The following is a 56,250-nucleotide window of genomic DNA, read 5'->3' as shown; positions in this document are numbered from 1 at the left end:
CATGGCGAATCCGCCCTGCACGCCCACCAGACCGCCTTGGTGCGACAGGAGTTGACGGACCGTCACGGCATCTTTGCCGCGCTGGGCGAAGTCAGGCCAGTAGCTTGCCACCGCAGCATCAAGATCTACCAGTCCATCCTGGACCAGCAAACTGAAGGCGAGCGCGGCCACACCCTTGGAGCAGGAAAACACGCCCGTAAGTGAAGTGGCGGTGGAATCCGGCCCACCCACCAAATCAACGACCTTGTTGCCGTGGGCGTAGATGGCCAGCTGCGCGCTGTACCGGGGATCGGCGTCGAGCATGGAGTCAAACAGCTCCCGGACGGGAGCAAATTGGGGGAGGGCAAAACCTTGCGAGGTGCCGTTGGCAGTTGGCTGTGAAAAGGTCATAAACCCACTTTAGATAATGCCGGCCCCCAGCCAAGAACTGCGGACAATATAAAACCCCCGCAGCCAAGGACTGCGGGGGTTTTATGGGCAAGCAGATTTAGTCGCTGGTCTTCACAATGTAGACATCACAGGGGGCATTGTGCGAAACGGCATTGGCCACTGATCCCAACACACGGGCCAGGCCCTGCATGCGGATGTTGCCCACCACAATGAGGTCCGCCTGCAACTTGGCGGCTTCCTCAAGGAGGACCTCGGCGGGCTTGCCCAAGGCGGAGGAGTACTCCGTCTTGACGCCACTGATCTTCAGCTCTTCCGCCACACGCTGGGCCACACGCTCGGCCTCATCGGCCGTGGACAGGAACCACTCGTCGTTGCCGATGGCGACTTTCTCGGTCTTGTCCTCACCGAAGGCCGTAACAACGCGCAGCGTGCGTCCCGTGGCGCGAGCCAGGTCCGCGGCAACGCGGGCAGCCTTCATGGATGTTGAGTTTCCATCCACACCAACAATAATGATTCCAGCCATTACGCTTTTGTCCTTTGCTCGATTTGACCACCGGCGCCATGCGCGCCAGCTTGCATTCTTACCCCCTACTTTAGCCACAAGGGCACCCTTTATGGCTGCAACGTGCGCGAACTTACCACCGTAATTAAGCATGGGCCGTTCAAATGGCATCACCAGCACCTTCCAAAGCCGTTCGCAGCCTCCCTGGGAGATTGCGCTTGCGCGTTTTGCACCACCTCCGGAGCCAACCCCGTGCTGCCGCCAGCCAATGCGGACACGGCCGCATCTTCCCGGAGCGCCGTGGCAAGTGCGGGTGCGGGTGCGCCGCAGCCCACCGGACGGAAAGCCTTTTGCGGCAAACAGTCAGAGTCAATCAGTAACATGGCCCCATGCCTGCCGTTCCCCCTCCCCGCCGACGCGTGCAATTGTTCCTGGTTCCGCTTATTGCCGCTTTTTGCATGGCCTTCATCATTGGGGCCATAGTCATGGATCGGGATGGGGCAGCCTGCCCGGCGGCAAGCTGGGACAACCATTTGAATTTGAAGCTGCTGGCCGATGGCGCGGACGCCAAGGAAGCTGCCGCGGTGACTGCCTGCATGGGCGCCAAGTGCGTTGCGCATGCACAGGATTCCACCAAGACCACCTCGGGAACAACGCGCGCCTTGATTCATGAGGCCAACGGAAGCTGGCAGTTGTCGCTCGGCGCGCAAGCCGTGAGCACCATCGACTTCACCGTTTATGACAAAAATGGCGCCGTCCTTGCCACCCGCACCACCCAAGTGAACTGGACCCGCATTTCCGGAAGTGAACGCTGCGGTGGTGCCATGGCCGACGTCGGCGTTGTCCTGGAGATGCCCTAGGCATGGTTATTGGGCCCGGGCAACGGTTAACGGTTGAAAAAGTGAATCAGCACGCCCACACTCCAGGTGCCGGCAGCAAGCGCGGCAAAAGCAAATTCGGCCAACATGCCCAAACCTGTTGCCTTCAATGCTGCCGCCGAGGAGGAAATTGCCGGTTTGAACTCACGCTGCCGGGCATATTCCGAGAGGAACAAGCCCACCACGAATCCCACCAGCAGGCCCACCACGGGGATCACAAAAAATCCCACGACCCCAAGCACCAGACCGGACACCACGGACCGGCCGGGAATTGATCTCTGCTTCATGACCCGCCCGGTCAGCACCGCGCTGGATGCCATCCCGGCAGCAGCAAAAACCGCAGCTATGCCAAAGACTGTCCAGCCCAGGGGCGAGCCCAGCACAATGGCCCAGGTCAGCAGGGAAATGATGATCAAAATGCTGCCGGGAAGCACGGGGACGACGATTCCCACCACCCCCACCAAAATGGCCAAGCCGCAAACAACTGTCCAAATGATTTGTGCATCCATGCTGCAATGGTGCCATGCTGCCGGGCCCGGGGCATCGCGTCCGCCGGCTCGGTCTTTGCAAAGTGCCCCACCGCGGCCGCACTGCCACCAGATGCCGCCGGGACAATGTTCCCGGCGGCCTTCCGACTGATGTGAACCTTTCGGCAAGGGTCCGGACGATCGCAGGGCGGGGTTTCCAGCCGGGCATTGAGGTGCCAGCTGATCCCGTGAGTGGACGAACCAGGGCCGCCCCGGCATCCACGCAGCGTATAGAAAGTCGTGGGAGATCATGGCTCCAGCTGGATGCCATAATGCATCCATGCAGTGCCCCACGGCCTAGACTTTGCCTGTGAGCATCCTGCAAAAAAGCACTTCGGCGGACACCGGCGGCAATGGCGCCGGCACGTACGGGCCGAGATTCAATGGCCGTCTTGCCGGGGTGCGGCAGGTCATCCTGACACCCCTGGCCCTTGCCCTGGCCCTGGGTGCCGTGGCTCTTGGGGTCTACTCGCTTTTTTCCCGCCTCCAGTGGCAGAGCTTCGCCGTGCGCTCCTGGGATCTGGGCATCTTTACCCAATTGGCCAAGGCCTACGCCAACTTTGACGCTCCCATCGTGAGCCTTAAAGGCGAGGGGTACAACCTGCTTGGCGATCATTTTCATCCGTTGCTGGTGCTGCTGGGGCCTGTTTACCGCCTCTTTCCCAGCGCCTACACCTTGCTGGTCGTACAAAACATCCTGCTCGCCCTTTCCGTGGTGGTGGTCAGCCATTACGCCATAAAGCGGTTGGGCCGTATTTCAGGGGCCTGCTGGGGAACCGCCTACGCCCTCAGTTGGGGCCTGCAATCAGCCATTGACGCGCAATTTCACGAGATTGCCTTTGCCGTTCCACTCTTGGCGCTGGCTCTGGTGGCGTTGTCCGAGGAGCGGTGGCGGTCAGCATGGATATGGGCCTCACTCCTGGTTTTCGTCAAGGAGGATTTGGGGCTGACGGTCTTCGTCATTGGCTTGGTGATGGCGTGGCGCGCACGGACCATGATGGGCTTGTGGTTGTCAGTATGGGGGGTTGCATGGTTTTTCCTGGCCACGAAAGTCATATTGCCTGCGATGAATCCGGGCGCACAATGGGCCTATGAAAGTCAGCTGGACTTTGCCGGACTGCTCAGCAATCCGGCGTCGCTCTTTCAAGCCGACAAGCTGACCACGGTATTTTTGCTCGTGGCCGTCACCGCCGGATTGTGTGCGTTCTCCCCGCTGGCACTGGTGGTGCTGCCCACCTTGGCGTGGCGCTTCCTTTCCGAACTTCCCGTCTACTGGGGCCAGGAATGGCAATACAGCGCCGTGCTCATGCCAGTGGTTTTTAGCGCCGCCATTGACGCCCTGTCACGGCGCAAGGTACTGAACTCCGTGCGTCTGCGACTGCTCATGGCCACGGCCGCACTGGCCATTGCAGTGACGCTAACGAGTCAATATGCTTTTTGGAAGCTTGTGGAGCCGCGGAGATCATTCCCCTCAACCACCTCAGCCGCCGCCCAGGCAGCATTGGCCGCCGTGCCCGATGGCGTCACGGTGGAGACCGACATTTCCCTCATGAGTTATTTGGTGGACCGCACCGAGGTCTATTGGTTGGGCAACCAAAACCCCGTCCCGCAGTACTTCCTGATTGACGTCTCAGGTGACCCCGGCGCCACGCCGGTCACCGCCGAACTGCAGGCTGAACAACGCTTCCCGGGCAGCTCCTTCACCACAGTGCACGCGGACGGCCGCTACCAGGTGGCCCGGCGCGATTAGGATGCGCGTGCCTTGAGGCCGCTTGGGCAGCGTGGGGCACAAGGCCAGCGGACACTGCCCGCGCACCCACGGATGGCGGCACCTTCAAGGCTTCAGTGACCCCAGCCAATGTTGACAGCTATTTCACACCCTTGATTTTGACCACGAACACCGCGCCCAGCAGGCCAATGACGGCAGCCACCACATACAGGGTCACGTAGCCGCCCAGGAATGCGACCAGGGGCCAGGCAATCACTGGCGCGATGACCTGTGGCAGGGAACTAGCCACGTTGATTACGCCCAGATCCTTTCCTCGGCTTGCCGCCGAGGGAAGGACCTGGGTAAGCAGGGCAAAGTCAACTGCCAGGTACACGCCATAGCCCACGCCCAGGACGGCAGCGCCCACCAGGGCTCCCGTCCACGTGGGGAAAAATGCAAGAATCAGGGACGCCAAAGCAATCGTGGCCGAGGAGGCAATGACAAAGGGAATCCGTTTGCCCACATGGTCAGACCATTTGCCGCCAATGACCGCTGTAATCAACGTCAACACCGCATACAGCCCCGTCAGCATCAAGACCCCCATTTCGGGGTTTTGCAATCCCACCGCATCCTTGAGGAAAAACAGCAGGTACAGGGTCACCAGATGGTTACCCACGTTGACTAGGAAGCGCGTGATCCAGGCCCAGCCAAAATCGGGGTAGCTGCGCGGAGACACCCAAAAACCTTTTGCAAAGGATCCCCAGCCAAAGCGTGGCCGAGCCTGCTTGTTCAGCACCTGGTCATTGGACAAAAACAAGTACGGCACCACGGCGGCCAGCAACACCCCGGCGCACACAACGAAGCCCAGTGAATAGTTTCCGGCCACCACCGCAGCAATGGCCGCGCCCAGAAGAATGCCGGCGGTGGTGCCCATGGCAGCCAGGCCCCCAATGCTGCCGCGCTGCTTCACGGGCACTTGATCGGGGATGGCTGCAGAGGTCGCTGCCAGCGCACCATTGCAGCCCATCTGCACCACACACCACAGGGCCGTCATCGCAGCCACACCGGGAGCGCCGGCCAAACCCAGCAGGCCCAACACAGCCAGCAGGGCGCCTATGAAAACCCACGGCACGCGCCGGCCAAAACGGGATGTGGTCCTGTCACTGAAAGCACCAAACAAGGGGTTGGCCACCAGTGACATGGCTGCTCCGGCACCCGTGACAAGCGCCAGAATGCCCTCTTTGTCAGCCTCACTAAAGTGCGCGGCCTGCTGGCCCAAAAGCACCTGCAGGGGTGCAAAGAACGCAGCATTGATGCCAACGTTGACCAGCACCACCGACGTCACCCAACGTTTGCGTACTGCGGCAGTGGGTTCGGCCAATGCCGCACCCATTTTCACGCTGCTTGTGCCATGGCTGGCTTCCTGTCGCTTCACTGCCGCCACCACCTTCCATGGACCTTGCCGTTGCCTGCCTTGGGATTCAGCTTTGAGATCTAGCTTCGAATGCCGCTGCCACGCAGGGTTTCAATGATGCGCAAGCCGGCCACCGAATCACGGGGATCCACCGGGACCGGCCCGCCGTCAAGCATAGCGGCAGCCAACAGCTCATAGAATCGCGGGAACCACCCACGCTCGGTGGGAACGGCCGTCAGCTCCCCGTCAATGCCCAGCGTGCCCCAGCGTTCCGGCCTGTCCACGCCGTAGGCCGGATCCGTGGGGAGGATGCCTGCTTGGATTTGGGCTTCCTGCACGTCGGCGGTCTGCTTCACGTACCCTGCAGCAGAGCCCAAGACCCGCAAACGTGGTCCTTTTTGTGCAGCGGTGAGGTTGATCCACAGATGCGAAAGAACGCCATTGCTGTGCTGCAGGGCCACAAAGACGTCATCATCGGCGCGCTCCTGCGGCCGGTGGGCAGCAAGCTCGCCATACACGCCGTCCACGGGCCCAAACAAGGAAAGCGCCTGGTCAATGGCATGGGTGCCCAAATCAAAAAGCACACCCCCGCCCTCCGCCGCAGTGGCCTGGGCCTTCCATTGCTTGCTAATGTGCGGCCGCCAGCGTTCGAAGCGTGATTCAAAGCGCCGCACGGTGCCCAAGGCGCCGGTGGCCAACAATTTTTGCACTGTAAGGAACTCTCCGTCCCAGCGCCGGTTTTGGTAGGTGGTGAGCAGCAGGCCCCTGGCGGCCGCGAAGGCAATAAGCGCCTCACCTTCGGCGCTGCTGCGCGCAAAAGGCTTGTCAACCACGACGGCGCAGTCCGCCGCCAAGGCCCGCCGTGCCAAGGGCGCATGGCTGGCTGGCGGCGTTCCCACCACCACCAGGTCAATGCCGCCGTGACTGCCGGGCGTTTCCCACTCCGTGCGGCTGAGCACGCGCGCCGTGGGATGGTCGGCATGGGCTTTTGCTTGCCGGACAGGATCGGAGGTCACAATCACGTCAAGACTGAAATCCTTCAAGGCAGCCAGGGCGGGGCCATGAAAGGCGCTGCCAGCCAGGCCGTAGCCCAGCAGCGCAGTATGGATTTTGTGCGGCATGAACCTCACACTACAGCCCAGTACCATGTGTCTTATGACATTAAATGCCCCGAAAATCAGCTCTCCTTTGGACGCTGTGGAGCGTGATTCCTTGGCCCGGTCACTGGCTTCAAGCCACGACGTGACGGTATTTGTCGATGGCACCGCGCACCGGCTTGGCGCGGAGGCCAAGGAGTCGGTGGTGGATCTGCTGCAGCGGCTGGCCCAAGGGGACGCAGTGAGTGTGGCAAGCATTGCTGAACTGCTCACCACCTCCCAGGCAGCGGAACTGGCAGGAATTTCCCACACCTTCCTGCGCAATTTGACCGACCGGGGCCACATTGCCGTGCAGTACCGCGGTTCCCACCGGCGTATCCGTCGCCAGGACGTCATGACCTGGCTGGCCACTCAAAAGGATGCACAGGGTTCCTAAAGCAGCTCCACACGGTCCGGGCAACTCTCCTGCGCCCCATGAACCGCCCTGCTAGTGTCAGCGCATGGACGATTCATTGGGAAAATTTGTCACTGACTTCAGCGCGCTGGTTGAGCTCGCCCAAAAACAGGCCGCCCAAGTGCCGGACGGCAGACGGCTGCTTGAGGAACTGACATTGTTCCTGGGCGTCTCCCCGGCCGAGTTGTCCGTGGTGGTTGAGGAAGTTCCCTCCCACCGGCTCGTGGACGCCGACATCTTGTTGGCGGAAATGGCCGCCAACGATCCGCACAGTCAGCTGGTGGGCATTGGCGGCGGTGACCACCGCGCCCACATGTCATTTAGTGACATGGTCCAGCAATCGCTCAGTTACGCAAATTTTCCCTTGTCGCAGCCGGACTACAGCAACGTTGCGGTGGGTCCCGCGGAACAGCGCCAAGTGGTTTCGTTTGGTTTGTGGCTGTTCCACCACGCGGGCATTCCGGTCGCCGTGTTGCAGCGCGCGGCCAATCCCCAGTTTGGCCGGCAGCAGGCCGGACTGGAAGTCCTCGTCGCACAGCCCGCCACCGCCGCCGCCGTCCTGGCCGAGCTGCGCCAGGGCATGGCATCGCGCAGTGTCTTCAAGGGACAAATCATCTCCCTGTCCGCAAGCGACTACGGCCCCAGTGTTGGCGGAGTGACATTCCATGCCCGGCCGGAGCTGCACAGTGGGGACGTGGTGCTCCCCCAGGGGGTTCTGGACCGTGTGGAGGGGCATGCTTTGGGCATCGGCCGGGCCGCCGCCGCCCTGGGAGCCCACGGCCAGCACCTCAAGCGCGGACTGCTGCTCTATGGTCCGCCGGGAACGGGTAAGACGCATACCGTCAGATACTTGCTCAGCCACAGTGCCGGCACAACGGCAGTGTTGCTGTCCGGGGGATCCCTGGCACGCATTGCCGAGGCTGCCAAGATGGCCCGGGCCCTTGCCCCGTCGATCGTGGTGCTGGAGGACTGCGACCTCATTGCCGAGGACAGGAGTTTTGGCCATGGCCCCCAGCCGCTGCTTTTTGAGGTCATGGACGCCATGGACGGCCTGGACAATGACAGCGATGTTGCTTTCGTGTTGACCACCAACCGCGTGGACATGCTGGAGCGGGCCTTGGCCCAGCGGCCTGGACGCGTGGACTTGGCCGTGGAGATTCCACTCCCATCCGAGTCCGAGCGTGCGGCCCTGCTGCACCTTTATTCCCCAGGGATTGGGTTCTCACCGGAAGTGGTGGCAGCCACCGCTGCCCGAACGGCCGGCACGACTGCCTCATTTGCCAAGGAACTGATCCGGCGCGCAGTGTTGGCCGCTTCGCTGGCCGGGTTGGCGCCGGGTGACGGGCACCTCGCCGGGGCCGTTGATCTTCTGCTGGCCGACAGCGAATCGCTGACACGGAGCCTTCTGGGGAGCTCCGGGCCCCAAGGCAAGGCGCACAAGCAACAAGGCTCAGAAAACTTTTGATGCTTATCCGGCAACAATGGTTATATCCTGAGCACGTGAATACCTCAGCCTCCGGCGCCGTGGGTGCCGCAGAAATTCTGCCCGAAGAAGCCATCGACGCCTTGTCCCGGGCGGAAGCCACCCACGCTGCGGGCAATGCGCCAGGATCGCATCGGCACGACGCCCTGCTTTCGCTTCGCGCTGCAAACATTAAACAGTCGGCCGTGCGGGATGTTTTTGAAATTTCCATGCAGCCGGGTTTGGTCTCCCTCGCCGGCGGAAACCCTTACCTGCAGTCTTTGCCCCTGGAGCGGTTGGCCCAGACGGCGGCCAGCATCATGGCGGACCACGGACTGGAGGCCCTGCAGTACGGCGGCGGGCAGGGGACGCTGGAGCTGCGCGAGCAAATTTGCGAGGTCATGGCAGCTGAGGGCATCCTTGACGCAGATCCAGAGAACGTGGTTGTTACGGCCGGATCGCAGTCTGCCCAGGATGTGGCGGCGAAGGTTTTTTGCAATCCCGGGGACGTCATTTTGGTTGAGGACCCCACCTATGTGGGCGCATTAAACACCTTCGAAGTATACGAGGTGGATGTCCAGCCCTTGGCCGGAGACGACCACGGCATCATTCCTTCGCAGCTGCGCGAGCGGATTGCCGCACTCCAGGCCGAAGGCAAGACGATCAAGCTGCTGTACACCATCCCCAACTTCAACAACCCCTCAGGCGTGACCTTGGCGCCGGGACGCCGACAGGAAATCGTGGATATATGCCGTGAGGCGAATATATTGGTGATGGAGGACAATCCTTACGGGCTGCTGAAGTTCGACGGCGTCCTCCCCCAGCCCTTGCGTGCCGACAACCCCGACGACGTCCTGTATTTGGGTTCGTTTTCCAAGATTTTCGCACCCGGTCTGCGCATTGGCTGGGCTTTGGTGCCGGCACATCTGAAGCAGCGCTTTTACCTGGCCAGCGAGGCAGTCACGCTCTGCCCGCCCACTTTCAATCAGCTGCTGATCAGCAGCTACCTGGCCAACTATGACTGGCAGGGCCAAATCCGCACGTACCGCGCCCTGTATGAGGAGCGTTGCAAGGCTCTGCTCGCGGCGTTGGAGGAGTTCATGCCTGCAGGCGTTTCCTGGACCCGTCCCGAGGGTGGATTTTTCATTTGGCTGACACTGCCGGCGGGAATTGACAGCTATCCGCTCCTGCACCAGGGCATTGACGCCGGGGTGGTCTTTGTCCCGGGCGCCGCCTTCACGGGCGCCACGGGCCCCAGCAACAAGCTGCGTCTGGCCTTTAGTGCCGTGCCGCCGGAGGTGCTGCGCGAAGGCGTGAAGCGTCTGGCGCCGGTGCTCGCCGGGGCAATGGCAGCGCATTCAGGCGCCCGGACCTAATCCAGCAGAAGCGCCGGCTCTTCCAGGATTGCCGCCACATCGGCCATAAACCGGGCAGAAAGATCACCATCGACCACGCGGTGGTCAAAGGACCCGCCCAAGGTGGTGATCCAGCGCGGAATGACTTCCCCGTCGAGCACCCATGGCTTTTGCTTGATGGTTCCAAACGCCACAATGGCCACTTCACCCGGGTTGATGATGGGCGTTCCCGTGTCGATGCCAAGGGCACCAATGTTGGTGATGGTCAACGAGCCGCCCTGCATGGCTGCAGGCTGCGTCTTTCCCGCACGGGCCGTGGTGGCCAGTTCATTGAGCGCAACGGCGAGTTCCTTCAGGGACAGCTTTTGGGCGTCCTTGATGTTGGGAACCATGAGACCGCGCGGGGTGGCCGCTGCAATGCCGAGGTTCATGAAGTGCTTAATGATGATTTCGTCCCCGGTCCAGGTGGCATTGACCGAAGGGTTCCGTGCCGCCGCCCAGATGACGGCCTTGGCCAGGATCAGCAGGGGCGAGACCCTGATGCCCTCAAAGTCACGCGAGGCCTTGAGGCGTTTCACAAATTCCATGGTGCGTGAGGCGTCCACGTCCACAAAAATGCTCACGTGCGGTGCTGAAAAGGCGCTCTCCACCATGGCCTTCGCCGTGGCCTTGCGTACGCCCTTGACCTTGATGCGCTCAATGCGGGGGTCATCGGCCAGACCGGTCCCCGTGGCAGGAGCCCAAAAGCTGCCTGCTTGATCCTGTTCGGCCGTGCGCTGCTCCTGGTAGCTGAGCAGGTCCTTCTGGGTGACCTCGCCGCGGGCGCCTGTTGCGGATACCTCATTGAGGTCAATGCCCAGGTTTTTCGCGGCCTTGCGCACAGGTGGTTTGGCCAGCGTGCGGGTGGACTTCGGCGTTCCTGGCACCGGGGCGGCTGCGGGAACCGGCGCCGCTGCCGGCACTGCTGCCGGGGCGTGGTCCACGGAACGGGAGCCCACCCGCGGACGACGTTTGACGGCGTCGGCCTTGGGTCCGGATCCCACCAGGGGCTTCATGGCCTCCGGCTCCACGGCAGCCGGCTCCCCCGCGGGCGGCTCGGCCACCGGAGCCTGCGCTTCCCCGGCCACCTCCGAGCCGATGGCAATGATGGGGGTGCCCACCTCCACCGTCTCGCCCTCTGCCACCATCAATTGGGCCACCATGCCGGCAAATGGTGAGGGCAGCTCCACAATGGACTTGGCCGTCTCAATTTCCACGATGACGTCGTTGACGGCCACAATGTCGCCCAGCTTGACCTTCCAGGAGACGATCTCGGCCTCCAGGAGGCCCTCGCCGACGTCGGGAAGCTTGAAATGCTTGAGGGTGGACATGGGTGCCTTCCTAGTATGCGAAGGCGCGGTCCAGCGCCTCCAGCATGCGGTCAATATCCGGGAGGTAGTGCTCTTCCACCCGGGCCACGGGGTAGGGCATGTGGAATCCGCCCACGCGGATGGCCGGAGCCTCCAGCGAGTAAAAGCACCGTTCGCTGATGCGGGAGGCTATTTCGCCACCCATGCCGCCGAAGGTGGGGGCCTCATGGGCCACCACCAGGCGTCCGGTCTTGGTCACCGAGGCTTCCACGGTGTCGAAGTCAATGGGGGAAATGGAGCGTAAATCTATGACTTCCACACTGTGGCCGTCCTCCGCAGCCGCGTTGGCCGCGGCAAGGGCCACCGGCACCAAGGGACCGTAGGCCACGATGGTGGCGTCATTGCCTTCCTGCACCACGTGCGCCTTGAAGGGATCCCCGGGGTCATTGTCCATATCCACCTCACCCTTGAGCCAGTAGCGCCGTTTGGGTTCGAAGAAGATGACCGGGTCCTTGCAGGCCACTGCCTGCTGGATCATCCAGTAGGCGTCATTGGCGTTGGAGGGGGTGATGATGCGCAGGCCCGCGGTGTGCGCGAAGAGCGCCTCCGGCGATTCCGAGTGATGCTCAATGGAGCCAATGCCGCCGCCGTAGGGGATGCGGATCACCACGGGTGCAGTGAGCTGGCCGTCGGAGCGGGTGTGGATTTTGGCCAGCTGCGTGGTGATTTGGTTGAAGGCCGGGAACACAAAGCCGTCAAACTGGATCTCACAAATGGGCCTGTGGCCACGCAGGGCCATGCCAATGGCTGTGCCCACAATGCCGGATTCCGCCAGCGGGGTGTCCATGACGCGGTGGGCACCGAACTCTTCCTTCAAGCCCTCCGTGACCCGGTACACGCCACCGAGCGAGCCAATGTCCTCGCCCATGACGAAGCTCTTGGAGTCCTGGGCCAAGGTGGCACGCAGACCTTCATTGATGGCCTTGGCAATGGTCATTGTGCTCAAGCGGCACCGCCTTGCTTGCTCTGGGCATCCGTAAAGGACGCCTGATAGTTTTCAAACCACGCCAGTTCTTCAGCCACCAAGGGGTGCGCCTCGGCGTAGACGGTGGCAAATTTCTGACGGATGTCAGCTCCGCCCAGGGCCAGCGTCTCCTTGCGCACGTGGGCGGCCAGCTCGTCGCCGTCGAGCTTCAACTGCTCAAAAAACGCCTCGTCGACAAGGTTTTCAGCACGTAGGTACTTTTCCAGGCGCTGCAGCGGATCCCTGGTTTTCCACAGCTCCTCTTCAGCAAGCATGCGGTACTTGGTGGGATCGTCAGCCGTGGTGTGGGCACCCACCCGGTACGTGGAAGCTTCAATCAGCACGGGACCATGGCCGTTGCGGGCATGGTCGAGCGCCCACTGGGTTGCTGCGTGGACGGCCAAAACATCGTTGCCGTCGACCCGGATGCCGGGGATCCCGTAACCGCCGGCACGGTTTACCAGGGGAATTTTGGACTGGACTTCGAAGGGCACGGAAATGGCCCAGTTGTTGTTTTGGCAGAAAAACACCACGGGGGCGTTGTAGGAGGCTGCAAAGACCATGGATTCATGCACATCACCTTCACTGCTGGACCCGTCACCGAAATAGGCCACCACTGCCGCCGGTTCCGTGCCGGGATCGGCCACCAGATCACGCGCAATGCCCATGGCATACCCCACCGCATGCGGGACCTGCGCCGCCAAGACCAGGGTGTACAGGTGGAAGTTGCATTCCCGCGGATCCCAGCCACCGTTGGAGACCCCGCGGAAAAGCTTCAGCAGGGAGGCCAAATCCAATCCACGCGTAAGGGCCACGCCATGCTCGCGGTAGGTGGGGAAAGCGTAGTCAGCGGCATTCATGGCCCGCCCGGACCCGATTTGGGCAGCTTCCTGACCCACCACCGGCACCCAGAGTGCCAGCTCACCCTGCCGCTGCAGGGCGGTGGCCTCCACATCGAATCGCCGCACAAGTGCCATGTCGCGGTAAAAACCTCGAAGCACTTCGGGTTCCAAGCTGTCCACGAACGGGCTGAAGCGCTCGTCATGGTGGCGGATCCCCTGTTCATCGAGCAGCTGGAGGGCTTCATCCGCGCCCACGGGCTTGCCGCGCAAAACGCCGTCGGCGCGCAGTGAACTGGTGGCAGCTGTGTGGGCGGCGCCCATGCTGACTCCTCGTCTGCCAAAACCAAGGATTAGGCACCTTGTTTCGACTCGTCGGTACTGATGTATGCCTGCAGAGGTATTTATTTCCGCCGCCGCATGGTCAATGGTTTTCGATTTACAACTGTATCGGTATCGGCACACATAATGGGCCTCTGTTAATCTCTAGGAACGCCGTGGCTCATTTGTATAGGCCATACAGATCTCAAGGAATCGACTGTTGGCTTCCACTTCGCCAATGCTCACGCGCACCCCTTCCCCATCGAAGGCCCGTACTGACAGGCCCTGGGAACCCGCCAGCGCGGCGAAATCCTGCGCGTCCGCTCCCAGTGGCAGCCAGACAAAGTTGCCTTGGGCATCAGGAATGTCCCAAGCAGCCTCCCGCAAACCGGCCACCACGCGGTCCCGCTCGTCAACGAGGCTTTGTACCCTCTCCACAACTTCGTCGTTGCACCGCACCGAGGCGACCGCCGCAAGTTCGGCAATGTTGGATACGGCGAAGGGGGTCGCGGCGGCACGCAGGTGCGCGGTGATTTCCGGGCGGGAAATCGAATAGCCCACCCGCAACCCCGCCAATCCATGCGCCTTGGAGAATGTGCGCAACACAATCACGTTGGGGTACTCGCGGTAAAGCTCCACGCCGTCCACCGGATCGTCCATCCGGACAAATTCCTGGTACGCCTCATCCACCACCACCACCACGTGGCCGGGCAGGCCGGCGATGAAATCGCGTGTTTCCTGCGAGCGCAGGGCCGGACCCGTGGGGTTGTTGGGGGTGCACAGTAAAACGATCCGGGTGTTGTTGGTGACTGCCGCCGCCATGGCGGCAAGGTCATGGCGGCCGTCACGGCCCACAGGCACCTGCACGCTTTTTGCCCCTGCGAGACCGACACAGATGGGATAGGCCTCAAATGAGCGCCAGGCGTAGACGACCTCATCCTGGCCGCCGTCGTCATTTTGGCCGGCAAACGCCGCCAAAATTTGGTTCAAGGCCCCCAGGCTGCCGGCACCGGTGACAATGTCCTCCGCCGGGACATCAAGGAAACTGCCAAGGGCTTCGCGCAGCAGGGTGCTGGTGGGGTCGGGGTAGCGGTGCACCCCGGACGCCGCCCGAATGACTTCCTCCACCCCAGGCACCGGTCCCAGGGGGTTTTCATTGGAGGAGAGCTTAAAGCTCTCCAGTCCGGCAACAGCCACCGGCGGTTTCCCGGCCGCATACTTCGGCAGCCGTCCCAGAGCGGGGCGCGGGTGCACGCCAATTTGGTTTGCGTTGTTGGACTCGGTCATGGTTCCAGCCTAATCCAGCAGGACCGGATGTGGAGGCCAGGCCGTGGGATGTGGAACCATGATGGCATGAGAAGAATTGTGCTTCACATATCCGTCAATGCCCTCGCCTTGTGGGTTGCCAGTTGGATCCTGCCGGGCTTCCGCATTGACGGCGCCACGATCCTGGAAAGTGACGTGGCAGGGATTGCGGGCAGCGCAGGGATTGCCAACACAGTACTGGGGTACGTCTTCATTGGTTTGGTCTTTGGTGTGGTCAACGCCCTGGTCAAACCCGTGGTGAGGTTCCTTTCACTGCCGGTGACGGTGCTGACCTTGGGTTTGTTCACCATCGTCATTAACGCCGCAATGTTGTGGCTGACGGCCTGGGTCAGCACCTTCACACCCGTGCAGTTCACCATTGCTGACTTTTTTTGGACAGCCATTCTCGCGGCTTTGATCATCAGCGTCGTGTCCATGGTGGTTGGTGGCGTGGGCGGTTCAAAGCCGCGCCGCTGACTCCGCAGGCGGGGCCGCAAGGGCCTGTCAACGCCCGCCGGAGACATAGTCCTTCCCGCGGACGGGGGCGGAGCTGCCCGGCCGGGTCCGTTGCAGGTGCTTGGCATTGTCCTTGCCTTGAAACACCCATTTGCCACCTGCAACGGCAGCACCCGCGGCTCCCACCCCCAGCAGCTTTTCCAGTGTCTGCTTGGCGGCCCGGACCGCCGGGTCATCACTGTGATCCAGCAAGGCCGCATCATGCAGGTAATTTTCCATCGAGTGCGCCTGTTTCACCACTTCCACCGCACCACCTGTCACGGCCGGCCGGTGCGAGGTGGCCGTGACCCAGTTTTTGTGTGCTGGCGGCGTGTGAAAATCCGCTGCCGTGACCAGGTCATGCTCATTTTCCAAACCCACCACGGCAATGCCTGCCGGGACCTGGGCGTTGCCTGCGGGCGCTCCGGCGATAACAATCATCCGCACATTCACCGTGGCCAGGAAAGCCGGGCTGGCAGCTGCCGCGGCGGCATGAATTCCACCCCCGCTGTGCCCGGTCAGCAACACATCCTCCCCGGGCAGTGCCCCGGCCGCCTGCAGGGCCGCCATGATCAATTCCTGCACAATGACCTCCTGCTGGCGGAACCGCGCCTGGTGGGCGGCAGTGAGGGCTTCCAAGTTCCCTTCCATGTCAAAGGGGTTGCTGCTGTCCAGGGTTGACCAGTCCTCAGTTCCCGGCAAATGCACCACCCACACCTTGCTGCCATCGGGGCGCGGGATCTGCACCACTCCAATGGAGCCTGGCGGGTAACTGTAGGCGTCATTGCTGCCAGCCAAAACGGATTGGAATGTGGCCTCCATGTTCCATGGCTGTCCCGCCGGTGCAACCGCAAGCGGTCCGGCGGCAGGACTTTGAAGCGGGCGCACCAAACCGGCGCCACCCCATTCCTGCACGGGCACCGCCCGCACGGACAAGGTTCCCGGCCGGGTGAGGTTGGCATGGTCCAAAAGTGTGCGCAGCAAAAACGGTGGCTTCCCGCCAATCCCTGCCGTGCCCTGACCTCTGAGCCCCTGCAGCACATAAATAAGCGCAGGCCCCGGGCCCAGGGCGCCTGACACATACGCGCCGCCACTGCGCAAGACCTCCTCGGTGGCATTGCGAATTCCTTCGTCCCTGACCTGGTCAAGCCACTGAATGAATTCTGCTGCGGACTTCAGTGGCGCCAGCGGACCAGCCAGCCACGTCAGCCAACCGTCCCGCAGCGCCAGCAGGCGCGACAGGGCGGCATTGGCCTGGGCGGAGCGGGCCTCCGCGGCTGCATAGTTCACTGCCGCCTGGCTGGCATTGTGCGCCAACTTTGCCACGGCCGCCTGCACCGCTGCGCACCTCCACTCGGCAAGCACCAGGGCATCAAGCACAGCACTGGGGACGCTGGTGGCACTGGCACAGGCTTCAGCAAGCCAGATGCGTTCATTTCTGAGGCGGTCCAGCAGCGGGTCCATGATTTGAGCGGTTCTGGCCAGTCCGGCGGCAGCGTCCACAATTTCAGCCATGGTCCAGGCAATGGAACCCACCCCGCCGTCAATGGTGAAGGAGGCGGGGACGTCTTTGCTGTCGACGCCGTTTCCGCTCATGGGGGTCCACCTCCCGGCCAAATGTCAGGATCCTGCGCGGCAAGCATGGCACCGTAACGGCTCACCAAGGTGGCGGCATCCTCCACACCGCGCACGGCAAGCAGCAGGTCCTGCCGGCCTTGGGCCAGATCTTCCCGGAAGGCTGTGGCAGCACGGGAATTCCAATCCACTGTGCAGGCTCCCTCCAATTGGCCCAGGAGGGCCCGGAGCTCGGCGGCAACTGCCACCAGGCGCTGCGCCACCACCTTGACGGCCTCTGGTGAGGGACCCGGCGTTGTACCTGTGCCAAAGGTGAAACCGCCTGCATCCCCCCGCGGAAAATCCATGGTGCCTCCCTGATGTTTCCAGCTTCCAGTGTAAAAAGTGTCGCCACGGCAAGGCCAGGGGCGGCGCATATTGGTGCTGCGACCAACGCGTGGTCCCGGCTGTGGAGGAATGTGGGGTTCATGGAAGAATTGGACCCATGTCTGATTCCTCGAAATCCACAGCCCGCATTCCCTCCGGCCGGCTTTCCTTGGCCGCCTCCTCCGAGCACATTGCACTGGGGCCCCTTGACGGCCGGTACTTTGGGGCGGTGGCACCGTTGGTGGACTACCTCTCCGAAGCCGCTTTGAACCGGGACCGGGTGGGTGTGGAAGTTGAATGGTTCATCCACCTGAGCAACTCCAGCGTCCTGCCGGGCACCGGGCCGCTGACGGCCGAACAACAGGCCGGGCTGCGTGCCATTGTCACCGAGTTCGATGCGGCGGCAGTGCAGGAGCTGGCAGGCATTGAGAAGGTCACCGTCCATGACGTCAAGGCCGTGGAATACTTCATTGGCAACCGCCTGGCGGCACTGGACCTGGAGCGTCTGAAGCCGTTGGTCCACTTTGGCTGCACCAGCGAAGACATTAACAACCTCTCCTACGCCGTGGGCATCAAGGGCGCCGTGGAGGACGTGTGGCTGCCCGCCGCCCGCACCCTCGTGGCTAAAATTACGGAAATGGCAGAAGCCAACCGTGCTGTGCCGATGCTTTCGCGCACCCACGGCCAGCCTGCCACCCCCACCACGCTGGGCAAGGAACTTGCTGTGACGGCCTTCCGGCTGACCCGCCAGCTGGACCGCATTGCCCGCACGGAATTTTTAGGCAAGATCAACGGAGCCACGGGCACCTATGCCGCGCATTACGCATCCGTTCCCGAAGCTGATTGGCAGGACGTGGCCAAGGGCTTCGTCGAGTCCCTGGGCCTTGGCTGGAATCCGCTGACCACCCAGATTGAATCCCACGACTGGCAGGCTGAGCTGTACGCGGACATGGCCCGCTTCAACCGCATCCTGCACAACCTGTGCACTGACGTGTGGAGCTACATTTCCATTGGCTATTTCGCTCAGGTTCCGGTGCCGGGTGCCACGGGATCCTCCACCATGCCGCACAAGGTCAATCCGATCCGCTTTGAAAACGCCGAGGCGAACCTGGAACTTTCCAACGCCCTGCTGGATACCTTGGCCGCCACCTTGGTGACCAGCCGCTGGCAGCGCGATCTGACCGACTCCTCCAGCCAACGCAACATTGGCGTGGCCTTTGGCCACTCCCTGCTGGCCATCAACAACGTCCTGGGCGGTCTGGGCCGGCTGGACACGGCAGAAGACGTCCTGGCCGAAGACCTCGGGAACAATTGGGAAGTGCTGGCCGAGGCCATTCAAATGGTCATGCGGGCCGAGGCCATTGCCGGGGTTGCCGGCATGGAGGACCCCTACGAGCGCCTCAAGGACCTGACCCGCGGCCACCGCGTCGATGGGGCCCGCATGCAGGAGTTCGTTTCCGGACTGGGCCTGTCGGCCGGCGCGCAGGCACGCCTGCTGGAGCTGACCCCGGGAAAGTACATCGGCATCGCCGAATCCCTGGTGGACCACCTGCAGCGGTAACTGCACTTCCCGACGCCGTCCGACGCCGGTGCCCGGGCAGCGCGGCAGCTGCCGCCCGGGCGCCCCTGGGCGGGGAGACGGCACGCATGTTTCCGTCTCCCCGCGGTTTAGCGCAGCGCGACCCAATGCAAAACCCTGCCTCCAGCGCAGCGGGTGCGGGAGCGCGCAGGAACTGCTGTGTTTTTTCCAACAAACAATTACCGGACGGTCTTTTCGCGGCTACATTGGCAAGTATGAACAGTCACGGCATCAACTTTCACACCCGCAAGTGGGTCCGCCCCGAAGACCTGAACGCCAATGACACGCTCTTTGGTGGCAGTCTGCTGCGGTGGATCGATGAAGAGGCCGCCATTTACGCCATTGTCCAGCTGGGCAACCGTCGCGTCGTGACCAAGTACATGTCTGAAATAAATTTCGCCGCCTCGGCAGTGTTGGGCGACTTGATTGAAATGGGTTTGACCGCCACCCATTTTGGGCGGACCTCGCTGACGATGCGTGCAGAGGTGCGGAACATTTTCACCCGCGAATCAATTTTGACCATCGATAAAATTGTCTTCGTCAATCTGGGTCCTGACGGCCGGCCGGCCGAGCACGGCTATGACACCATCACCTACGACCGCGACCGCATCCCTGCCCTCCAGACGCCGTTGTACGCCTCCTCGGTTGAAGAGTGAGTGAATTCACCCGGCGCGGCGCGGGAGAACTGGTCCAACCCATCATTTTGCTGGTGGACCGGGAGGAACCGGCCAGTGCCCAGCATGGGATTGCCGCCGCCGCACTGGCGTCGGTTCAGGCCTATTTGCAGGATCCGGGGAATCCCGACTGGCAACGTTGGGCCGAGGGGGCGTTTGCAAAAACCGTGCGCCGGGCCGACGCAAAAATGTTCGCCAAGGTCCTCGCAGCCTTTCCCGACCATGCCCTGGCCAGGGTGGGTGAGGGATGCGCTGCGGGATTTCCCCCCATGGAGGCTGACGGGCTGCCCAAATTGCTGGCGAAGCTGCAGGTGTCCGGCACACAGCTCCCTGCCGGAAACCCCCTCCCGGCCCAGCCACTGAGCATTGTCCTGAACGGCTCCCTGGACATGTCAACCGGCAAAGCCGCCGCCCAGGCCGCCCACGCACTTTTTGCCTGGCTGCTGCAAAGCAAGGCAGCAGTGGTGCAGGCATGGATTGCCGACGGTTTCCCGCTCGGCGTTGCGGCACTGCCGGCCAAGGACTTCCGGAAAGGGGCCCGCAAATCCGCCGGACCCGTCATTGCCGATGCGGGCCGCACGGAAATTGAGCCCGGTTCAACCACTGCCTATGTCATGAGGACAAAAGAGCGGCCGTCAGGCACCTTTTGAAACAAGGCAGCGGCGCCGAACCCTGGGTTCCAGCGCCGCTGCCTGCCTAAACATCATTTGGCATTACGGATTACTCGGTGGCTGCGAGCTGGCCGCAGGCCCCGTCAATTTCCTTGCCACGGGTGTCGCGCAGGGTGGTCGGCACGCCGTGTTCGATCAACGTGTCAATAAATTCGGCCATCACTGCCGGCTCCGAGGACGTCCAGATGGAGCCCGGGGTGGGGTTCAACGGGATGGGGTTCACATGGACCCAGCCGCGGCCGCGCTGGTTCAGTTTCTTGGCCAGCAGTTCCGCACGCCACGGGTGGTCGTTCATGTCCTTGATCAAGGCGTATTCAATGGAGACGCGGCGGCCCGTGACCTTGTAGTAGTTATAGGCGGCGTCGAGGACCTCGTCCACCTTCCACTTGTCGTTGACCGGGATGAGCTCGTCGCGAAGCTCGTCATCCGGGGCGTGGAGGGACAGTGCGAACGTGATGCCAAGACCCTCCTGCGCCAGCTTGTTGATGGCCGGCGCCAGACCCACGGTGGAAACTGTAATGCCGCGGGCGCTCATGCCCAGCCCCTCAGGAGCTTCAGCCACCATGCGGTGCACGGCATTCATGACGCGCTTGTAGTTCGCCAAGGGCTCACCCATGCCCATGAAGACGATGTTGGTGACGCGTTCGGCGTCGTGCCCGCCGTCACGGCGCAGATTCCCCAGCCCACCCTCGGCAATGACGCGGTTGGCTTGGACGATCTGGTCCAGGATCTCAGCCGTGGACATGTTGCGGGTCAACCCGGCCTGGCCGGTGGCACAGAAGGGGCAGTTCATCCCGCAACCGCACTGGCTCGATACGCACAGGGTCACCCGGCCCGGGTAGCGCATGAGGACTGATTCCACGAGGGAACCGTCAAAGAGGCGCCACAGGAACTTGATGGTGTCGCCATTGTCAGTGGTGAGCCGCTTGACCTCGGTCAGCAGCTTCGGGAACATGGTGTCCACAATTTCGGCGCGGCGGTCCTTGGGAAGGTCGCTCATCTGCTCGGGGTCGGTGGTGTAATGCTGGAAATAATGCACTGAGAGCTGCTTGGCGCGGAACGCCGGCAGGCCCATTTCCTTGAATTTCGCCTCCCGCTCGGGCAGCGTCAGATCGGCCAAGTGCACTGGCGGCTGTGAAACGCGCGGGGACTTGAACTGCAGCAGGGGACGACCCTCAGGGTTCTTGGCCTGGTCCCACCCCTCTGTGGCCGGCATGACCTGGGACCCACGACGCGCAGGACGCGTGCGCAAAGCCGCCGCTGGGGAGTCGACAGGGCTGGAGGTGTTTTGGGGAGGAGTCATCCTTTCCATTGTTCCCTACTTGAACCTGGAAGTCCCGTCCTGGCTGTGAAGATCACATTAATGATCAACAGGGGCGCTGGCGCGCTGGGGAAAGTCCACGTGTGCGGTGGCGCAGGGAAGCGCCCTCGCACACGTATGCTGCAGGGATGATCTCCTTGGTTGTTGCCGCAATTCTGGGTGGCGTTTATGTCTATCTGCGCCGCAGGGACCCCCGGATGCTCCGCAATGGAATTGTGCTCGTGGCTGCTGGCTGGTTCACCTTGCTGGGAGTCAGCGGAATTCTGGCCCAGTGGTTTCCTTGGACCGGCTGGATTGGAATTGGCGCCGTGGTGTTCTCGCCGCTGGCTGTGGTGGTGCTGGCAGGGTTTTTGATCAGCAATGGGGTCACGATGTTGCGCCGGGAAGGGCGCAGCCTGGGCAATCTGCTGGCCCTGCTGGCGGGTCTGGCCCTGCTGGGCCTGCCGGTGCTGGCCATGGTCCTGGTGGCCACCTTGAATCCTGTGGCAGTTGGCCTGGCAGCGTTGCTGTTTTTCGTGTGCAGTTATTTTGGCGTGGTGTTTGTGGTTTTTCTGGCCTACGCCGTGGCCTACGGGAAAATGCAGCACAGCAACAAGGCTGCCGCCATTGTGATCCTTGGTTCGCAAATCATCGATGGACAAGTGCCTCCCCTGCTGCGTTCCCGCCTGGACAAGGGATTGGAAATCTACTGGCAGGCAGAATCAACCACGCCGCCGCTGCTCATTCCCTCCGGTGGCCAGGGACCCGACGAATCACGGGCGGAAGGCGCCGTCATGGCTGACTACCTGATTGCCGCAGGAGCGCCGCCACATCACGTTGCAGCCGAGCAAAGGGCAGAAAACACCGTACAAAACCTGCAGTTCTCTGCCGCCGTGGCCCGCGACCATGGCCGCATGGGTCCTTTGCTGGTGGTCACCAACAACTACCACGTGCTGCGTGCGGCCCTGCTGTCCCGGAAGGTGGGGATCAACGCCGAAGTGGTGGGATCCTCCACGGCACGGTATTTTCTGCCCAGCGCCTTTCTACGCGAATTTGTGGCCATCCTGCAGGAGCACAAGGTCTTGCATGTGCTCCTGTGCGTGCCGTTCCTAGCCCTCACAGCATTGTTCACCGCCACCGTGGCCGGTGCAGGCTAGCCCCGGGGAATGTTGCGCAAATTGGAGCGGGCCATGCTCACAGCCTCGCCGGCTCCCTTGTTCAGCACAATTTTTGACATGGCAGTGGCAAAACCAAACACCTGCTCGCCCTTGATTTTGGGTGGAAGGGAAAGGGCTTGGGGGTCTGTGATGAGCTCCACCAAAGCCGGTCCGGGATGGGCAAAAGCGGCCCGGTAGGCGTCGGCAATGCGGGCCGGGTCGCTGACACGCACCGCGTGGAAGCCCATGGCGGCGGCAATGGCCGCGTAATTCACATCCGGCACATCCACGCCGAAGTCCTGCAGCCCTTCCACCAACATTTCCAGCTTCACCATGCCCAGGCTGGAATTGTTGAAAACCACCACCTTGACGGGCAGTTTCTGGGCAGCGGCCGTGATCAGCTCGCCCAGCAACATGGACAAGCCGCCGTCCCCGGAAACGGAAATGACCTGCCGCCCCGGGTGGGCTGCTTGGGCGCCAATGGCTTGCGGCAATGCATTGGCCATGGATCCGTGCAGGTAGGAGCCTATCAACCGCCGCGTGCCCAGTGGGTTGATGTAGCGGGCCGTCCAAACATTGCACATACCGGTGTCGGCGGTGAAAATGGCATCTTTTGCAGCAATTTCATCCAACAGTGATGCCGCATATTCGGGATGAATGGGCACCACCTTGTGGGCCTTGCGGGTATAGGCCCCCACGGCCTTGTTCATGAGCCTGTCATGCTTTTTCAGCATTTGATCCAAGAATTTGCTGCTCTTTTTGGCCTGCAGCAGCGGCATGAGCGCCTGCAGCGTCGGCAGCACGTCTCCATGCACCACCACATCCACATTCGTGCGCCGCCCCAGGTGCTCCGCAGCCCTGTCCACTTGGGCCGTGCGGGTATCGGGCAGGAACTGCTCATAGGGAAAGTCCGTGCCGAGCAGGATCAACAGTTCGGCGTCGGCAATGCCCTCGGCGGCGGCACCGTAGCCCAGGAGCCCTGTCATGCCAATGTCGTAGGGGTTGTCGTACTGGATGAAGTCTTTGCCGCGGAGGCTGTGGCCAATGGGGGCTTTTAGCAGTTGCGCCAAGGCAACGACCTCGTCGTGGGCGCCCTGCACCCCCACACCGGCAAAAATGGCCACCTTGTCCACACTATTGATTGCTTCGGCCAACGACGCCACGCTTTCGGCGGCAGGAACCACGGATGCAGGTAGGGAAGGCACCCATTGCGGCGTCGGGGCACTGGCGGGCAGGCTGGCAATGTCGCCGGGCAGGGTCACCACCGACACCCCGCCCAAGCCCACGGCGTGGGAAATGGCGCTGTGCATCACCCGGGGGGCTTGTTCAGCGGTGCTGACCATTTCCGAATACACGGAGCATTCGTTGAAAATCCTGTCAGGATGCGTCTCCTGAAAGAAGCCGCTGCCAATTTGCGCACTGGGGATATGGGAGGCGATGGCCAGCACGGGAGCGCCCGTTCGGTTGGCATCGTAGAGCCCATTCATCAAGTGCAGGTTTCCGGGGCCGCAGGAACCAGCGCAAACGGCAAGTTTGCCGGTCAATTGTGCTTCCGCGCCGGCCGCAAATGCGGCCGCCTCCTCATGCCTTACGTGGATCCAGTCGATCCCGCCCTTGGCGGATCCGCCCGTCTTCCGCACAGCGTCCACGAGCGGATTGAGGCTGTCACCCACAATTCCATAGATCCGCCGCACTCCGGCAGCCTGTAATTGTTCAATGAGTTGACTGGCAAGTTCCTTGGCCACGGCTGACCTCTCTGCAGGGGACGTTTCATCGGGTACTGGCCAATATAGCCGTCTTCGCCGGCGAAGCGGCGTCCCCCCGCCCGCAGATATTGCTCATATGAGAAAACCTGATTGCTCATTTGATACAGTGGGATAAGGATCACATAGTCTAAGGAGAGCAGCATGCTGCAACTCAATGCAGAAACCCTGAACCGCCTGCCCGCATCCGTCGCGTCTCCCAGCTACGATCGCAGCGCAGTAACCACGGGAATCGTCCACTTTGGCGTGGGCGGCTTTCACCGTGCGCACCAGGCAATGTATCTGGATCGGCTCATGAACGCCGGAAAAGCACTCGACTGGGGGATTTGCGGCGTCGGAGTACTGCCCTCTGACCAAAAGATGGCCAGTGTCATGGCTGAGCAGGACTGCCTGTACACCATGCTGTTGAAACACCCTGACGGCAGCCGCGAAGCGCGCGTGATTGGCTCCATGACGGAATACCTTTTTGCGCCGGCGGACCCGGAAGCTGTCATTGAAAAAATGGCTTCCCCTGCCACCCGCATCGTCTCCCTCACGGTGACTGAGGGCGGCTACAATTTCCACCACGTCACTGGAGAATTTGACGCCGAAAACCCGGACGTCATCCACGATCTAACCTCTGACGCGGTCCCGCGCACCACGTTCGGCCTGGTCACTGAGGCACTGGCCCGCCGCCGGAACCGCGGCATTGCACCCTTTACCGTCATGTCCTGTGACAACATTCAAGGCAATGGCGACGTCGCAAAAAAAATGTTCACGGCCTTCGCCGAGCTCCGGGAGCCCGCCCTAGCCACCTGGATGCGTGCCCATGTGCTGTTTCCGAACTCCATGGTGGACAGGATCACGCCCGTCACCACCGACGCTGACCGCAGCACCATCACCAAGGAATTTGGCCTAGTGGATCAATGGCCGGTGGTGTGTGAACCCTTCGAACAGTGGGTCCTCGAGGATCACTTTACGCTCGGCCGGCCAGCCCTCGAGGACGCCGGTGTGCAGCTCGTGGACGACGTCGAACCCTATGAACTTATGAAGCTGCGCCTGCTCAACGCCAGCCACCAGGCCCTGTGCTACTTCGGGACCTTGTCTGGTTACAGCTATGCCCACGAGGTCGCCCAGGATCAATTATTCGTGCAATTTCTGCTCGACTACATGGACCTTGAGGGCACTCCAGCGCTTTCGCCCCTTCCCGGCGTCGACCTGCCGCAGTACAAACGCACCCTGATTGAGCGTTTCGCCAATGAGCACGTCCGCGACACGCTTAGTCGCCTCTGCGCCGAGAGTTCGGACAGAATCCCCAAGTGGCTCATCCCGGTTGTCTGGATCAACTTAAAGAACGGCGGCGAAATATCCCGGTCTGCCGGCATCGTTGCCTCTTGGGCCCGCTACGCGGAAGGGACGGATGAGACAGGCGCCCCCCTTACGGTGGTTGACCGGCTCAAAGAGCCGCTTATGGCTGCGGCGGCCATGCAGCGCGAGGACAAGCTGGCCTTCCTGCGCAACCGCGACGTCTTTGGCGAGCTGGTGGACAACGAGCGTTTCACCCAGGCCTACCTGCGCACTCTCGACACCCTGCACAGCCGAGGCGCCCGCGCGGCCGTGGCAGAACTGGTGGCAGCAGACCGGTAGGCGCCGCTTCGCTGATGACGTGGGACGTCAGCAGATCATCACTGGAAGCCGCTTCCGTGGCCGCGGGGATCCATCATGTCAGCAACTCTCTGTCAGCAACGCCCGGCGGAGCAGGTCGTTCCACTCAATACCAAAAACCGCCATCATCAATTCCCGCTGCCACTGCGTATAGGTGGCCTCCCCGGTGCGCTCGCATCGGAGCCACTTGCTTTTTGCCGTCAATTTCACGGCAGCTCCGATGCGCCACCACGCGACAGCCGCCGCCGGAGAAACCCGCCCTATTCGAAAATCCGGTTGCAGAATGCCCCGACCCGCCACTGCGGGGCGCAGCCTGGCCTTACCGGCAGATTCGCAACCCGTGTTCAAAACAGCCAACGCCCGCCGCGCGGGAGGCGGCACTGCACACCCGCCTGCCTGGTGCCTGGGCCCCGGGCAGGGACTGCTTAATTCAGCCGTGGCGGCAAAAGTGGGGCAGTTCGACCAATCCCGATCAGGCCGGAGCGCCAAAGCGTGGATATCCATCCCGACAGCTTCGGAACCCGCCCCCGTTCCAGGACAGCCCTGTTTGGAACGGTGGGAAAGTCCTTCCGCCGATGACATGGCAAGCTGCCAGGACCGCTCCGGAGCCTAGATCCCGTAGACGGCCTGACGCGCGGCCACGTAGCGTTGGCGTACCAGGGAACCCCAGTCTCCGTCGGGCAGGAAGGACTCCTCAATCCGCCGCCCCCATGGGGGAAGTTCGCCGCTTGCGGCCCAGGCGGCCTGCCGGGCAGCACCAAGTGCCACGTATTCACGCTGTTCCGGCACGTCAATGGGCACCCCAAACATGGTGGCAGCGGCCTCGCGCAGCGCCCGCGACTTTGCACCGCCGCCAATGAGCAGCACACGCTTCACGGGCAGCCCGAAGGAGGTCAGTGCGGCCAACGCGTCGGCCAGGGAATTGAGCACGGCAAGCACCGACGCCCGCGCCAAATTTTCCGGTGTCATATTTGCCCGGGTCATTCCCACCAAAGTACCGGTCGCGTCGGGCAGATTGGGGGTTCGTTCACCGTCGAGGTAGGGCAGCAGCGTCAGCCCGCCGGCATCTGCCGCGCCAGTGCGCGCAAGTCTGTCAAAGTCCGCCAAATCCACATTAAGCATGCTTGCACCGGCGGCCATGACGCGGGCGGCGTTAATGGTGGCCAGCAACGGCAGATGCCGACCGGTGGCGTCGGCAAAACCCGCCAGCTGCCCCGAGTCGTCATGTACGGGCGTTTCCGAGACGGTGAAGACGGTTCCCGAGGTGCCGATCGAGACCACCACTTCACCCGGAGCCAGCTCCAGGCCCAGTGCCGCGCCAGCATTGTCCCCCATGCCAGCCCCCACGACGGCGGCGCTTACACCCCAGCGCGGCAGCAGTTTGCCGGCGCTCGCGTTGGCAGCAAGCACCGGTGGCAGGGCGGGCACGGCCCCAAAGAACCGTTGCAACAGTTCGGGCCGGTACTCATTGCTCACCGGGTCAAAGTATGCGGTGCCGGAGGCGTCACTGCGATCGGTAGACCAGGACCCTGAAAGCTGCAGGTTCAACCAGTCGTGGGGCAGCCCAATGGTTTTCAGCATGGCCGCGGCATCCGGGCGCGAACGAGCCAACCAGGCCAGTTTCGTCAACGTGAAGGAGGCCACCGGGAGCACATTGACAGCGTCAACCCACACTTTGGCGCCAAGAGCATCGACCATGCGGGCGGCGTCGTCGGCGCTGCGCACATCGTTCCACAGCAGAGCATCATGGACCGGCTGGTCCGCCGCGTCCACACCCACCATGCCGTGCTGCTGGGCTGCGACGGCAACACCGGCAATTCGGTCTCCCATCGCCTCAATGCCTGCCTTTTCCCAGGCTTCAGCCAAGGCAGAGGTCCACCGGTGCGGATCAATTGACGTCCCGTCCGGATGGTTCGCCGAACCGGTGGAAATCAGCTCTCCCGTCGCCAAATCCACCGCCACCACCTTGCAGGACTGCGTGGAGGAGTCTATGCCCACCACCAGGGAGCCGGGAGTCAGGTTGACGGTCCCCGGCACGTGCCCCTGCCCGGCGCCGCTCATGCTGACACTCCCCGGCGGGCTGCGTGCCCCTGCAGTTCCAGGGCCAGTGCTTCATCCAATACCAATGTGTGCACAATTCCTGCGGCCATGCAGGCCCGGACGGCCTCGGCCCGTACCGCACCCTGGGCCACGGCGATGACCTGGGGCGTGCGCTGCAACTGCTTGAGCGTGACGGAGAGAATGCGGTCATCAAGTTCTGCAGGGACGGCTGTTCCGTCGACGGCAATCAGGCGTCCGGAGCATTCAGCCACGGCGCCCTTGCGGAGGCCGTCTTGGCGATCGGCGTTGTCCACACGGTCCCACACGGTGGAAAGATTGGGCGCCCACGCACCGATGGCCACGACTGCCAGGTCCAAGGAATCGGCCTTCCGCATGGCGTCGGCGATTTCGGGTTGGCGGCGCAGCCCGGCGGCGGTGGCGGCGCTGTCCACCACCAGGGGTGCCCACATGGGCCAAGTCAACCCGCCACCCACCCTGCCCAGACGCTGGATAAGTTCAAGCGGGTTCCCGGACCCCCCCGCCGCGGGCAGGGCACCGGCCAGCTGCACAATGTTGCATTTAGGCAGCGCTGAGACGTGCCGGGCGGCGAGGTCCAGAGTGCGGGACCACGAGATGCCAAGGGTCATGCCGGTGCGCGCTGCGGCCATGAGTTCATCAGCCACGGCGCGGGCCTGCAGGTCCCGCTGACGGAAGTCATCATCGAGGGTTTCGACAACCACCACCCGGTGCAGCCCGAGCGCGGCGGCGAGCGCCTGGGCGTCAACTTTCGCTTTGGCGCCGGGATGCCGGATCTCGATGCGGACAATGCCCTCGGCGCGTGCCTCATCAAGGAAACGGGCCACCTGAAATCGAGAGATTCCGTGCTCGGTGGCGATCTCCACCTTGGACTGATTGTCCATGTAATAGGCCTGCCCAATGCGGGCAAGCAATTCCTTGTGGGATATTTCCGGCACGGCGCATCCTCCTAAACTAAACATTTGAGCGTCTGCTCTTGCTCAAACGAGTATATATGACTAGAGTCACTTAACAAATGAGCGAGATCATGTTCTCAAACGAGCAACGAGATTGAGAGTGACCAATGAAGTTCCCACCCTTTAGGTCCGCGAAAGCCCAAGGGACCACAAGAGGCGCCAAAGCCTCCGCCTGGCTCGCCACGGCCGCTGCTGCCATCCTGGCCCTCGGTGGCTGCACCCCCGCCGGAGCTGGCCAGGACACCATCGTGGTGGCCATTGTGGCCAACCCGCAGATGAAGGACGCCATTTCCCTGCAGGATGATTTCAAAGCCCAGCACCCGGACATCAACGTCAAGTTCGTGACCCTTCCGGAAAACGAAGCCCGCGCCAAAATCACTGCCTCCGTCGCCACCGGCGGCGGCGAGTTCGACGTGGTTATGATCTCCAACTACGAGACTGAAATGTGGGCCGCGAACGGCTGGATCGAGAACCTCCAGCCCTTGGCAGATGCCACGGACGGTTACGACACGGACGACTTCATCCCCACCATCAAAGAGGCCCTGAGCTACGAGGGGAACCTGCACTCGGTGCCGTTCTACGGCGAATCGTCTTTTTTGGTCTACCGCGAGGATTTGTTCAAGGAAGCCGGGATCACCATGCCGGAGAACCCCACCTGGACCGAGATCGGCGAAATTGCCCGCAGGCTCAATGACCCGTCCAAGGATTTCGCCGGCATCTGCCTGCGCGGCCTGGCTGGCTGGGGCGAGGTCATGGCTCCACTGGGCACCGTCATCAACACCTACGGCGGCCAGTGGTTTGACACTGACTGGAATGCCAAGCTCGACACCCCCGAGGTCAAGGCCGCCGTCACCGACTACGTCGATCTGCTGCATGACGCCGGCCAGCCTGGAGCCGCAACCAGCGGTTACGGTGACTGCATCACCCGCTACAGCCAGGGCCAAGCGGCCATGTGGTACGACGCAACGGCCATGGTGTCCAGCATTGAAGACCCGTCATCTTCCCTGGTCGCAGGGAAGTCGGCGTACGCTCCGGCACCGGTGCAGAACACTGAATCCGCAGGTTGGTTGTACAGCTGGTCGCTGGCGATCCCGACCACCACCGAGCACAAGGATGCGGCCTGGGACTTCATCTCCTGGATGACCAACAAGGATTACATCGAGCTGGTGGGCAATCAGATCGGGTGGGAGCGCGTCCCTCCGGGCAGCCGCCAGTCCACCTACGAGATTCCCGAATATGCCGCCGTAGCCAAGGCCTACGCCAAGCCAACACTGGATGCCATGTACGGAGCCGAACAGACAAGCAGCATGGTCAACCCCGTACCGTACCCCGGCCTGCAGTTTGTGGCCATCCCCGAGTTCCAGGACCTTGGCACCCGTGTCAGCCAGCAAATCTCGGCAGCCATTGCCGGGCAAAAATCCGTGGACGAAGCACTTGAGCAGGCACAGCAGTACGCCGGCCGGGTGGCCGAGTCATACCAAGAGGGAGGCAAATAATGGCTACCACGCTGGTTGACAAGCACAACCTCAAACAGCACCACCGAGCCAACACCAAGGACGGCTCCGGCATGTCCAAGGCCGAAGGCTGGCGCCGCCGCGGGCCGCTCCTGCCGGCACTGATCTTCACCATTGTCATCACCCAATTGCCCTTCCTGGTGACCATTTGGTACTCGCTGCGCAACTGGAACCTGCTGCGCCCCGACGGCAACCAATTCATTGGGTTGCAAAATTATGTGGATATTTTCATGGATTCCACCTTTCGCAGTTCCGCGCTGAACAGCATTGCCATCACCCTGGGCTGCGTGTTCTTTGCCATGGTCCTGGGCATCATCTTCGCCCTCTTGCTGGACCGCAAATTCCGTGGCCAGGGCGTGGTGCGCACCATGCTCATCACCCCGTTCCTGATCATGCCCGTCGCCGGCGCCACGCTCTGGAGCATCTCCATGCTGAACCCCAGCTTCGGCTTGGTGAACTGGGTGATTTCGCTGGTGGGCATTCCACCTGTCGACTGGACGGCGTCGCACCCCGTGGTCTCGATCCTGATGGCCCTGGTGTGGCAGTGGACCCCCTTCACCATGTTGTTGGTGCTGGCGGGCCTGCAGTCGCAGCCAAAGGATGTGTTGGAGGCGGCGCAGATTGACGGTGCGGGCTGGACCAAGACCTTCCTCTGGGTCACACTGCCGCAACTTCGCCGTTACATTGAACTCGGCGTGCTGCTGGGCACCATCTATGTGGTGAACACTTTTGACCAGATCTATCTCATGACGGCCGGCGGGCCGGGCACCGCCAGCGCCAATCTGCCGTTTTACATCTACCAGCGGGCCTTCCTGGGCTTTGACATTGGGCAGGCGGCCGCCATGGGTGTTGTGGTGGTCATCGCGACCATCATCATCGCCACCTTCGCCCTCCGTCTGATCTTCCGCAGCTTCGACGCAAAGGACTAAGCCGTGACCACCACCATCATGTCCCCACCCGCCAAGTCCGCCGAGCGGAAGTCCCGCGAAGCACGACGCCGCATCACCGGTTCCAGCTTGACCACTGTTACGTGGTTGCTGGCGTTGATCTTCTTTGCTCCGGTGATCTGGCTTGTCATGACGGCCTTCAAGCCGGAATCCCTTGCTGCATCCAACCCGCCGGTATTTTTCTTTGCACCTACCCTGGAGCAGTTCGAAGCGGTGTTGGGCAACGGCGCAGGAGCATACTTCCTGAACTCGCTGATCGCCACGGGGCTCTCAACCGTCCTGGTCATCGTGCTGGCGGTCCCTGCCGCCTATGCCGTGAGCATCCGGCCGGTGAAGAAGACGCAGGATGTGCTGTTCTTCTTCATCTCCACGAAAATGCTGCCCGTGGTGGCTGTCATCATGCCCATCTACGTGATCGCCGGCCAGATCAAGGTCCTGGACAACATTGGCACGCTTGTGATCCTCTACACGTCCATGAACCTGCCTATTGCCGTGTGGATGATGCGGTCCTTCTTCCAAGAGGTCCCCGCCGAGGTGTTGGAGGCCGCGTCCATGGACGGTGCCGGTCTGCTTAAAACCCTGCGCACCATCCTCATCCCCATGGTGACCCCCGGACTTGCCGCTACGGCCTTGATCTGCGTCATCTTTGCTTGGAATGAATTCTTCTTCGCTTTGAACCTTACAGCCGCCGATGCAGCGACGGTTCCGGTCTTCCTGGTCTCCCAGATGACCAGTGAGGGTTTGTTCCTGGCCAAACTGTCCGCCGCATCGGTGCTCGCCTCGCTGCCGGTGGTCATTGCCGGCTGGGTGGCGCAGAAGCAATTGGTCCGTGGACTGTCGATGGGTGCGGTGAAATAAAAACATGGCCACTCGATATGCTCCGGAAACCGGCCTGCCGGATTCCATGACAGTCTCCGTGCTGGTCCGCCAAGGTGAGCTGCGCACCGAGCACCGCCCCGTTCCTGCACCAGGTCCGGGCGAGGTGCTCGTGCGGATCACCTCCGTGGGCGTATGTGGATCGGATACCCACTATTACCAGGAGGGCCGGATCGGCCCCTATGTAGTTGATTCACCGTTGGTTTTGGGACACGAACCAGCTGGCGTCATTGCCGCACTTGGCGAGGGCGTCAGCGACCGTAAGGTGGGCCAGCGTGTGTCATTGGAGCCTGGCGTTCCGGATCCGCTTTCCGAGCAGACCCTGGCCGGTTGCTACAACTTGGATCCCGGCGTGCGTTTTTTCGCCACACCTCCCATTGACGGAGTGTTCAGTGAATTTGCTGTGCATCCGGCGGCGTTTTGCCACCCGGTGCCAGATTCCGTCTCTGACGATGCCGCAGCACTGTTGGAACCGCTGAGCGTGGCCCTGGCAGCCAGGGCCGCAGCTCGGATTCAAATTGGCGATAGGGTGCTGGTGGCCGGGGCGGGCCCCATTGGGCTGCTCGTTTCCAAGGTCGCGCAGCTTGCCGGCGCCAGCGTCACCTTGACGGATGTTCGGGCCGATAGACTGCTCGGCGCCAAAGCATACGGCGCAGCACATACCTTCACTGCAGGTGAACAGCCACCGGTGGCGCCGGAATTCAATGCTTTCATTGATGCCAGCGGCGCCGAACGTGCCATCTTGGGCGGGCTGGCACGGCTGGCCCCCCGCGGGCGGTGCGTGCTGGTGGGCATGGGAGCCGACACCATTGCTTTGCCGGTGCCGCTGGTGCAGGGACGTGAACTGGTGATTACCGGAACATTCCGCTACGCGAATACTTGGCCAACCGCCATTGCGCTGGCAGCCTCAGGGCAAATAGATTTGGACGCCTTGGTCACCTCGACCCATGGCTTGACGGATGTCGAATCCGCCCTCACGGCGGCTTCGACACCGGGGGCGTTGAAGGCCATGGTTCATCCCTGAGGCAACACTTCTCAAGGTGGCAGGCGCCAACGTGGGGGAACGCCGGCGTCAGCCGCCGGCGACGGATTGAATGATCATGAGTTCCTGACCCGCCACCACCTTTGACTGCAAGCCGGCGCCGCGCCGCACGTCATCACCGTCCACGTAAATATTGACGTAACGGCGCAGCGTGCCCGTCTCATCCCTCAACCGGCGGTCAAAGACCGGAAACTCCAGTGCTATGGCGTCCAACAGTTCCTGCACCGATGCGCCCTCCCCCACGTCCAGCTGCAAATTTCCGCACCCGCCCACCAGGGGCTGCAGGAGTCTGGGTACCAGGACCGTCACTTCCGGTTCCATGGTCACTGCCCAAGGAGTGCGGCACGAACACATAAAACGTCCGGCAAATGGTTCAGGACCTCGGTGAAATGTTCCCCCTCATCGGCACTGGCGTACACGGAGCCGCCGCGTGTGCCAAAGTACACGCCCACGGGTTCGGCGGTGTCCACCCCGGCCGCATCACGCAGCACCACGTTGTACTCGGGGTCTTTGAGTCCGTCAGCCAAGCGCGTCCACGTGGTTCCGGCGTCGTCGGTGCGGTGGACAGCCAGGTGGCCCTCGGGTGGGATCCTCTCAACGTCGGCCTTGATGGGGATGACCCAGGCCGTACCCGGGCGGTGGGGATGTGTCAGCATGGTGAAACCAAAATCCGTGGGCAGGCCCCCGGCAATGGACTCCCAGCTGTCGCCACCGTTGCTGGTGCGGTAGACGCCGTGGTGATTTTGCGCGAACAAAGTGGCTGAATTGTTCGCATCCCGGGCAATTTTATGCACGCATTGACCGAATTCGGGCTGCGGGTCAGGCATGAAGGGGGCGGAAATTCCCTGATTTCTCGGCTGCCATGAAGCCCCGGCATCAGTGCTGCGGTAGACCCCGCCTGTGCTCATGGCCACGTGGATGGTCTCATTGTCAGGACTCGGAAGAACAGTATGCACCGCGGCGCCGCCATACCCGGCACCCCATTCGCTGCGGTGCGGGTGGTCCCACAGGCCACGGTTGAGTTCAAAGTGGGCGCCGCCGTCGGTGGATTTCCACACTGAGATGGGCTCGCAGCCAGCCCAGACGACCCCTGGGCGGTGGGCTGCATCGGGATGGATTTGCCAGATGCGTTCCACGGCCGCATCAGTGTCGGCCGGGAAGACGATGGCCCCTTCGTCCGGTTCCTGCCAAGTCACGCCCAAGTCATCGGAATGCACCACGGTGGGCCCCCAGTGTTCACTGCGCAGACCCAACAGGATGCGGGTCCGGCCCCCTCTGGTGTCAATGGCAATGCTGGGTATTTCCTGCATGAGAAAGTGCGGACCGGTGAAGGTATAGCTTCTCCGGTCACTGCTGGTGCCAAGCCACAATCCCTTCTTGGTGCCCACCGCCAGTAGATGAGTGTGGGGCGGGACAGGAGTCGGCTCAGCCATGCTGTTCATGGTTAAAGTCGACCACTGCTGCTGAGGCGCAGCAAGGGATACCGGCTGGTAATATGCAACTCCATCCCTCCTTTCATCCACCGCGCATCTCCCCTCCTTTCGCGTACGTCCGGACATGCGCGAAAGGAGGGGAGATGCGCGGACAGCAAAGCCACCCCGAATCCCCTCCTTGATTGATACCCCACGGGGGTATAACATTGACCCCTGCACCCAGATATCAGCCGTCAACATGGCCCGCACGCCGTCAGCATCGGACCACACAAGGAGCTAATCCCATGAATACCACCATTGACGTATCAGGCATGAGCTGTGGCCACTGCATCAACGTCGTCACCGAAGAACTGACGGCAATTGCGGGCGTAAGGGAGGTGGCAGTGGACCTCAATTCCGGCGGCAGTTCCCGCGTCACCATCACCTCGGAGTTGCCCCTGGACCCGAGGGAGATCTCCGAAGCTGTTACTGAGGCCGGATACCTCGTCGTTGCCAATGAGGCCTAAAAAGGCCCAACGTTCCCATTGGCAGGGAGCGCCTGGGAAATTTTTCCTCCACCGCAATATCCGGATTCCGCATGGCCCAGACCGAGACTGCAGGTGTAAGCTGCACCAAGCCGGCGAGCGCGGTATGACCACCATTTCGGTTCCGCTGGCGCCAGGACCCGCCGCTACGGCTGCGGCGTTTTGGCCGGCAGTGAAGCACCCGCGTCCGGCAGGGCCCCGTCAAGTGGCACCGGGTAGCCCGGGCCGCGGACGGGATAGCCGCGCAGGTCATCCAGACGCACCAGAACCACACCGCCCATGATGCACAGTCCACCCAAAAGCTGAATGATCCGAGGCAGTTCCCCCAGCAGGATCCACGCCCAAAGCACGGCAAAGAGCACCTCAAAGAGGGCCACGAAGGAAGCCACCTTGGATCCCAGTCCGCGGGTGGCAATGATTCCCACCACGTATGCAAAGACGGTGGTGATGAGCACCAGTCCCAGCACAGGCACCAACCAGTGGACCTCGATTCCGGCAAAGACGGGGTTGTTGAAGTTAAAGGCCATGGGCAGCATCCCGGTGGCGCCCAGTCCCACAATCATCACTGCCCCCACGGTCATCCCGCCACCTGCCATGAGCAGCGGGGGGACGTTGTCATTGGCGCGGGCCGACATGACAAAGTACACGGCCGAGCACACGGCCGCGGCCAGCCCCCACAAAATTCCCACCACATTGATTTGTTCGCTGCCGGCAAGGTCAAGCACCAGCACCAGCCCTGTCATGGCACTGATGGCGCCAATAATGGTGGGCAGCCGTGGCCGCTGCCGGGTCGATGCCCAGGCCCAGGCCACCAGCAGCACCGGGGACAGGTACTCCAGCAGCAGGGCCACCCCCACGGACAGGTATTGGACGGCATTGAAATAGAACAGCTGGCACAAGGCAATGGGGACGACGCCATAAATGACTATGCGCGGCAGCGAGCTCTTGACGGCATTCCAGTTCCGCACCAGGGAAACCACCACCGGGACGGCCAGAACCAGCGCGGCTCCGCCAATGCGCACAGCCACCGCGGCCCCTGGAGACCAACCCACATCAAAGAGGGATTTGGCAAAGGACCCCGAGAGCGCGAAGGCTGCCGCCGAGACAAAAGCCAGCAGCAGGGCAGGCGAGGCCAGTGGACGTGGGGTCAGGCGCGGCAAGGAGCTCAAGGCAGTTCCGTAGTGTCAGGAGTGAAGGAAGTTATACTCATGACATTAGGTCCACCAAACGTCAGGAGTCAACATGGTCTTTAGTCATGACACGGAAGTGGCCCTCGTATCTGCCGTGAACTTGATCAATACGGCCCCGAGTTCCCTGACCACAGCGGGAACTCCGCAGGGGCAGGACTCGCTGGAGACCCTTCCCCACCTGGATGACTTTGTGCAGCGCGAGCAATATTCCGGCCTGCGGGCCCACAACCGGGAGGAATTGGTGGCCGTGCGGGTGATGCGGGATGAATTGCGTTCCATGTTCACCGCCCCGGAGGATGACGCCGTGGCCCAGGTCAATGCCTTGCTGTCCCGGGCCACGGCAGTACCCCAGCTGGTCAAACACGATCACTGGGATTGGCATCTGCACGCCACTGCCCCTGCCGCGCCCCTGGCCCTGCGCATTGGCGTGGAGGCTGCCATGGCCTTGGCGGACGTCATCCGCAGCAAGGAATTGGAGCGCTTGAAGGTCTGTGACGCCCCCGATTGTTGCGCTTTGGTCTTGGACCTGTCCAGGAACCGGTCGCGCCGCTACTGCGACACCGGCAATTGCGGCAACCGCGCCCACGTGGCAGCCTACCGCCGCCGCAAATCCAGGGCCACACCGCCCGTCACGGACATCCCAGTGGGCAGGGGCACATAAAAGCCACGGTCTGCCCAAGTGCTGCAGACCGTGGCTGAAGGGACGCAAGCCCAGGCAACTACTTCATGGTTCCCGCCGAGACCGAGCCCTGAAGCTGGCGCTGGAACAGGATGTACATGATCAGCACGGGCACCACCACAATGATGGCGGCGGCGAACAGGGCCCCGAAGTCCACCGCGTAGCCCATCTGACCGGCATAGGCGGCAATGCCTTGGGAGAGCACATAATTTTCGCGTTTGGTGTTGATGGCAACGGGAATCAAGTACTGGTTCCACAGGCCGAGGAAGTTGAAAATGGCCACTGAGGCCATGCCCGGTTTGGCCATTGGCAACATGACCTGGAAAAAGGTGCGCCATTCACCCGCACCGTCAATTTGCGCCGCCTCGGCAATTTCGCCCGGCAACGCTTTAAAGAAGGAGAAGAGGAAGAACACCGTGAAGGGCAACGCGAAGGCCACGTAGACAATGATCAGCCCAGGCAGGGTGTTCAACAGCCCCAGGTTCTTCAAGATGAAGAACAACGGGACAATGGCCAGGAAAATGGGGAACGTCAAACCTGCAAGCATCAGGTAGTACACGGCGCGTGAACCCGGGAATACATAGCGGGCCAGGACATAGGCACACATGGCGCCCAGCACCATCACGATGACCAAGGCGGAACCCACCACAATGACCGTATTGAAGAAGTAGGTGCCAATGCCCGCCGTGTTCCAGGCATTGATGTAATTGACGAACTTCCAATCCTGCGGAAGCGCGAAGGGTGAGGCAAAGATTTCCGAGGTGGTCTTGAAGGACGACAGCAACGTCCATCCCAGCGGAATCAGCACCATCAGGGCCCAGAGGGTGAGCATGGTGTGCGAGACCCCTGCCACCGCCCTGTCACCCTTGGTGTCCTTGGGCTTGCGTTGAACATGCACATGCGCGGCTGGCCGCTTAAGAAGATTTACAGACATTATTCAGACACATCCTTGCTGCCGCCGGTCCACTTGTTGACAGCGAAAACCAGCGCCGAGAAAATAAGGGTAATTACGGCCAGAACCACACCCATGGCACAGGCAAGGCCGAACTGCCCTTTGGCGAAGGCGGTGCTGAAAAGTTTTTGGGACATCACCAGGGTGGAGTTGCCAGGACCGCCGGTGGAGTTCAGGACGGACATGTACACAAAGGCATCGAGTGCCAAAATGCCCATGTAGACGTAGGCCGTCTGGATGTTGTCACGGATCAGCGGGATGGTGATGCTGACAGCGGTTCGCAGGCGGCCGGCCCCATCAATGCGTGCGGCTTCATATGTTTCCGCCGGGATGCCCTTGATGGCCGCAATGAACAAAATCATGTAAAAGCCCACAAAACCCCACACTATGACCACCATGGAGGCAATCATGGCCGTGCGGGAGTCCCCCAGCCAGGCAAAATCAGCCACGGCATCAATGCCGATGCTGGTCAGGATGCCATTGAGCAGCCCGTTGCCGGGGTTGTAGATCTGGGACCAAATGATGCCAATGACCACAGCGGGGACCACATAGGGGAAGAAGGAAATGACACGGTAGAACCCGGCGCCCTTCAGACCGCTGATTTGTCCGCGGCTGCTGCCGCCAATGGTGACCAAAGTCGCCAGGATCAAGGACAGGATTACTGTAATGACGGGCAGGAAGATCGCCAGGACAATCGAGTTCCGCACTGAAATCATGAAAATGTCGTCATTGAAGAGCTTGACGAAGTTTTCGAAGCCTATGAACGGCATGTTGTTGTCGAAGCCGCTCCAGCTGGTCATGGAGTAATACACCGCCTGGACAAAAGGCGAGATTACAAAGACCAGATAGATCGCCAGAGGCAGTCCCAAAAAGACCGCCATGAAGCTGACCTTGTCGAATGTCAGTTTTTTCCGGCGCCGCCGGACAGTGGCGACAACGCCACTGTCCGGCCGCACGCGGGTTGGGGCTGGTATCACTTCACTTCAATCTTCTTGACGGAGGAATCGTTGGCCACCTTGTCCGTGATGCTTTGCAGTGCCTTGGTGAGGCCGGCGACGTCGAGCTTGCCGTCCAGGAACTCGTTCCACGGCACCAACATGTCGCCGTTCATGCCGTAGGTGTCAACAAAGTTCCAGGTAAAGATGTCCTTGCCGGCCACTTCCAGCATGCTGGTTTGGGAAACCAGTGCGGTGGAACCAAAGCCGTCGGCGGGAACCGTGCCCTTGACCACCGTGGGGGCCAGTTTTTCCTTGGCGAAGTTGCTGGCGGCTTCCTTGGAGAGCATGGTGCGCAGCAGCTCCTTGCCGGCTGCCACATTGGCGCCATCGGAGGGAACCATAAAGGGCTCGCCGCCGGCGGAACGGACGCCCGTCTGGGCGATCTTGGGGCTGGCCGAAACGACGGGCACGGGTGCGCCGGTCATTTCAAAGCCTGCCTTGGTCTGGTCCTTCATTTCATTTTCAATCCATGAACCGGAGGGGTAAAGCAGCGCTTCCTGGCCGTTGCTCCACTGTGCCTGGGCAGCCGTGAAGGCTGTTCCTGCGCCACCGGGCTTGAACATGCCAGCCTTGACGATCTTTTCCATGGCGGTGAACACGCTCTGTACCGCAGGCATGGACCAGCAGTCGGGCTTGAGGTTCTCCAGCGACAGGCGGACCTCGTCGCCGCCTTCCTTGATGGCTGATTCAATGGCCATGGTCTGGTAGTACGTGGCCGCTTCCTTGCCCCAGACAAAGAGGAACTTGCCCTTTTCCTTGGCCTTGACGCCAAGGTCGTAGGCTTCGTCCCAAGTGGTGGGCACTGTCCAGCCATTTTCCTTGAACAGGCTGGCGGAGTACCACCAGGAATAAATGGTCAGCACGTAGTTGATCGCTGCCAGCTTGCCGTCGAAGGTGCCCGGAGCCAGGACGCCGTCGAATAGGGTGTCCGCAATCTTGGTGCCTTCGAGGTTGTTGGCGTCAATGACCGCCTGCAGATCCTCAAGCTGATCCAAAATGGTGCTGAAGCCAATGGACTTGGCACCTGAGTTGTCAATCAGGTCCGGCGGGTTGCCACCCACGAAGCGGGGCTGGAGCTCCTGCGCAATGTCGGTGGAGGGATTGATGCTTATTTCCAGCTCGGGGAAGTTCTTCTTGACAATGTCGCCGGCAAATTCAACATAGTCAATGCCGTAACCGCCCTTGAAGATGACGGCGTCAAGCTTGCCCGTGCTGGCGAGACCAAACGGGTTCTTGGTGGGATCAACCTCACCGGCCGGAGCGGACTCGCCGGAGTCGGAGGAACCGCCGGCACAGGAAGCCAAAGCTCCGCCCAAGGGCAAGAGCACGGCGGCGGCCAGGGCGCCGCGGAGGAATCCACGACGCTGCAGTGGTTTATTTTGAATACTCATTTGATGTACTGCCTTCCATTGATGGTACGAGTGCTATCCGGTCCCGGTTTGCACCCTTCGGTACGTCACCTGCATTGCTTTCATTCGGCTTCACTGGCGTGCATGACAACGGCGTCACGCATCGCGCCTGAGGCGGCCAAGGTACTGGCCCACCAGGGCTGTGTTGTGTTCGTCCCCGCCCGGGATATTTGCCGAAACATAAATGGGCGGTTGCTTCCCCGCACGGGTCAAGCTGTGGACCGTCTCAATGGTCAGCAGCTGCGCAATATAGGCAGCTGTAATGGAGGAGACGGCACCAACACCTCCTCCGCCGGAAACTTCAAGGGTGGTGTCACCAAAGGGAGCTCTGTTATCGATAACAATGTCGGCAAGTTCGCTTAGCCGCTTGCCGCAGGGATGCTTGGGTTCCACGGCATTGGTGTGCTCGAGACTGGTTACGGCAATGACAGTATGTCCACGTTCCTTGGCAGCCAGCGCCAGACCCACAATTGAACCATTGACTCCAGAGTTGGACGCGATCAGGAAAATATCCCGCGGATCCACCAGGGAAAGATTGAACAGTTCCTCCGCAACCCCCAGATCCCGCTCCAGAACCGAGCCGTCCAGGGAGTCAAGCTCCGCCACCTCGCGCCCGCCGTGAAGGACCAGATCGCGCAGGGCAATCTTGCTGGTGGGGATGAGCCCCCCTGCCCGGCCGGCAATTTCCATGGCAAAGGCCTCGGAATGGCCCGTGCCAAAGGCCTGGATGACCCCGCCGTTTGCCAGTGTGGCCACCAGGGCATCCACCGCCCCGGCCAAACCACCCTCGCGGGCCCACGCAGTGATGGCATCCAAGCGGGTGGAAACTTCATCACTAAAGGAAACTAGATAGTCACTGATGGCCTTCATCCTTTCCAGCAGAACGTGCTCCCCGCCGGGCGCCCAATTCCAAGCGCGCAGCCCGTGTGGGGCGGCGGTGTGGTGAAACGGCCATTGCCGAGGCGGCCAGTTTTGACGTGGTTTGGGCAAAATTGACCTGGGCCACCAAAAGGTAGATCAAATCCAGGACCAACAGCTGCACATGCTTGGCGGACAAGTCGTCGGGCTGCAGGAACTGTTCATGCACAGAGGTGATGATTGCCTCATCCGCGCTCTCAGCCAATGGCGAGCCGGGATTGTTGCTCAACGCCACCGTCAAGGCCCCGGCCTCGCCCGCTTCGCGGAGCATCTGCAGCGTCTCCTCCGTACGCCCGGTGTTTGAAATGCCAATGGCCACCGAGTTCACGTCTTGAATGGCGGCGCTGGTCAATCCATCGTGGACCTCCGACCAATGGTGCGCGTTGATGCCGATCCGGTATAAACGTGACTGCAGCTCCTTCGCCATTACGGCGCTGCCGCCAATGCCATAAATATCCACATGCGAACTCATGGCAATGCGGCGGGCAATTTTATTCATCAACGCCAAATCCATTACCGCCGCCGTTTCCTCCAGCGAGCGCGTATGCGCGTTTACCAGGGTGCTGAGCACATCCCGCGGCGAGTCATCCGGGCCAAAGGCCCGGCCAATGTCAGCCTTCCAGGACTCCCGGGCGTCGCTTCGGCCCATGTCCGATGCAATGCTGACCCGGAAGGGGACATAACCGGCGTAACCCAATAAACGGCAAAAGCGCGTCACGGTGGCGGGCGACGTTTTGGTTTGCTCCGCCAGCTCCATGATGGAAAGTTCCAGCGGAGCCTGCGGATGCTGCAGGAGAAAGGAACCAATCTTTGCCATGGCGGCTGGCATATCAGGTAGTTTTGCCTGAATGCGGTTCACGACACCGGAGGCTGCAGTGGCCACAGTGGGTGAGGTGAAGGCTGACATGTGAAAATCCATTTCTTTCGCTTGCTGACACAATGAAAACTATTCTCACCACGAATGTAAGTCAAGTCACACTCAGACACGGAATGATAACGATGCCAAATTTACTTGCCCTCGACGCCGGCGGCACCTCCACCAGGGCAGTGCTTTTGACCCCTTCGGGACAGTGCCTGGGATACGGCACGGCGGGCGGCGGAAACCCGGTCTCGCGGGGATTATCCCCGGCTCTGCAGGCACTTTCGGCTGCTTCACGACAGGCTCTGGGGGGTCGGGTGGAGCCTCTCGGCCAGGTGCTGGTGGCCATGGCCGGCGCGTCCGTGGAGATGCCACTGGAACTGCTCCATGACAGCTTCGCCGCCTTTGGTCTCAGTGGAAAAGTGCTGATTGAATCTGATTTATTAGCTACCTTTTACTCCGGAACTTTTCATGATTCCGGTCACGCTTTGATAGCCGGCACCGGAGCCGTGGGTGCACGGGTTGCGCAGGGTCGGCTATTTTCGGTGGCGGACGGAATGGGGTGGCTGCTCGGCGATGCCGGTTCCGGTTTTTGGCTGGGACGCGAGGTGGCTCAAGCCGTGGGTGCGGCTCTGGACGGCAGGGGCCCGGCCACCGCATTGACGGCCCCGCTTCTGGCCGAACTGGGCATCGCTGCTGAAGGGCAGGCTGATCACATTCAGGGCCGGCTTCGCGCGCAGCAGCAATTGATCACCAAAGTGTATGAACGCAGCGCCATTGAACTGTCCCGCTTTGCGCCGCTGGTGTTTGCCGCATCCGGCGATCGCGTGGCCCAAGGCATTATTGACCGTGCCGGCGCCGCCCTGGCCCAAACATTGTTGGCAACTGCAGCCAGTTCACCAAAGGGGGACATGGACGCCGTAACTGCAATTATGTCCGGGCCGCTCATATTCGGCGGAAGCGTCCTGACAAAGGGAGTGTCCGTGGCCGCGGCCGTCACCGGGCGCCTGAGGGCTCGAGACGGAACCGTGGCACGCCCCGTTCTGGTGGCGGATGGGGCGGTGGGAGCTGCGGTCATGGCACTGAAGCGCAGTGGCATTGACGTTGACGCCAAGGTCTTTGCCCGCATTCAGCACAGCCTGGCCCTGTTGAGATAAGCCGGGCCGGGCGTTGGCGGGGCTTGCCCGGATTACTCGCCCCGGGGGTCCTTCTCTGCCGGGTTGGCCCGCTTCAAATGGGCAAGCCTGTCTGCTGACTTGCGGTTAACGCCTGAACCTTCGCTGAGGTAGGCGTCATTTTCCTTGTGTCCCATGACCAGCAGGGAGGCAATGAGCAGCGTGGCAATGAAGGCAATTCCAAAGGCAATGCCTGCCAGATCCCACCGCAGGCCATTTTCGGTCCCACCGGCTGTTACCACCAGGGTGACCAAACCAGCTACTGCACCCAGCGCCGCGGAGAAGCTGAGCGGAAACTTGATGGAAGCTCCCGGGTTTTGTTTTGGGTCCTGCGGCTCTACGTTGCCCACCATTGGTCCTTTAGCTTGTCCGGCATCTTGCTTTTTCTACATGAGGTAGAACATACACTGTCCAGTTTACCGTTTTTTGTTGGCACTGCCGCTATGCCGCAGTGTGAGGGCGGACAAGGCCCACAGCGCACCGGACATGATGGCGCCACCGCCGGCGACGCCAAGAAGGCCGTGCGGGCCCGTGGCAATAAAGAAGGGCAACAGGATCCCGGTCCCCAGACCCAGGGCAGCGGAGATCATCCAGTCACCCTTGAGGGCGTGCGCGCGCCCGGTCTTCGCCGTCCGCAGCGAGGCAATTAATTCAGCAGCCCCCAGGGCCGCCAGTGCTGCACCGCCGAGCCATGCGGCAACGGCGGCACTGGCGGAGATTGCCACCACCACGGCCGCAACAGCCAGGAATCCGGCAGCACCGAGCAACGGCAATCCCCGGGTGTCCCCCCGCGCCAGGCCCAAGGCGCGGATGGTCCAATATTGAATGCCCGCCAGCGCCAGCAAATAGCTGGTCAGGCAAACGCACAAGCCGACAACCCCGGGTGTGGTCCAAAAAACCGTGACCATGCCGAAGGCCAAGGTGACCAGCGCGCGCAGCAACAAAGGCTGCCACAGCGGCGTGCTGCCGGACGCGGAGATGGAGACGTCGGCTGGTTGGGGATAGGCAGTTTCACTCACCCATCAAGTCTAGCGGCGGCTGGCTGAGACGCCGACCTGCATCCACTTGTCAGTGCGTGCCCGCACTCCCAAAGTCAGGGCGCGGGCACCCATGTAGCCAATGCTGAAGGCCGCCCAGAGCCAAAACAGCGCAACCGTCATGTCTGTGAAGTCTGATGCATGGACCCAAAGCAGCAGGGGCAGATAAAAGATCAGGTTGGCCATTCCGGCCAATGCCAAATAACGTCCGTCTCCTGCACCAATGAGCACTCCGTCCAGTACAAACACGTACCCGGCCAGGGGCTGGCCCACTGCCATGACCAGCAGGGCCACCGTCAAGACAGTGTGGACTTGCTGGTCACTGGTAAATATCCACCCGGCCTTGCCCGAAAAGGCGGCCAACGCCAGACCCGTCAAAACGCCAAAGCACAAGCCCCACCTGGTCATGGTCCGCGTCAAGATCCGGACCTGAGCCACATTTGCCGCTCCCAATTCCTTCCCAATGAGGGCTTGGGCTGCAATGGCCAGGGCATCCAGGGCAAAGGCGAAGAAGGTGAAAATTGTCATGGCCAGCTGATGTGCCGCCAAATTGTTCTGACCCTGGGCGGTGGCCACAATGATGGTGGCAAGAATCGCCAGACGCAAGGAGACGGTTCTGAGCATGAGCCAGCTGCCCACGCTTGATACCTTTTGGATGCCCCGCCAATCGGGACGAAGCGGCACATGCTGGTGCCGCGCGGCCTTCACCACAATGATGAGATAGACAACAGCCATCCCCCATTGGGCAATGACGGTCCCCAGCGCCGCGCCCCCTACGGACATGTGCAAGCCATAAACCAGCACAAAGTTCAGGACAACGTTCACACCAAAACCCGCAGTGGCCACCAGCAAGGGCGTTTTGGTGTCCTGCAAGCCACGGAGCACGCCGGTCGCAGCCAGGACCAAGAGCATGGCGGGAAGCCCTGCCAGGCTGACAATGAGGTATTCCTGAGCGTAGACAAGCACTTGACCGCTGGCCCCCATGGCGCGCAGCAGCGCTTCGCTTGCAAAGACGCCACAGCCTGCCAGGGCAATGCCGAGGATGGCAGCCAACCACAGTCCATCCCGCCCCACCGCCAAAGCCTGCGCATGGCGTCCCGCTCCAAGCAGACGTGCAACGGCAGGGGTTGTGGAATATGCCAGAAAGACCATCAATCCCACCACAGTCTGCAGGATCGTTGCGGCCAGCCCTACCCCGGCCAGCTGTGGGACACCCAAATGACCGACTATGGCTGAATCGGCCAGAAGGAACAGCGGCTCGGCAATCAAGGCACCGAAGGCCGGCACCGCCAGGGCGCTGATCTGGCGCGCTGTGGTTCGGCCACTCCCAAGCGATGGCGCGGCGGGCTTCATGGCCTGCTTCCCTTAGTAGCCGCCACCTGAATCCGTGGCCATGTTGGCAAAACGCGAGTAGTGTCCCTGGAACCCCAGCACAATGGTTTTGGTCGGGCCATTTCGGTGCTTGGCCACAATGACATCCGCTTCACCGGCACGGGCTGATTCCTTGTCATAAATGTCTTCACGGTGCAGCAGGATCACCATGTCGGCGTCCTGCTCAATGGAACCGGATTCACGCAAATCCGAAACCATGGGTTTTTTGTCGGTGCGCTGCTCTGAACCACGGTTCAGCTGGGACAGCGCCACCACGGGCACCTGGAGTTCCTTGGCCAAAAGTTTCAGCGCACGGGAGAATTCCGAGACTTCCTGCTGGCGGGACTCCACGCGTTTTCCTGAAGACATGAGCTGGAGGTAGTCCAGAATCACCAGCTTCAAATCATGCTGCTGCTTCAGTCGCCGGCATTTGGCCCGAATTTCCATCAGTGACATGTTGGGCGAATCATCAATGAAGAGCGGCGCCTCGTTCATTCTGCCCATGGTGGTGGCAATTTTGGACCACTGGTCGTCCTTCACGGTCCCCTTGCGCAGGTCCTGGAGGCTGATGGTGGCTTCGGCTGACAGCAGGCGCATGGCAATTTCATTGCGCCCCATTTCCAGGGAAAAAACCACAGTGGCCATATTGTGGTCGATGGCCGCCGACCGGGCCCAGTCCAGCGCGAAGGTCGATTTACCAACTGCAGGGCGCGCGGCAATGACTATCATTTGTCCCGGGTGCAGTCCGTTGGTCAAGTCATCAAATTCATAAAATCCGGTGGGCACGCCTGTCATGCCCTCGCCCTTGTGGCCCGAGGCCTCAATTTCATCGACGGTGGATTCCATGACGTCCTTCAAAAGGACATAGTCTTCGGTGCTGCGGCGCTCTGCGACCGCGAAAATTTCGGCCTGCGCGGCATTAACCACATCTTCAACCTCGCCGTCCTGGGCGTAGCCCATCTGGACGATTTTTGTGCCCGCAGTCACCAGGCGGCGCAAAACCGCGCGTTCGGCCACAATTTCGGCGTAGAAACCAGCATTTGCCGCAGTGGGCACCGACTGGATCAACTGGTGAAGATAGGCCGCTCCGCCGGTCTTGGTGATCTCCCCCCGCTTGGTGAGTTCATCAGCAACCGTCACGGCGTCGGCGGGCTCGCCCCGGCCATAGAGATCCAGGATGGCCTCGTAAATGCTCTCGTGGGAAGGCCGGTAGAAGTCATTGCCGCGCAGCACTTCCACCACGTCCGCAATGGCATCCTTGGACAGCATCATGCCGCCGAGGACGCTTTGTTCGGCCACCAGATCCTGCGGCGGGGTCCGGGCAAAGTCCGGCTCACGGGAGGATGTTCTGGGTTCAGTGACGGGTGCCGACATGGTGGTGCCTCTTTCTGCCCTGCTGGCGGGCCACCCCGCATGGCGCAGGGGCGTTTTCTGGTGCTGCCGCTCCTTCCATTGGTGTCAGCAAGACAGGAAGTGCCATTGCTGTTATGGAGAGCTCAACTGCAACGTTAGACGCTGTGGGGCCTTCCACCAACCCGGTTATCCACCCGTCCTGTGGATAACCGGTGCATTAACTGCCCCTACTTGTGCACAGTGTGGGGACAAGTGTGTGGACAAGATCAAAGAATGCCGCCGATATGCCGTCTGACCTGCAAGAACACTTTCCACCAGCTGTGGAAAAGTTAAATTCCTGTGGCTTTAGTCATTTCTTGAACCATCAACTTCCCCCCGGAAACCAGCCGGGTGGCCCCTGGATATCCACATCCCCGATGCTGACTGTGGATATCGCGCCTGACGCTGGCGGGGAGCACACGCCGTCGTCCCGGACGCTGCGGCAAAGTGGCCAATCGGCAAATCGGCAAATCGGCAAGGCAGCATAGCCACGGGGACGCTTGTGCTAAAAACTGCAAGGGGGCAGACAAATAAAGACCCGGCCCCAAGGGACCAGGTCTTTATTTAGTCATGGAAGCTGGACTAGCCTGCCACCACGTTCAAGGTGATGACAGCTGAAACGTCTTCGTGCAAACGAAGGGTCGCAGTGTGCTTGCCGGTGTTCTTGATGTGCGCAGGCAGTTCAACCTTGCGCTTGTCAATGGTTCCCAGGCCTGCAGCAGCAACAGCCTTTGCAACATCTGTGGCCTTGACGGTACCGAACAAACGGCCGGTCTCGCCTGCTTTGACAGTCAAAGTAACAGCCTTCGACTGGAGGGCAGCGGCCTGCTCCTGGGCAGCCTCAATGGTCGCGTGGGCGTGGGCAGCACGTGCAGCCTGAATGGCTTCCACCTGCTTCTCGCCACCCTTGGACCAGGTGAGGGCGAAACCTCGGGGCAAAAGGAAGTTACGTGCGTAACCGTTCTTTACCTCAACGATGTCGCCAGCGGCACCGAGGCCGCTTACTTCGTGGGTCAAAATGAGTTTTGCCATGTTAATTTATCTCCCTTAACCGCGGCCAGCGCCGGAGTAGGGCAGCAATGCAACTTCGCGGGCATTTTTAATTGCCTGGGCGATCTTGCGCTGCTCCTGAACGGTGACACCCGTGACGCGGCGCGCACGGATCTTTCCGCGATCAGAGATGAACTTGCGCAGCAATGCTACGTCCTTGTAGTCGATGACTGTTACATCAGCGGCCTTCAAGGGATTGGACTTTGGTTTGGGCTTACGGAGTTCAGCCTTAGCCATCGTGGAGCTCCTTAGTGTTAGTGGAGCCCGTGGATATTAATCCGCGGGATGGTGTGCGTACGGCGGATGCCGCACAGTTGTAAAGATGTATTAGAAGGGGGGCTCGGAGTTGTCCGGGCCCGCGCCCCAGCCGCCGGTGGAGCCGCCGGGCGTTGCCCAGGGGTCCGACGCCGGTGCAGCTGACTGCTGCTGCTGGCCGCCACCCCAAGGTGCGTTTCCGCCCCCGGAGTTGCCACCACCAAAGCCGCCCTGAGCTCCGCCGGCGTTGCCGCCGCCGAAGTTGCCGCCTTGGCCGCCACCCTGACCGCCGGAGCGCTGGGTGCGGTTGACTTTGGCGTTTGCGTAACGCAGCGAGGGGCCGATTTCGTCGACCTCAAGCTCCATGACGGTGCGCTTTTCGCCTTCTTTGGTGTCGTAGGTCCGCGACTTCAGCCGGCCGGAAACAATCACGCGGGTGCCCTTTGTCAGGGACTCGGCAACGTTTTCGGCCGCTTCACGCCAGATCGACGCGCGGAGGAACAGCGTTTCGCCGTCCTTCCACTCGTTGGACTGGCGGTCAAAGGTCCGCGGAGTGGACGCAATGGTGAAGTTCGCTACTGCCGAACCGCTCGGGGTAAACCGAAGTTCCGGGTCACTGGTGAGATTACCAATGACTGTGATAGTGGTTTCGCCTGCCATCTGCTCCTGCTTCCTGCTAAGTGTTTTCCTACGGTGAAAGCGCTAAAAGGTGGAACCGAAATTACTCGGCAACAACTTTCTGCTCTTCCGGACGGGTGATCTTGGTGCGCAGGATGGTCTCGTTGAGGCCAAGCACGCGGTCAAGTTCCTGGGCGGTAGCAGGCTCGGCGGTGAAGTTCACCACGGCGTAGATACCTTCAGACTTCTTCTGGATGTCGTAAGCCAAGCGACGACGGCCCCAGATGTCAACCTTTTCGATGGTTCCACCATCGGTGGTGATGACATTAAGGAACTTCTGAAGCGACGGCTCAACGGTACGCTCATCAACATCGGGGTCGATGATTACCATTAGTTCGTAAGGACGCATATGTGAACCCACCTCCTTTGGTCTAGGCGGTTACGGCATTTCCGTAACAGGAGGTTCATTTGCGGTGAATGTCTGGACCGGTTCCGCGTGCAGCGGGTCCGGCACCAGCACAGACCTACCCATCTTACCGTAAGCACGACGCCGTCCACTCACCCCTGTGGGTAAGCCTCGCCACATCCGGCGCCTGCATCGGAGGGAAGATTACCCGCCTTTGACGCTTCAAGTCTTGTTTGCTGGGGGAAATGCTGCTTAGCTGGCCGCTATGGGCCCACAGACCGCTGCCGCCATCTGGACTGCTGTGCACAGCGAACGTTCCGCGCTGCTCCAAGATGTGGAACAGCTGACGACGGCGCAGTGGCAGACACCTTCCCTGTGCCCTGGCTGGAGCGTCCATGACGTCCTGGCGCATCTGGTTGACGGTGCGCAAACCACGCGCCTGGGTTTTATCCGCCGCCTGCTTGCCGCACGCTTCGACTTTGACAGGGACAACGCCCTGGGGGTTGCGCGGGAGGGTGCCGGCGGCCCGGCCGCCACGGTGTCCAAGTTCCGTGGCGTGCTCCAGCTCTCCAGCACCCCGCCGGTTGCATTGGCAACCCGGCTGGTCGAGGCCTTTGTCCACGGCGAGGACATCCGCCGCCCGTTGGGGATCCACCGCAGCTACCCGGCCGCCCACGTGGTCACCGCGCTGGATTACCAGCTCAAGACCGCCGTGGGGATGGGCGGAGGCAGGGAACGAGGCGCAGCCTGGCAATTGGTGGCCAGTGACGCGCACTGGAGCCACGGATCCGGACCGGAACTCCGCGGCACCGCCACCGCGCTCCTGCTGGCCATGTCGGGCAGGCCAATGGCCGGCGGGGAACTGACGGGCCCAGGCGCAGCGGGTTTCCTGGCGCAGGCCGGTTCCTGAACGCGCAGCCATTCCTTGCAAACCGCCGTCAGCGTATTCATGCCTTAAAATGGCAGTATTCCTTTTTCCTGTTGCCGGAAGGCCGTGCCATGCGCTCAACTGACAATGCTGTTGCGCAGTGGCACGCCCAAAATCAACTCCGGCTGGGCCCTGCCTGGAAACTCCTGCAGGGGGCGCCCTGGACCCTGGCCTTCCTGCGGGCCGAATTCACCGCCACGAAGCAGCGCGTGCCATTGGAGGAATTTCACGCCGACCTGGCCGACTTCATGAAGGAGCTTCGGGCGGAAAGCCTGAGCCTGAACGAGTCCTGGCAGGCATCCCACTATGCGGATTCGTGGGTGCGCAGCCAGTTCCTGGCCCGGCCAATGGCTGATGGCAGGTTCCACTATGAAACCACCGCGGCGACGGCACGGGTGTTGGCCTTCGTTGACACCTTAAGCGGCCGCCACAGCAACTTGAACAGTTCGCGGCTGAGCACCCTGTTGAACAGCATTGAAACGCTCTCCCTGCACAGTGATCCCGACCCCCAGTCGCGGATTGCGGTGTTGGAGGCGGAGATCACGGAGCGGCAAAACGAGATCCAGGCGCTGCAGAACGGGGCCAGTCCGGCCGTGCTCTCCAGAGACTCCGCCGTCGCAGCCACCCGCAGCGTGCTTGATTTGGCCGCCAGCCTGCCTGCTGATTTCAAGCGGATGCGCGACGGCGTTGAGGCCATGTTGCACTCAATTCGGACAGAGATCATGGAATCCTCGGTGACAAAAGGCGTTGCCATGGGCCAGGTGCTGGCCGGGGACAAGGCGCTGCGCGGGACGGCCGAAGGCGAAACCTTCCAGGGCTTCACCGAGTTTCTCAACGATCCAGTACAGCTGGCCCGCTTCCGACAGTCGGTCAACGAAGTGCTTGAACGCGACTTCACCGACGCCCTGACCGCTGAGGAGCGCGCAAACCTGTCGTCAATGGTCCGCGAAATGCGCCGGCAGGCCGGGGAGGTCCACACCATTTACGGGCGACTGTCCGAGAGCCTGCACGCCTATGTGCAGTCCGCCGAGTTCCAGGAATCGGTGCTGCTGCGCAAAGCCATCCACGCAGCCGAACAAGCCGTGGCTGCGGCCCCGCTGAGTTCGCGCACAGCCGTGGTTGCACCATTGCTTTACTCTCCCAACTTTGAAACCTTGGCAGCTCTTGGCATCTTCAATCCGCAGGACCACGTGCCGCCGCCCAAACTGGCGGCCCCGCCGGCCCTCAGTGACGCCGACATCCACCGCACCCCGTCAACACCGGCCCCCGATATGCCAAGGCTGCTGGCCGCCGTCGGACGTGCCACGGCGAGCCGCAATGGGAAGGCCACCCTGGCGCAGGTGTACCAGACGTTGCCGGCGGAACTGGCGCACATCAACACCATCCGCGGGTTGATTCTGGCGGCGCGGGCCGCTGGCAACAGCATTGACCACGAGCGCAGCGAAACCCTGACGTTCACCCAGATCGACGGGACCACGCGCACCGCAACCGTCCCCTTGTTCACCTTTACGAAGGACTAAAGCACCATGAACACCGAGCGCACCCTTTTTCCCGGCGACACCGGTTCCTTCCCGCTGGAGATGCGCCAGGCCCTGGTGCGGCTGCTGCGCGGCCCATACGTTGACGGCACGGCCGATCCGGCGCTGTGGGCCACCATCCTCACGCATGCCGTTTCGCTGCAGCAGTATCTGAGTGAAATTTTCCTGCTGTTGACTGTGGATGACGAACGCAAGATCGCATTGCTCACCCCGGCCGGGATCGATGCCGTGCACACGCAGCCCATCGTGGCCCGCAAACCGCTGCGCCGTGAGGAGACCCTGTTGGCGCTGCGGCTGCGGGTGCTGCTGGACCGGCATGCCGGAACGGGCACTGACGTGAGCATTTCCCGTGCAGGCGCCCGGGAGATCCTGGCTGAGCACCGCCAGCCAGGCGCGATTGACGACAAACGCCTGGATGAGCAGACCGACGCGGCCCTGGCCCGGCTGCTGAACCTCCGGCTCATCCTGGCCACCGAACTGCCCCACGAGTACCGGGTCAGCAACGCCCTGGCGCTGGCCCTGCCCTTTGATTCGATCGAGCAGATCCCGGCCTACCTGGCCGCACTGGAAAAATCCGACGGCGATCCCCTCGGCTTCGAGGCCGGCGACGGACCCGGGGATGCCCGGACCGGCCACCAGGACCACATCATGGAGGAGATCTTCTAAGTGAGCATTGCCACCACCCTGCCCATCGGCGAGGAACTCAACCCCGGCCAGTTCCGGCTCAGCCAAATCCAAATCATCAACTGGGGCACCTTCCACGGCCGCCACAGCATGTATGTGGACCGTGCCGGAACGCTGCTCACGGGCCACCCCGGCGTGGGGAAGTCCACGCTCTTTGACGGCATTCAACACATCTTCTACGCCGCACCGCGCCTGAACGAGTCAGCGCACGACGCCTCGAACCGCAAAGACCGCCGCACCACATTCAGCTATATGCGCGGACGCAGGATCAAGACGGCCGGCGGTGTCCACTACCAGCGCCCCAGCGCCACCTGGTCAGCCACGGCCCTGGTGTTCGAAGACGGGCTGGGCCGGCACGTCACAATTGCCGCCCTCTTTGACCTGCCCGCCAACGGACTTGAGGGACAGGTGGGCAAGCACTACCTCATTCACGACCGCGCGCTGGACACCGAGGCGTTGGAAAACCACGGCAGCCGCCGCTTTTCGCCGTCGTCCCTGAACGCCGCACTCCCAGGCGCTGAGGCCTTTGACGTGCACAAGACCTTCGCCGAACGCTTCCGGCGCCGCCTGGGCATCCATAATGACAAGGCCTTCAGCCTGCTGCGCACGCTGCAGAACGGCAAGGGCCTGGACAAGGGCGTCAACCGCTTCTTCCGCTACGAGGTCCTGGACAAGCCGGCCACGCTGGCAGCAGCCACTGCCGCCGTGGAGGACTTCAGCCACCTCAGCGGCATCCACCGCCAGCTTGAGGATGCCCGGGGCCAGCGCGACGCCTTGGCACCCGTGCCGGAACTGCACGGGACACTACGCGGGCTGAAGGAAAGACATGACCGCACAGTTGAGCTAAAAAACATTCAGCTGCCCCTCCTGCGCCAGCAACTCCAAGGGGAGCTGCTGGCTGCGAAGGCTGCGGCGCTGGAGCAGGCCCGCACCGCAAAGCAGGCCGAAATTGCCGCTGCCGCCCAGACCAAGGACACCCTGGGTGAATCCGTTGCGGGCCTCACCCGTCAACATGCCACCGACGGCGGGCAGGCCATCGAGTCGCTGGAGAAGGACATTCGCGCCGCCAAGCGGGAACTCGCGGAGCGGCTGCGGCTGGAGGCCTCGGTTCGGGACGACCTCAACGGTGCCGGACTCGTTTACGACTGGAGTGCGCAGGGACTTGCCGCCGCCCGCGCGGCGGCTGTCTCCGGCGTCGCACGCCAACAACAGGAAACCACCTCGGCACGGAACCTGGAGCATCAAGCGGTGGCCACCAGCGTGAACATCAAGGCGCAGGAGAAGGCGCTGCGGACTGAAATTGCCGCCTATGAACGCCGCGGCTCCAATATTGACTCACGAAGTTCCGCAGCGCGGCGTGCCATATGTGCCGTGACCGGGCTGAGCGCAGTGGACATGCCGTTTGCCGGTGAGCTCCTGGACATTGGCAGCGCGCACAGGGCCTGGCGTCCGGCGGCGGAGAAGGTGCTGCGCTCCCTGGCAACCACCCTGCTCATCCGCGGCGGGGATATTGCTGCCGTCACCGCAGCCATCAATTCGCTGGACGGGCATGGCAAGCTGCGATGGATCGACCTTGGCGTACCTGCCAAACCGGCCACCGCGGGCCGCAACCATCTGGTCACAAAGCTGGATTTTCATGATTCCGATGCCGGGTCCTGGCTGCGGGAAAAAATTGCCAGTGATTTTGCCTTCGTCTGTGTGGACGATGACCAGGCGCTGCACGGGCACAGCAAGGCCATCTCCATGGCCGGGACTGTGAAGCTGAATTCGGCCGTGTTCGAACGCGACACCCGCACCATCAATCCGGCAGACTACCTGCTCGGCTTCAACAATGTGGCCAAGATCGCCGAGCTGGAGGAGCAGGCGCAGCTGCTGGCCAGCGACCAGGCCGCCGCGGAAGCACAAGCGGCACAGAGCAGCCTGGCCAAGGAACAAGCGGCACTGAGGCTGGCGGCCCTGCAGCGCGTTGCCGGCGATGACCGGAGTTTTGAGCAGCTGGAGTCAAGTGCCATGGCTGCTGCCCTGGCCAGCGCCGAAGCGACGCTGGCAGCCACAATTGCCGGCAGCACCACACTGGCACAGTTGCGGGATTCGCTGGCCGCGGCACAGGCCGAGCTTGAGGCGGCCGTTGGCCGGGTCGCCGTACTGCACCATGATCTGGCGCGGATTGATACGGACCTTGCCGCCGTGCAAAGCGTTCTTGCCGGAGACGGCCCGGGCAGGGTCGCCGAGGACTGGGCACAGGAAGCCTTCGCCCCTTATCTGGCCAACGGTGAACCCGCCACGCTCGATGAACTGGAAGTGCTGTTGAGCCATGTGACAGTCGATCTTGGTGAGCAGATTGCCACCGTCAAGGAACGCCAATTCCGTACGGAAGGTGCCTTGAGTGAGATTTTCAAGTCCTTTGCCCGGCAGTTCGGGCCGTCCATGAGCGCCAGCCACGGCACAGGTGCCCAAGCTGCGGCACACTATGAGGAGCTCTACGCACGCATCGTGGCCGACGGACTGCCCCAACGCCAGGATGAGTTTAGGGAATACTTCAACAACCGCTCCTACGAACGCTTCTCTGATCTGCTGCAGCTGCTCGAGGAGGAACGCCGTTCCATTGAGGAACGCATTCTGCCGTTGAACCAGATACTGGACGAGGTCCCGTTTGAGAAGGGCAGCCGCCTGCGCTTGGAGGTGCGGACCAGCATTCCCGATGAGGCGCGCACATTCCGCCAAGACCTCAAGCAGGCCCTCGGCAATGCCTACACGCAAGCCAGCGACGAATCCATGGCCGCCAGCTACCAGCAGCTGGAGCGGCTGGTCAACGCCCTGGCGGACCCCGCCCTGGCACCTTGGAGGGACACTGTCCTGGACGTGCGCCAGCATGTCACAATCAGCTGCAATGAGCACCGGCCCAACGGAGAGGTGGAGATGGGCCTGGAACCTGGCACCTTGTCCGGCGGCGAGGGGCAGCGCTTCACCTCGTTCATCATGGGCGCTGCACTGGCCTACCAGCTGGGCATCGATCAGCAGGGGTACAGCACCTACGGAACGGTCATGATCGACGAGGCGTTCATCCAGGCAAACTCCGAATATGCGGGGGCTGGGATCAATGCACTGCAGGAATTTGGTTTCCAGCTTCTGCTGGCGGCCCCGGAGGACAAGGTGGATCTGTCCCGGCACCTCGGATCCGTCACCGACATCATCAAGCACCCCCAGGCAAACGTTTCGGGCTTCGTCTCCACCGGCCGGTCCCCGGCAACGGCCACCGACATCATCCTGCGCTAGCCCGCGGCCGCCCTGGCAGGGGCCGCGGGCGGTCCCTGCGGGTGGGCGGAGCCCGCAAGGCGGGCTTGCCAGCCTTTGGGCGTTGGTGTTAATGGGTGTTTTGTGGGCTGGTTTTGGCTGCCCTTGCGTTGCGGCGGCTTTGTCTTTGGGCCGGCGGGTTTGTGTGCTTGCAGGTGCCGGTGTGGGCTTGGGCTGTGGTGTTGTGTGTGTTAAGTGTGGGAGGCCCCGCACCGTGTGGTGTGGGGCCTCGACCTGTTACTGTTTGTCCGGCGGTGTCCTACTCTCCCACATCCTCTCG

53 protein-coding genes (1 of these 53 only partly in view) are annotated in these 56,250 nt (G+C 61.9%); 22 read left to right on the top strand and 31 right to left on the bottom strand.

Annotated elements, in window-relative coordinates; all coding sequences use genetic code 11:
• Window positions 1-390: the 5' end (the start) of a serine hydrolase domain-containing protein gene (locus tag ACFUCV_RS11310; protein WP_380815662.1), read on the bottom strand. 747 nt of this gene lie to the left of the window's left edge; only the first 390 of its 1,137 coding nucleotides appear in the window; its start codon is at window positions 388-390; the stop codon falls past the left edge of the window.
• 97 nt (window positions 391-487) lie between these two features.
• Window positions 488-913, bottom strand: coding sequence for a universal stress protein (locus ACFUCV_RS11305; RefSeq protein ID WP_380815660.1), 426 nt, complete (start codon window positions 911-913; stop codon window positions 488-490).
• Between the two features lie 368 nt (window positions 914-1,281).
• On the opposite strand from ACFUCV_RS11305, the gene ACFUCV_RS11300 reads away from it, so the two are divergent.
• Complete coding sequence (locus tag ACFUCV_RS11300) at window positions 1,282-1,752, top strand: hypothetical protein (protein WP_380815658.1); 471 nt, start codon at window positions 1,282-1,284, stop codon at window positions 1,750-1,752.
• Between the two features lie 26 nt (window positions 1,753-1,778).
• Here ACFUCV_RS11300 and ACFUCV_RS11295 read toward each other — a convergent pair whose 3' ends face one another.
• Window positions 1,779-2,279 carry a DUF456 family protein gene (locus tag ACFUCV_RS11295; protein ID WP_380815656.1) on the bottom strand — a complete coding sequence of 167 codons (501 nt, stop codon included), beginning with the start codon at window positions 2,277-2,279 and terminating at the stop codon, window positions 1,779-1,781.
• 328 nt (window positions 2,280-2,607) lie between these two features.
• Between ACFUCV_RS11295 and ACFUCV_RS11290 the strand changes: the two genes are divergently transcribed.
• Window positions 2,608-4,047 (top strand): DUF2079 domain-containing protein, encoded by a 1,440-nt coding sequence (locus ACFUCV_RS11290; RefSeq protein WP_380815653.1) that lies wholly within the window; start codon window positions 2,608-2,610, stop codon window positions 4,045-4,047.
• A 118-nt stretch (window positions 4,048-4,165) separates the two neighbouring features.
• On the opposite strand, the gene ACFUCV_RS11285 is transcribed toward ACFUCV_RS11290, so the two are convergent.
• Together ACFUCV_RS11285 and ACFUCV_RS11280 are read right to left on the bottom strand one after the other, a co-directional pair.
• Window positions 4,166-5,398: an MFS transporter gene (locus ACFUCV_RS11285; protein ID WP_380815691.1), complete on the bottom strand. Its 1,233-nt coding sequence runs from the start codon at window positions 5,396-5,398 to the stop codon at window positions 4,166-4,168.
• 101 nt (window positions 5,399-5,499) lie between these two features.
• Entirely contained in the window at window positions 5,500-6,540 is a 1,041-nt protein-coding gene (locus tag ACFUCV_RS11280; protein WP_380815651.1) for a Gfo/Idh/MocA family oxidoreductase, read from the bottom strand.
• Between the two features lie 34 nt (window positions 6,541-6,574).
• Between ACFUCV_RS11280 and ACFUCV_RS11275 the strand changes: the two genes are divergently transcribed.
• The 3 genes from ACFUCV_RS11275 (at window position 6,575) to ACFUCV_RS11265 (ending at window position 9,808) form a co-directional block, all read left to right on the top strand.
• Window positions 6,575-6,952, top strand: a complete 378-nt coding sequence (locus ACFUCV_RS11275; protein WP_380815649.1) for a helix-turn-helix domain-containing protein — start codon at window positions 6,575-6,577, stop codon at window positions 6,950-6,952.
• A gap of 64 nt (window positions 6,953-7,016) precedes the next feature.
• Window positions 7,017-8,435, top strand: coding sequence for an ATP-binding protein (locus tag ACFUCV_RS11270; RefSeq protein WP_380815647.1), 1,419 nt, complete (start codon window positions 7,017-7,019; stop codon window positions 8,433-8,435).
• A gap of 35 nt (window positions 8,436-8,470) precedes the next feature.
• Window positions 8,471-9,808 carry a PLP-dependent aminotransferase family protein gene (locus tag ACFUCV_RS11265; RefSeq protein WP_380815645.1) on the top strand — a complete coding sequence of 446 codons (1,338 nt, stop codon included), beginning with the start codon at window positions 8,471-8,473 and terminating at the stop codon, window positions 9,806-9,808.
• On the opposite strand, the gene ACFUCV_RS11260 is transcribed toward ACFUCV_RS11265, so the two are convergent.
• From ACFUCV_RS11260 to ACFUCV_RS11245, 4 genes are all read right to left on the bottom strand, one after another.
• On the bottom strand, window positions 9,805-11,157 hold the full coding sequence (locus tag ACFUCV_RS11260) for a dihydrolipoamide acetyltransferase family protein (RefSeq protein ID WP_380815643.1): 1,353 nt from the start codon (window positions 11,155-11,157) through the stop codon (window positions 9,805-9,807). The genes ACFUCV_RS11265 and ACFUCV_RS11260 overlap by 4 nt on opposite strands.
• 10 nt (window positions 11,158-11,167) lie before the next feature.
• Window positions 11,168-12,142, bottom strand: a complete 975-nt coding sequence (locus tag ACFUCV_RS11255; RefSeq protein ID WP_380815641.1) for an alpha-ketoacid dehydrogenase subunit beta — start codon at window positions 12,140-12,142, stop codon at window positions 11,168-11,170.
• Window positions 12,139-13,323 carry a thiamine pyrophosphate-dependent dehydrogenase E1 component subunit alpha gene (locus ACFUCV_RS11250; RefSeq protein WP_380815639.1) on the bottom strand — a complete coding sequence of 395 codons (1,185 nt, stop codon included), beginning with the start codon at window positions 13,321-13,323 and terminating at the stop codon, window positions 12,139-12,141. Before ACFUCV_RS11250 ends, ACFUCV_RS11255 begins: the two co-directional genes overlap by 4 nt.
• 162 nt (window positions 13,324-13,485) lie before the next feature.
• Window positions 13,486-14,607, bottom strand: coding sequence for a histidinol-phosphate transaminase (locus ACFUCV_RS11245; RefSeq protein WP_380815637.1), 1,122 nt, complete (start codon window positions 14,605-14,607; stop codon window positions 13,486-13,488).
• A gap of 66 nt (window positions 14,608-14,673) precedes the next feature.
• Here ACFUCV_RS11245 and ACFUCV_RS11240 point away from each other — a divergent pair, with 66 nt between their 5' ends.
• Window positions 14,674-15,102, top strand: a complete 429-nt coding sequence (locus ACFUCV_RS11240) for a phage holin family protein (RefSeq protein WP_380815635.1) — start codon at window positions 14,674-14,676, stop codon at window positions 15,100-15,102.
• A 27-nt stretch (window positions 15,103-15,129) separates the two neighbouring features.
• On the opposite strand, the gene ACFUCV_RS11235 is transcribed toward ACFUCV_RS11240, so the two are convergent.
• Both ACFUCV_RS11235 and ACFUCV_RS11230 read right to left on the bottom strand, forming a co-directional pair.
• Complete coding sequence (locus ACFUCV_RS11235; RefSeq protein WP_380815632.1) at window positions 15,130-16,716, bottom strand: hypothetical protein; 1,587 nt, start codon at window positions 16,714-16,716, stop codon at window positions 15,130-15,132.
• Window positions 16,713-17,042 (bottom strand): WXG100 family type VII secretion target, encoded by a 330-nt coding sequence (locus ACFUCV_RS11230; protein ID WP_380815630.1) that lies wholly within the window; start codon window positions 17,040-17,042, stop codon window positions 16,713-16,715. The genes ACFUCV_RS11235 and ACFUCV_RS11230 overlap by 4 nt, the downstream gene beginning before the upstream one ends.
• A gap of 137 nt (window positions 17,043-17,179) precedes the next feature.
• On the opposite strand from ACFUCV_RS11230, the gene purB reads away from it, so the two are divergent.
• From purB to ACFUCV_RS11215, 3 genes are all read left to right on the top strand, one after another.
• Window positions 17,180-18,622, top strand: coding sequence for an adenylosuccinate lyase (purB, locus tag ACFUCV_RS11225; protein WP_380815628.1), 1,443 nt, complete (start codon window positions 17,180-17,182; stop codon window positions 18,620-18,622).
• A 233-nt stretch (window positions 18,623-18,855) separates the two neighbouring features.
• Entirely contained in the window at window positions 18,856-19,296 is a 441-nt protein-coding gene (locus ACFUCV_RS11220; RefSeq protein ID WP_380815626.1) for an acyl-CoA thioesterase, read from the top strand.
• On the top strand, window positions 19,293-19,964 hold the full coding sequence (locus tag ACFUCV_RS11215; RefSeq protein ID WP_380815625.1) for a peptidyl-tRNA hydrolase: 672 nt from the start codon (window positions 19,293-19,295) through the stop codon (window positions 19,962-19,964). The genes ACFUCV_RS11220 and ACFUCV_RS11215 overlap by 4 nt, the downstream gene beginning before the upstream one ends.
• A 70-nt stretch (window positions 19,965-20,034) precedes the next feature.
• On the opposite strand, the gene rlmN is transcribed toward ACFUCV_RS11215, so the two are convergent.
• Window positions 20,035-21,288 carry a 23S rRNA (adenine(2503)-C(2))-methyltransferase RlmN gene (rlmN, locus tag ACFUCV_RS11210; RefSeq protein ID WP_380815623.1) on the bottom strand — a complete coding sequence of 418 codons (1,254 nt, stop codon included), beginning with the start codon at window positions 21,286-21,288 and terminating at the stop codon, window positions 20,035-20,037.
• 146 nt (window positions 21,289-21,434) lie between these two features.
• Here rlmN and ACFUCV_RS11205 point away from each other — a divergent pair, with 146 nt between their 5' ends.
• Entirely contained in the window at window positions 21,435-22,442 is a 1,008-nt protein-coding gene (locus ACFUCV_RS11205) for a YdcF family protein (protein ID WP_380815621.1), read from the top strand.
• Here the strand turns inward: ACFUCV_RS11205 and ACFUCV_RS11200 are convergent.
• On the bottom strand, window positions 22,439-24,187 hold the full coding sequence (locus tag ACFUCV_RS11200) for a pyruvate dehydrogenase (protein WP_380815619.1): 1,749 nt from the start codon (window positions 24,185-24,187) through the stop codon (window positions 22,439-22,441). The genes ACFUCV_RS11205 and ACFUCV_RS11200 overlap by 4 nt on opposite strands.
• A gap of 162 nt (window positions 24,188-24,349) precedes the next feature.
• Between ACFUCV_RS11200 and ACFUCV_RS11195 the strand changes: the two genes are divergently transcribed.
• A complete protein-coding gene (locus tag ACFUCV_RS11195) occupies window positions 24,350-25,831 on the top strand; it encodes a mannitol dehydrogenase family protein (protein ID WP_380815617.1) in 1,482 nt (493 codons plus the stop codon).
• A gap of 627 nt (window positions 25,832-26,458) precedes the next feature.
• Here the strand turns inward: ACFUCV_RS11195 and xylB are convergent.
• Together xylB and ACFUCV_RS11185 are read right to left on the bottom strand one after the other, a co-directional pair.
• Window positions 26,459-27,910: a xylulokinase gene (xylB, locus tag ACFUCV_RS11190; RefSeq protein WP_380815615.1), complete on the bottom strand. Its 1,452-nt coding sequence runs from the start codon at window positions 27,908-27,910 to the stop codon at window positions 26,459-26,461.
• Window positions 27,907-28,863: a sugar-binding transcriptional regulator gene (locus ACFUCV_RS11185; RefSeq protein ID WP_380815614.1), complete on the bottom strand. Its 957-nt coding sequence runs from the start codon at window positions 28,861-28,863 to the stop codon at window positions 27,907-27,909. The genes xylB and ACFUCV_RS11185 overlap by 4 nt, the downstream gene beginning before the upstream one ends.
• 125 nt (window positions 28,864-28,988) lie before the next feature.
• Here ACFUCV_RS11185 and ACFUCV_RS11180 point away from each other — a divergent pair, with 125 nt between their 5' ends.
• The 4 genes from ACFUCV_RS11180 to ACFUCV_RS11165 all read left to right on the top strand — a co-directional run bounded on the left by ACFUCV_RS11180 (window position 28,989) and on the right by ACFUCV_RS11165 (window position 33,242).
• Entirely contained in the window at window positions 28,989-30,377 is a 1,389-nt protein-coding gene (locus ACFUCV_RS11180) for an ABC transporter substrate-binding protein (RefSeq protein WP_380815611.1), read from the top strand.
• Between the two features lie 71 nt (window positions 30,378-30,448).
• Complete coding sequence (locus tag ACFUCV_RS11175) at window positions 30,449-31,324, top strand: carbohydrate ABC transporter permease (RefSeq protein WP_380815690.1); 876 nt, start codon at window positions 30,449-30,451, stop codon at window positions 31,322-31,324.
• An 18-nt stretch (window positions 31,325-31,342) separates the two neighbouring features.
• Complete coding sequence (locus ACFUCV_RS11170) at window positions 31,343-32,200, top strand: carbohydrate ABC transporter permease (RefSeq protein ID WP_380815689.1); 858 nt, start codon at window positions 31,343-31,345, stop codon at window positions 32,198-32,200.
• Window positions 32,201-32,204: 4 nt separating this feature from the next.
• Window positions 32,205-33,242, top strand: coding sequence for an NAD(P)-dependent alcohol dehydrogenase (locus tag ACFUCV_RS11165; protein ID WP_380815609.1), 1,038 nt, complete (start codon window positions 32,205-32,207; stop codon window positions 33,240-33,242).
• Window positions 33,243-33,290: 48 nt separating this feature from the next.
• Here ACFUCV_RS11165 and ACFUCV_RS11160 read toward each other — a convergent pair whose 3' ends face one another.
• Window positions 33,291-33,614 (bottom strand): MoaD/ThiS family protein, encoded by a 324-nt coding sequence (locus ACFUCV_RS11160; RefSeq protein ID WP_380815606.1) that lies wholly within the window; start codon window positions 33,612-33,614, stop codon window positions 33,291-33,293.
• On the bottom strand, window positions 33,584-34,702 hold the full coding sequence (locus ACFUCV_RS11155; protein WP_380815604.1) for an exo-alpha-sialidase: 1,119 nt from the start codon (window positions 34,700-34,702) through the stop codon (window positions 33,584-33,586). The genes ACFUCV_RS11160 and ACFUCV_RS11155 overlap by 31 nt, the downstream gene beginning before the upstream one ends.
• Window positions 34,703-34,977: 275 nt before the next feature.
• On the opposite strand from ACFUCV_RS11155, the gene ACFUCV_RS11150 reads away from it, so the two are divergent.
• On the top strand, window positions 34,978-35,199 hold the full coding sequence (locus tag ACFUCV_RS11150; RefSeq protein WP_380815602.1) for a heavy-metal-associated domain-containing protein: 222 nt from the start codon (window positions 34,978-34,980) through the stop codon (window positions 35,197-35,199).
• A 164-nt stretch (window positions 35,200-35,363) separates the two neighbouring features.
• On the opposite strand, the gene ACFUCV_RS11145 is transcribed toward ACFUCV_RS11150, so the two are convergent.
• On the bottom strand, window positions 35,364-36,386 hold the full coding sequence (locus ACFUCV_RS11145) for a DMT family transporter (protein ID WP_380815600.1): 1,023 nt from the start codon (window positions 36,384-36,386) through the stop codon (window positions 35,364-35,366).
• Window positions 36,387-36,459: 73 nt separating this feature from the next.
• Here ACFUCV_RS11145 and ACFUCV_RS11140 point away from each other — a divergent pair, with 73 nt between their 5' ends.
• Window positions 36,460-37,068, top strand: coding sequence for a CGNR zinc finger domain-containing protein (locus ACFUCV_RS11140; RefSeq protein WP_380815598.1), 609 nt, complete (start codon window positions 36,460-36,462; stop codon window positions 37,066-37,068).
• Window positions 37,069-37,126: 58 nt separating this feature from the next.
• Here the strand turns inward: ACFUCV_RS11140 and ACFUCV_RS11135 are convergent, their stop codons facing one another.
• The 5 genes from ACFUCV_RS11135 to ACFUCV_RS11115 all read right to left on the bottom strand — a co-directional run bounded on the left by ACFUCV_RS11135 (window position 37,127) and on the right by ACFUCV_RS11115 (window position 42,270).
• Window positions 37,127-38,020 carry a carbohydrate ABC transporter permease gene (locus ACFUCV_RS11135; RefSeq protein ID WP_380815595.1) on the bottom strand — a complete coding sequence of 298 codons (894 nt, stop codon included), beginning with the start codon at window positions 38,018-38,020 and terminating at the stop codon, window positions 37,127-37,129.
• Window positions 38,020-38,919 (bottom strand): carbohydrate ABC transporter permease, encoded by a 900-nt coding sequence (locus ACFUCV_RS11130; RefSeq protein WP_380815593.1) that lies wholly within the window; start codon window positions 38,917-38,919, stop codon window positions 38,020-38,022. Before ACFUCV_RS11130 ends, ACFUCV_RS11135 begins: the two co-directional genes overlap by 1 nt.
• Before the next feature lie 92 nt (window positions 38,920-39,011).
• On the bottom strand, window positions 39,012-40,427 hold the full coding sequence (gene ngcE / locus ACFUCV_RS11125; protein WP_380815591.1) for an N-acetylglucosamine/diacetylchitobiose ABC transporter substrate-binding protein: 1,416 nt from the start codon (window positions 40,425-40,427) through the stop codon (window positions 39,012-39,014).
• A gap of 114 nt (window positions 40,428-40,541) precedes the next feature.
• The gene (locus tag ACFUCV_RS11120; protein WP_380815589.1) at window positions 40,542-41,315 is read right to left on the bottom strand and encodes a sugar isomerase domain-containing protein; all 774 of its coding nucleotides are present in this window, start codon (window positions 41,313-41,315) and stop codon (window positions 40,542-40,544) included.
• Window positions 41,299-42,270 carry a MurR/RpiR family transcriptional regulator gene (locus ACFUCV_RS11115; protein ID WP_380815587.1) on the bottom strand — a complete coding sequence of 324 codons (972 nt, stop codon included), beginning with the start codon at window positions 42,268-42,270 and terminating at the stop codon, window positions 41,299-41,301. The genes ACFUCV_RS11120 and ACFUCV_RS11115 overlap by 17 nt, the downstream gene beginning before the upstream one ends.
• 92 nt (window positions 42,271-42,362) lie before the next feature.
• On the opposite strand from ACFUCV_RS11115, the gene ACFUCV_RS11110 reads away from it, so the two are divergent.
• Window positions 42,363-43,379 carry an N-acetylglucosamine kinase gene (locus ACFUCV_RS11110; protein ID WP_380815585.1) on the top strand — a complete coding sequence of 339 codons (1,017 nt, stop codon included), beginning with the start codon at window positions 42,363-42,365 and terminating at the stop codon, window positions 43,377-43,379.
• Window positions 43,380-43,411: 32 nt separating this feature from the next.
• On the opposite strand, the gene ACFUCV_RS11105 is transcribed toward ACFUCV_RS11110, so the two are convergent.
• From ACFUCV_RS11105 to rpsF, 8 genes are all read right to left on the bottom strand, one after another.
• A complete protein-coding gene (locus ACFUCV_RS11105; RefSeq protein ID WP_380815583.1) occupies window positions 43,412-43,750 on the bottom strand; it encodes a hypothetical protein in 339 nt (112 codons plus the stop codon).
• 63 nt (window positions 43,751-43,813) lie between these two features.
• Window positions 43,814-44,416, bottom strand: a complete 603-nt coding sequence (locus ACFUCV_RS11100; protein WP_380815581.1) for a hypothetical protein — start codon at window positions 44,414-44,416, stop codon at window positions 43,814-43,816.
• Between the two features lie 9 nt (window positions 44,417-44,425).
• On the bottom strand, window positions 44,426-45,787 hold the full coding sequence (locus ACFUCV_RS11095) for an MATE family efflux transporter (RefSeq protein WP_380815579.1): 1,362 nt from the start codon (window positions 45,785-45,787) through the stop codon (window positions 44,426-44,428).
• 12 nt (window positions 45,788-45,799) lie between these two features.
• Window positions 45,800-47,179, bottom strand: a complete 1,380-nt coding sequence (dnaB, locus tag ACFUCV_RS11090) for a replicative DNA helicase (RefSeq protein ID WP_380815577.1) — start codon at window positions 47,177-47,179, stop codon at window positions 45,800-45,802.
• A gap of 600 nt (window positions 47,180-47,779) precedes the next feature.
• Window positions 47,780-48,229 (bottom strand): 50S ribosomal protein L9, encoded by a 450-nt coding sequence (gene rplI / locus ACFUCV_RS11085; RefSeq protein ID WP_380815575.1) that lies wholly within the window; start codon window positions 48,227-48,229, stop codon window positions 47,780-47,782.
• Between the two features lie 15 nt (window positions 48,230-48,244).
• Window positions 48,245-48,484 (bottom strand): 30S ribosomal protein S18, encoded by a 240-nt coding sequence (gene rpsR / locus ACFUCV_RS11080; RefSeq protein WP_005273147.1) that lies wholly within the window; start codon window positions 48,482-48,484, stop codon window positions 48,245-48,247.
• Window positions 48,485-48,574: 90 nt separating this feature from the next.
• Window positions 48,575-49,162, bottom strand: coding sequence for a single-stranded DNA-binding protein (locus ACFUCV_RS11075; RefSeq protein WP_380815573.1), 588 nt, complete (start codon window positions 49,160-49,162; stop codon window positions 48,575-48,577).
• A gap of 61 nt (window positions 49,163-49,223) precedes the next feature.
• Complete coding sequence (gene rpsF / locus ACFUCV_RS11070; protein ID WP_380815571.1) at window positions 49,224-49,529, bottom strand: 30S ribosomal protein S6; 306 nt, start codon at window positions 49,527-49,529, stop codon at window positions 49,224-49,226.
• Window positions 49,530-49,791: 262 nt separating this feature from the next.
• Here rpsF and ACFUCV_RS11065 point away from each other — a divergent pair, with 262 nt between their 5' ends.
• The 4 genes from ACFUCV_RS11065 (at window position 49,792) to ACFUCV_RS11050 (ending at window position 55,952) form a co-directional block, all read left to right on the top strand.
• Complete coding sequence (locus ACFUCV_RS11065) at window positions 49,792-50,436, top strand: maleylpyruvate isomerase family mycothiol-dependent enzyme (RefSeq protein ID WP_380815569.1); 645 nt, start codon at window positions 49,792-49,794, stop codon at window positions 50,434-50,436.
• An 89-nt stretch (window positions 50,437-50,525) separates the two neighbouring features.
• Window positions 50,526-51,974, top strand: coding sequence for a DUF3375 domain-containing protein (locus tag ACFUCV_RS11060; RefSeq protein ID WP_380815567.1), 1,449 nt, complete (start codon window positions 50,526-50,528; stop codon window positions 51,972-51,974).
• Window positions 51,975-51,980: 6 nt separating this feature from the next.
• The gene (locus tag ACFUCV_RS11055; RefSeq protein ID WP_380815565.1) at window positions 51,981-52,658 is read left to right on the top strand and encodes a DUF4194 domain-containing protein; all 678 of its coding nucleotides are present in this window, start codon (window positions 51,981-51,983) and stop codon (window positions 52,656-52,658) included.
• On the top strand, window positions 52,659-55,952 hold the full coding sequence (locus tag ACFUCV_RS11050) for an ATP-binding protein (RefSeq protein ID WP_380815563.1): 3,294 nt from the start codon (window positions 52,659-52,661) through the stop codon (window positions 55,950-55,952).
• Window positions 55,953-56,250: the final 298 nt, after the last annotated feature.

Origin of the sequence: Specibacter sp. NPDC057265 (assembly GCF_042668835.1) — a bacterium.
GTDB lineage: Bacteria > Actinomycetota > Actinomycetes > Actinomycetales > Micrococcaceae > Specibacter.
This window is presented reverse-complemented; position numbering and strand designations above follow the sequence as displayed.

Bases quoted from the DNA above. Each gene is read 5' to 3' on its own strand.
- ACFUCV_RS11305 (WP_380815660.1), bottom strand. From the start codon at position 913: ATGGCTGGAATCATTATTGTTGGTGTGGATGGAAACTCAACATCCATG.
- ACFUCV_RS11300 (WP_380815658.1), top strand. From the start codon at position 1,282: ATGCCTGCCGTTCCCCCTCCCCGCCGACGCGTGCAATTGTTCCTGGTT.
- ACFUCV_RS11295 (WP_380815656.1), bottom strand. From the start codon at position 2,279: ATGGATGCACAAATCATTTGGACAGTTGTTTGCGGCTTGGCCATTTTG.
- ACFUCV_RS11285 (WP_380815691.1), bottom strand. From the start codon at position 5,398: ATGGGTGCGGCATTGGCCGAACCCACTGCCGCAGTACGCAAACGTTGG.
- ACFUCV_RS11280 (WP_380815651.1), bottom strand. From the start codon at position 6,540: ATGCCGCACAAAATCCATACTGCGCTGCTGGGCTACGGCCTGGCTGGC.
- ACFUCV_RS11275 (WP_380815649.1), top strand. From the start codon at position 6,575: ATGACATTAAATGCCCCGAAAATCAGCTCTCCTTTGGACGCTGTGGAG.
- ACFUCV_RS11270 (WP_380815647.1), top strand. From the start codon at position 7,017: ATGGACGATTCATTGGGAAAATTTGTCACTGACTTCAGCGCGCTGGTT.
- ACFUCV_RS11260 (WP_380815643.1), bottom strand. From the start codon at position 11,157: ATGTCCACCCTCAAGCATTTCAAGCTTCCCGACGTCGGCGAGGGCCTC.
- ACFUCV_RS11250 (WP_380815639.1), bottom strand. From the start codon at position 13,323: ATGGGCGCCGCCCACACAGCTGCCACCAGTTCACTGCGCGCCGACGGC.
- ACFUCV_RS11245 (WP_380815637.1), bottom strand. From the start codon at position 14,607: ATGACCGAGTCCAACAACGCAAACCAAATTGGCGTGCACCCGCGCCCC.
- ACFUCV_RS11240 (WP_380815635.1), top strand. From the start codon at position 14,674: ATGAGAAGAATTGTGCTTCACATATCCGTCAATGCCCTCGCCTTGTGG.
- ACFUCV_RS11235 (WP_380815632.1), bottom strand. From the start codon at position 16,716: ATGAGCGGAAACGGCGTCGACAGCAAAGACGTCCCCGCCTCCTTCACC.
- ACFUCV_RS11230 (WP_380815630.1), bottom strand. From the start codon at position 17,042: ATGGATTTTCCGCGGGGGGATGCAGGCGGTTTCACCTTTGGCACAGGT.
- purB (WP_380815628.1), top strand. From the start codon at position 17,180: ATGTCTGATTCCTCGAAATCCACAGCCCGCATTCCCTCCGGCCGGCTT.
- ACFUCV_RS11220 (WP_380815626.1), top strand. From the start codon at position 18,856: ATGAACAGTCACGGCATCAACTTTCACACCCGCAAGTGGGTCCGCCCC.
- rlmN (WP_380815623.1), bottom strand. From the start codon at position 21,288: ATGACTCCTCCCCAAAACACCTCCAGCCCTGTCGACTCCCCAGCGGCG.
- ACFUCV_RS11205 (WP_380815621.1), top strand. From the start codon at position 21,435: ATGATCTCCTTGGTTGTTGCCGCAATTCTGGGTGGCGTTTATGTCTAT.
- ACFUCV_RS11195 (WP_380815617.1), top strand. From the start codon at position 24,350: ATGCTGCAACTCAATGCAGAAACCCTGAACCGCCTGCCCGCATCCGTC.
- xylB (WP_380815615.1), bottom strand. From the start codon at position 27,910: ATGAGCGGCGCCGGGCAGGGGCACGTGCCGGGGACCGTCAACCTGACT.
- ACFUCV_RS11180 (WP_380815611.1), top strand. From the start codon at position 28,989: ATGAAGTTCCCACCCTTTAGGTCCGCGAAAGCCCAAGGGACCACAAGA.
- ACFUCV_RS11175 (WP_380815690.1), top strand. From the start codon at position 30,449: ATGTCCAAGGCCGAAGGCTGGCGCCGCCGCGGGCCGCTCCTGCCGGCA.
- ACFUCV_RS11170 (WP_380815689.1), top strand. From the start codon at position 31,343: ATGTCCCCACCCGCCAAGTCCGCCGAGCGGAAGTCCCGCGAAGCACGA.
- ACFUCV_RS11165 (WP_380815609.1), top strand. From the start codon at position 32,205: ATGGCCACTCGATATGCTCCGGAAACCGGCCTGCCGGATTCCATGACA.
- ACFUCV_RS11160 (WP_380815606.1), bottom strand. From the start codon at position 33,614: ATGTGTTCGTGCCGCACTCCTTGGGCAGTGACCATGGAACCGGAAGTG.
- ACFUCV_RS11155 (WP_380815604.1), bottom strand. From the start codon at position 34,702: ATGAACAGCATGGCTGAGCCGACTCCTGTCCCGCCCCACACTCATCTA.
- ACFUCV_RS11150 (WP_380815602.1), top strand. From the start codon at position 34,978: ATGAATACCACCATTGACGTATCAGGCATGAGCTGTGGCCACTGCATC.
- ACFUCV_RS11140 (WP_380815598.1), top strand. From the start codon at position 36,460: ATGGTCTTTAGTCATGACACGGAAGTGGCCCTCGTATCTGCCGTGAAC.
- ACFUCV_RS11135 (WP_380815595.1), bottom strand. From the start codon at position 38,020: ATGTCTGTAAATCTTCTTAAGCGGCCAGCCGCGCATGTGCATGTTCAA.
- ACFUCV_RS11130 (WP_380815593.1), bottom strand. From the start codon at position 38,919: ATGGCGGTCTTTTTGGGACTGCCTCTGGCGATCTATCTGGTCTTTGTA.
- ngcE (WP_380815591.1), bottom strand. From the start codon at position 40,427: ATGAGTATTCAAAATAAACCACTGCAGCGTCGTGGATTCCTCCGCGGC.
- ACFUCV_RS11120 (WP_380815589.1), bottom strand. From the start codon at position 41,315: ATGAAGGCCATCAGTGACTATCTAGTTTCCTTTAGTGATGAAGTTTCC.
- ACFUCV_RS11115 (WP_380815587.1), bottom strand. From the start codon at position 42,270: ATGTCAGCCTTCACCTCACCCACTGTGGCCACTGCAGCCTCCGGTGTC.
- ACFUCV_RS11110 (WP_380815585.1), top strand. From the start codon at position 42,363: ATGCCAAATTTACTTGCCCTCGACGCCGGCGGCACCTCCACCAGGGCA.
- ACFUCV_RS11105 (WP_380815583.1), bottom strand. From the start codon at position 43,750: ATGGTGGGCAACGTAGAGCCGCAGGACCCAAAACAAAACCCGGGAGCT.
- ACFUCV_RS11095 (WP_380815579.1), bottom strand. From the start codon at position 45,787: ATGAAGCCCGCCGCGCCATCGCTTGGGAGTGGCCGAACCACAGCGCGC.
- dnaB (WP_380815577.1), bottom strand. From the start codon at position 47,179: ATGTCGGCACCCGTCACTGAACCCAGAACATCCTCCCGTGAGCCGGAC.
- rplI (WP_380815575.1), bottom strand. From the start codon at position 48,229: ATGGCAAAACTCATTTTGACCCACGAAGTAAGCGGCCTCGGTGCCGCT.
- rpsR (WP_005273147.1), bottom strand. From the start codon at position 48,484: ATGGCTAAGGCTGAACTCCGTAAGCCCAAACCAAAGTCCAATCCCTTG.
- ACFUCV_RS11075 (WP_380815573.1), bottom strand. From the start codon at position 49,162: ATGGCAGGCGAAACCACTATCACAGTCATTGGTAATCTCACCAGTGAC.
- rpsF (WP_380815571.1), bottom strand. From the start codon at position 49,529: ATGCGTCCTTACGAACTAATGGTAATCATCGACCCCGATGTTGATGAG.
- ACFUCV_RS11065 (WP_380815569.1), top strand. From the start codon at position 49,792: ATGGGCCCACAGACCGCTGCCGCCATCTGGACTGCTGTGCACAGCGAA.
- ACFUCV_RS11060 (WP_380815567.1), top strand. From the start codon at position 50,526: ATGCGCTCAACTGACAATGCTGTTGCGCAGTGGCACGCCCAAAATCAA.
- ACFUCV_RS11055 (WP_380815565.1), top strand. From the start codon at position 51,981: ATGAACACCGAGCGCACCCTTTTTCCCGGCGACACCGGTTCCTTCCCG.